Annotated in this window: 45 protein-coding genes; 15 read left to right on the top strand and 30 right to left on the bottom strand. The window is 32.9% G+C overall.

Annotated elements, in window-relative coordinates; all coding sequences use genetic code 11:
• Positions 1 to 38: 38 nt before the first annotated feature.
• Entirely contained in the window at positions 39 to 1265 is a 1227-nt protein-coding gene (glgA, locus tag ACK5ON_RS09075; protein WP_409821823.1) for a glycogen synthase, read from the bottom strand.
• Positions 1266 to 1638: 373 nt separating this feature from the next.
• Here glgA and ACK5ON_RS09070 point away from each other — a divergent pair, with 373 nt between their 5' ends.
• Positions 1639 to 1992, top strand: a complete 354-nt coding sequence (locus tag ACK5ON_RS09070) for a tRNA-binding protein (protein ID WP_409821821.1) — start codon at positions 1639 to 1641, stop codon at positions 1990 to 1992.
• Positions 1993 to 2065: 73 nt separating this feature from the next.
• Here ACK5ON_RS09070 and ACK5ON_RS09065 read toward each other — a convergent pair whose 3' ends face one another.
• The 3 genes from ACK5ON_RS09065 to ACK5ON_RS09055 all read right to left on the bottom strand — a co-directional run bounded on the left by ACK5ON_RS09065 (position 2066) and on the right by ACK5ON_RS09055 (position 4722).
• Positions 2066 to 2482, bottom strand: coding sequence for a hypothetical protein (locus ACK5ON_RS09065; protein WP_409821819.1), 417 nt, complete (start codon positions 2480 to 2482; stop codon positions 2066 to 2068).
• A 34-nt stretch (positions 2483 to 2516) separates the two neighbouring features.
• On the bottom strand, positions 2517 to 2894 hold the full coding sequence (locus ACK5ON_RS09060) for a PUR family DNA/RNA-binding protein (RefSeq protein WP_396173431.1): 378 nt from the start codon (positions 2892 to 2894) through the stop codon (positions 2517 to 2519).
• Between the two features lie 70 nt (positions 2895 to 2964).
• Positions 2965 to 4722 carry an ABC transporter ATP-binding protein gene (locus ACK5ON_RS09055; RefSeq protein ID WP_409821816.1) on the bottom strand — a complete coding sequence of 586 codons (1758 nt, stop codon included), beginning with the start codon at positions 4720 to 4722 and terminating at the stop codon, positions 2965 to 2967.
• A 193-nt stretch (positions 4723 to 4915) separates the two neighbouring features.
• Here ACK5ON_RS09055 and ACK5ON_RS09050 point away from each other — a divergent pair, with 193 nt between their 5' ends.
• The 4 genes from ACK5ON_RS09050 to yajC all read left to right on the top strand — a co-directional run bounded on the left by ACK5ON_RS09050 (position 4916) and on the right by yajC (position 7820).
• The gene (locus ACK5ON_RS09050; RefSeq protein WP_396173427.1) at positions 4916 to 6022 is read left to right on the top strand and encodes a Glu/Leu/Phe/Val dehydrogenase; all 1107 of its coding nucleotides are present in this window, start codon (positions 4916 to 4918) and stop codon (positions 6020 to 6022) included.
• 114 nt (positions 6023 to 6136) lie between these two features.
• Entirely contained in the window at positions 6137 to 7042 is a 906-nt protein-coding gene (gene nusB / locus ACK5ON_RS09045; protein ID WP_396173485.1) for a transcription antitermination factor NusB, read from the top strand.
• Between the two features lie 10 nt (positions 7043 to 7052).
• Positions 7053 to 7535 (top strand): DUF1573 domain-containing protein, encoded by a 483-nt coding sequence (locus ACK5ON_RS09040; protein WP_409821814.1) that lies wholly within the window; start codon positions 7053 to 7055, stop codon positions 7533 to 7535.
• Between the two features lie 9 nt (positions 7536 to 7544).
• Entirely contained in the window at positions 7545 to 7820 is a 276-nt protein-coding gene (yajC, locus tag ACK5ON_RS09035; protein ID WP_409821812.1) for a preprotein translocase subunit YajC, read from the top strand.
• Between the two features lie 77 nt (positions 7821 to 7897).
• Here the strand turns inward: yajC and pepT are convergent, their stop codons facing one another.
• The 9 genes from pepT to ACK5ON_RS08990 all read right to left on the bottom strand — a co-directional run bounded on the left by pepT (position 7898) and on the right by ACK5ON_RS08990 (position 22451).
• Positions 7898 to 9169 carry a peptidase T gene (gene pepT, locus ACK5ON_RS09030; protein WP_409821810.1) on the bottom strand — a complete coding sequence of 424 codons (1272 nt, stop codon included), beginning with the start codon at positions 9167 to 9169 and terminating at the stop codon, positions 7898 to 7900.
• A gap of 10 nt (positions 9170 to 9179) precedes the next feature.
• Positions 9180 to 11585: a thiamine pyrophosphate-dependent enzyme gene (locus ACK5ON_RS09025; RefSeq protein ID WP_409821808.1), complete on the bottom strand. Its 2406-nt coding sequence runs from the start codon at positions 11583 to 11585 to the stop codon at positions 9180 to 9182.
• A 184-nt stretch (positions 11586 to 11769) separates the two neighbouring features.
• Positions 11770 to 14517 carry an aminopeptidase gene (locus ACK5ON_RS09020; RefSeq protein WP_409821806.1) on the bottom strand — a complete coding sequence of 916 codons (2748 nt, stop codon included), beginning with the start codon at positions 14515 to 14517 and terminating at the stop codon, positions 11770 to 11772.
• A 97-nt stretch (positions 14518 to 14614) separates the two neighbouring features.
• The gene (locus ACK5ON_RS09015; protein ID WP_396173417.1) at positions 14615 to 15337 is read right to left on the bottom strand and encodes a TIGR00730 family Rossman fold protein; all 723 of its coding nucleotides are present in this window, start codon (positions 15335 to 15337) and stop codon (positions 14615 to 14617) included.
• A gap of 33 nt (positions 15338 to 15370) precedes the next feature.
• On the bottom strand, positions 15371 to 18202 hold the full coding sequence (gene uvrA, locus ACK5ON_RS09010) for an excinuclease ABC subunit UvrA (RefSeq protein ID WP_409821827.1): 2832 nt from the start codon (positions 18200 to 18202) through the stop codon (positions 15371 to 15373).
• Between the two features lie 117 nt (positions 18203 to 18319).
• The gene (locus ACK5ON_RS09005) at positions 18320 to 19273 is read right to left on the bottom strand and encodes a Fic family protein (RefSeq protein WP_409821825.1); all 954 of its coding nucleotides are present in this window, start codon (positions 19271 to 19273) and stop codon (positions 18320 to 18322) included.
• Positions 19274 to 19336: 63 nt separating this feature from the next.
• Complete coding sequence (locus ACK5ON_RS09000; protein ID WP_409821804.1) at positions 19337 to 21157, bottom strand: chloride channel protein; 1821 nt, start codon at positions 21155 to 21157, stop codon at positions 19337 to 19339.
• A 27-nt stretch (positions 21158 to 21184) separates the two neighbouring features.
• A complete protein-coding gene (locus ACK5ON_RS08995; RefSeq protein WP_409821802.1) occupies positions 21185 to 21856 on the bottom strand; it encodes a DNA alkylation repair protein in 672 nt (223 codons plus the stop codon).
• 4 nt (positions 21857 to 21860) lie between these two features.
• Positions 21861 to 22451 (bottom strand): ACP phosphodiesterase, encoded by a 591-nt coding sequence (locus tag ACK5ON_RS08990; protein ID WP_409821800.1) that lies wholly within the window; start codon positions 22449 to 22451, stop codon positions 21861 to 21863.
• A 163-nt stretch (positions 22452 to 22614) separates the two neighbouring features.
• On the opposite strand from ACK5ON_RS08990, the gene glmM reads away from it, so the two are divergent.
• Entirely contained in the window at positions 22615 to 24027 is a 1413-nt protein-coding gene (gene glmM / locus ACK5ON_RS08985) for a phosphoglucosamine mutase (RefSeq protein WP_409821798.1), read from the top strand.
• A gap of 25 nt (positions 24028 to 24052) precedes the next feature.
• On the opposite strand, the gene ACK5ON_RS08980 is transcribed toward glmM, so the two are convergent.
• From ACK5ON_RS08980 to ACK5ON_RS08955, 6 genes are read right to left on the bottom strand one after another with little or no spacing between them, the layout of a single operon-like run.
• Positions 24053 to 25507 (bottom strand): polysaccharide biosynthesis C-terminal domain-containing protein, encoded by a 1455-nt coding sequence (locus ACK5ON_RS08980; RefSeq protein ID WP_409821796.1) that lies wholly within the window; start codon positions 25505 to 25507, stop codon positions 24053 to 24055.
• Between the two features lie 6 nt (positions 25508 to 25513).
• On the bottom strand, positions 25514 to 26806 hold the full coding sequence (locus ACK5ON_RS08975; protein ID WP_409821794.1) for a glycosyltransferase family 4 protein: 1293 nt from the start codon (positions 26804 to 26806) through the stop codon (positions 25514 to 25516).
• Positions 26807 to 27274 carry a nucleotidyltransferase gene (locus tag ACK5ON_RS08970; protein ID WP_396173404.1) on the bottom strand — a complete coding sequence of 156 codons (468 nt, stop codon included), beginning with the start codon at positions 27272 to 27274 and terminating at the stop codon, positions 26807 to 26809.
• Between the two features lie 4 nt (positions 27275 to 27278).
• Entirely contained in the window at positions 27279 to 27446 is a 168-nt protein-coding gene (locus ACK5ON_RS08965) for a hypothetical protein (protein ID WP_409821792.1), read from the bottom strand.
• Positions 27447 to 27489: 43 nt separating this feature from the next.
• Entirely contained in the window at positions 27490 to 29919 is a 2430-nt protein-coding gene (locus ACK5ON_RS08960; protein ID WP_409821790.1) for a YfhO family protein, read from the bottom strand.
• A 55-nt stretch (positions 29920 to 29974) separates the two neighbouring features.
• Positions 29975 to 30223: a DUF4834 domain-containing protein gene (locus ACK5ON_RS08955; RefSeq protein ID WP_409821788.1), complete on the bottom strand. Its 249-nt coding sequence runs from the start codon at positions 30221 to 30223 to the stop codon at positions 29975 to 29977.
• A 121-nt stretch (positions 30224 to 30344) separates the two neighbouring features.
• On the opposite strand from ACK5ON_RS08955, the gene ACK5ON_RS08950 reads away from it, so the two are divergent.
• Entirely contained in the window at positions 30345 to 31346 is a 1002-nt protein-coding gene (locus ACK5ON_RS08950) for a transporter (protein WP_409821786.1), read from the top strand.
• Entirely contained in the window at positions 31346 to 32464 is a 1119-nt protein-coding gene (locus tag ACK5ON_RS08945; RefSeq protein ID WP_409821785.1) for a GTP cyclohydrolase, read from the top strand. The genes ACK5ON_RS08950 and ACK5ON_RS08945 overlap by 1 nt, the downstream gene beginning before the upstream one ends.
• Here the strand turns inward: ACK5ON_RS08945 and ACK5ON_RS08940 are convergent.
• On the bottom strand, positions 32459 to 33406 hold the full coding sequence (locus ACK5ON_RS08940; protein WP_409821783.1) for a TerC family protein: 948 nt from the start codon (positions 33404 to 33406) through the stop codon (positions 32459 to 32461). The genes ACK5ON_RS08945 and ACK5ON_RS08940 overlap by 6 nt on opposite strands.
• A 220-nt stretch (positions 33407 to 33626) precedes the next feature.
• Between ACK5ON_RS08940 and ACK5ON_RS08935 the strand changes: the two genes are divergently transcribed.
• The 4 genes from ACK5ON_RS08935 to ACK5ON_RS08920 all read left to right on the top strand — a co-directional run bounded on the left by ACK5ON_RS08935 (position 33627) and on the right by ACK5ON_RS08920 (position 38889).
• The gene (locus tag ACK5ON_RS08935) at positions 33627 to 35816 is read left to right on the top strand and encodes a glutamine synthetase III (RefSeq protein ID WP_409821781.1); all 2190 of its coding nucleotides are present in this window, start codon (positions 33627 to 33629) and stop codon (positions 35814 to 35816) included.
• A 102-nt stretch (positions 35817 to 35918) separates the two neighbouring features.
• Positions 35919 to 36806, top strand: a complete 888-nt coding sequence (locus ACK5ON_RS08930; protein ID WP_409821779.1) for an OmpA family protein — start codon at positions 35919 to 35921, stop codon at positions 36804 to 36806.
• Positions 36807 to 36876: 70 nt separating this feature from the next.
• Positions 36877 to 37578: an OmpA family protein gene (locus ACK5ON_RS08925; protein ID WP_409821777.1), complete on the top strand. Its 702-nt coding sequence runs from the start codon at positions 36877 to 36879 to the stop codon at positions 37576 to 37578.
• 111 nt (positions 37579 to 37689) lie between these two features.
• Entirely contained in the window at positions 37690 to 38889 is a 1200-nt protein-coding gene (locus ACK5ON_RS08920) for an AIR synthase related protein (protein WP_409821775.1), read from the top strand.
• Here the strand turns inward: ACK5ON_RS08920 and ACK5ON_RS08915 are convergent.
• Positions 38886 to 39665, bottom strand: coding sequence for a hypothetical protein (locus ACK5ON_RS08915; RefSeq protein ID WP_409821773.1), 780 nt, complete (start codon positions 39663 to 39665; stop codon positions 38886 to 38888). The two genes, ACK5ON_RS08920 and ACK5ON_RS08915, sit on opposite strands and share 4 nt — an antisense overlap.
• 110 nt (positions 39666 to 39775) lie before the next feature.
• Here ACK5ON_RS08915 and ACK5ON_RS08910 point away from each other — a divergent pair, with 110 nt between their 5' ends.
• Positions 39776 to 40204: a hypothetical protein gene (locus ACK5ON_RS08910; protein ID WP_409821771.1), complete on the top strand. Its 429-nt coding sequence runs from the start codon at positions 39776 to 39778 to the stop codon at positions 40202 to 40204.
• Positions 40205 to 40269: 65 nt separating this feature from the next.
• Here ACK5ON_RS08910 and ACK5ON_RS08905 read toward each other — a convergent pair whose 3' ends face one another.
• The 8 genes from ACK5ON_RS08905 to ACK5ON_RS08870 all read right to left on the bottom strand — a co-directional run bounded on the left by ACK5ON_RS08905 (position 40270) and on the right by ACK5ON_RS08870 (position 45427).
• Positions 40270 to 40545, bottom strand: coding sequence for an ATP-dependent Clp protease adaptor ClpS (locus ACK5ON_RS08905; RefSeq protein ID WP_409821769.1), 276 nt, complete (start codon positions 40543 to 40545; stop codon positions 40270 to 40272).
• Between the two features lie 35 nt (positions 40546 to 40580).
• Positions 40581 to 41414 (bottom strand): 50S ribosomal protein L11 methyltransferase, encoded by an 834-nt coding sequence (gene prmA / locus ACK5ON_RS08900; protein WP_409821767.1) that lies wholly within the window; start codon positions 41412 to 41414, stop codon positions 40581 to 40583.
• Positions 41415 to 41512: 98 nt separating this feature from the next.
• On the bottom strand, positions 41513 to 41980 hold the full coding sequence (locus ACK5ON_RS08895; RefSeq protein WP_396174706.1) for a hypothetical protein: 468 nt from the start codon (positions 41978 to 41980) through the stop codon (positions 41513 to 41515).
• Positions 41981 to 42121: 141 nt separating this feature from the next.
• Complete coding sequence (gene tpiA, locus ACK5ON_RS08890) at positions 42122 to 42874, bottom strand: triose-phosphate isomerase (RefSeq protein WP_409821765.1); 753 nt, start codon at positions 42872 to 42874, stop codon at positions 42122 to 42124.
• A complete protein-coding gene (locus tag ACK5ON_RS08885) occupies positions 42874 to 43377 on the bottom strand; it encodes a TlpA family protein disulfide reductase (protein ID WP_409821763.1) in 504 nt (167 codons plus the stop codon). Before ACK5ON_RS08885 ends, tpiA begins: the two co-directional genes overlap by 1 nt.
• Positions 43378 to 43404: 27 nt before the next feature.
• On the bottom strand, positions 43405 to 43710 hold the full coding sequence (locus ACK5ON_RS08880; RefSeq protein WP_409821761.1) for a hypothetical protein: 306 nt from the start codon (positions 43708 to 43710) through the stop codon (positions 43405 to 43407).
• A 36-nt stretch (positions 43711 to 43746) separates the two neighbouring features.
• Positions 43747 to 44835, bottom strand: a complete 1089-nt coding sequence (locus ACK5ON_RS08875) for a MauE/DoxX family redox-associated membrane protein (protein WP_409821760.1) — start codon at positions 44833 to 44835, stop codon at positions 43747 to 43749.
• 49 nt (positions 44836 to 44884) lie between these two features.
• A complete protein-coding gene (locus ACK5ON_RS08870) occupies positions 44885 to 45427 on the bottom strand; it encodes a DUF1599 domain-containing protein (protein ID WP_409821758.1) in 543 nt (180 codons plus the stop codon).
• A gap of 123 nt (positions 45428 to 45550) precedes the next feature.
• Between ACK5ON_RS08870 and folP the strand changes: the two genes are divergently transcribed.
• Both folP and ACK5ON_RS08860 read left to right on the top strand, forming a co-directional pair.
• Positions 45551 to 46369 carry a dihydropteroate synthase gene (gene folP, locus ACK5ON_RS08865; RefSeq protein WP_409821756.1) on the top strand — a complete coding sequence of 273 codons (819 nt, stop codon included), beginning with the start codon at positions 45551 to 45553 and terminating at the stop codon, positions 46367 to 46369.
• Positions 46366 to 46980, top strand: coding sequence for a hypothetical protein (locus ACK5ON_RS08860; RefSeq protein WP_409821754.1), 615 nt, complete (start codon positions 46366 to 46368; stop codon positions 46978 to 46980). The genes folP and ACK5ON_RS08860 overlap by 4 nt, the downstream gene beginning before the upstream one ends.
• A 41-nt stretch (positions 46981 to 47021) precedes the next feature.
• On the opposite strand, the gene ACK5ON_RS08855 is transcribed toward ACK5ON_RS08860, so the two are convergent.
• Positions 47022 to 47202: 23S rRNA (pseudouridine(1915)-N(3))-methyltransferase RlmH (locus ACK5ON_RS08855; RefSeq protein ID WP_409821752.1), on the bottom strand; the 181-nt coding region annotated here is incomplete at its 5' end.

Below are 47202 nucleotides of genomic sequence, written 5' to 3'. Positions count from 1 at the left end.
CTCGAAACCCGAAACCCGCAACTCGAAACCCGCAACTCTCAGGCTTTTTCTTTTTCAAATTTAGCAATAACTGCCGAATAATAATTGAAAGTCGTTTTAGCAATGGATTCCCAACTGAATTTATCTAAAACTCTTTCTCTTCCTGCTTTTCCCATAGTGTCAGCAAGTTCTTTATTGTCTAATAAAAGGTTTACTTTTTGTGCAAAATCTTTTTGAAACCTTTCAGGATTTTTAGGATTGAAATCGGTTCTTGAAATACTTTCAAGCGGAATTAAAAAACCCGTTTCTCCTTCAATAATGATTTCGGGAATACCACCAACAGCACTTCCAACAACTGGAGTTTCACAAGCCATGGCTTCCAAATTGATAATTCCAAATGGTTCATATAGTGATGGACAAGCAAAAACGCGAGCATGACTATACAAAACTTTGATTTTTTCTCTTGGCAACATTTCGGATATTAAAATAATTCCCTCTCTTTGGGATTTTAATTCGATTATAAGTTCTTCTGTTTCTTTGGCAATTTCTGGAGTGTCTGGCGCGCCAGCACAAAGCACCACCTGACAGTTTTTGTTGAAATATTTCGCTGCTGAAATCAGTTGTGAAATGCCTTTTTGACGAGTAATGCGACCAACGAAAAGGACAAAAGGAATTTCTGGATTGATGCCATATTCCAATAATAAATCGTTGTCAAAAGTTGGTTTGTAATATTCTGGGTCAATGCCATTATGAATTACCGTTACTCTTTCGGGAGATACTCCATACGCTTCGATTACATCTGTTTTCATTTGTTGGCTCACGGCTATAATGCCATCAGCGGAGTTATAAGCATGGTTTTCAATCCAACGTGAAAGGAAATAGCCGTTACCGAGTTGTTCCACTTTCCATGGACGATGCGTTTCTAAACTGTGGGTAGTTAAAATTAAAGGGGATTGCAACAATTCTCTCGAAAATATTCCCGCCAAATGGGTGTACCAAGTGTGACAATGAATAACATCAGCTTGTAGCGTGTGTTGTGACATCTCCACATTGCGGCTCAAATTATGAAACATTTTGATGTGTGGATTTGCTTCATCTTCCATTTGGTTTAACGAAGATTGAATTCCCAAAATAGTCATTGTTCCAATTTCTTCTTGTTGGTTTCCAAAACAACGCACTTCTACTTCCCCTAGTTTTGCCAATTCCATGCTCAAAAAATCGATATGCACACCAGCACCACCATAGATGTTGGGAGGAAATTCATTGGTAAAAAGGGCTATTTTCATACGGTTTGGTTTGGTCTTTTTAATCTTTTTTAAAAGTATAAAATATTATCGTTAGATGGTTGAATTTAACCTATATAAAAACTATACATTATTTCTGTTTTCGCTATTTTTGAAATTAGATATAATGGTATCCGATGTTGTATTTTAATAATCATGTCGCACCTACGGAGCTAAAAAAATGAATGTCAATTATTTCTACAAACATTTAGCTCCTAAAGGAGCAATTTATAGTTCCGTGGGAACCTACTGTTACTAGAAAAAATAGCAATACAAACAAAAAGCTCCATCGGAGCGATCTGTATTTAAACCAAATTAATTTAACTTTAGATTTAAGTATTCTAATTGGGCAACCATTTTAAAAACAATATAAACTATGGAAAATAATTCTAACCTCTTGCTAAAATGGCAAGATTTTGAAAAAGTTGATATGCGTATTGGAACTATTCTTGAAGTCAATGATTTTCCCGAAGCTCGAAAACCTGCTTATCAGTTAACGATTGATTTTGGAACTAAAATTGGTTTAAAAAAATCTTCGGCTCAAATCACTAAACGTTATTCCAAAGAAGATTTAAAAGCCAAACAAATCGTTGCAGTAGTCAATTTTCCTCAGAAACAAATAGGAAATTTTATGAGTGAATGTTTGGTTCTAGGTTCAGTAGCCGAAAATAATGATATTGTATTATTGACTTCGGATTTGAAAGTGGAAAATGGGTTGCGAATTGGGTAAAAAAAAGCCAAAAACTCAACAGCTTTTGGACTAATTTATCTTCAATCAAGATAACGGTAGTTGCAAACAGTTTTTAGTAAGGTTCATATACAATTTTGGTAATTCCATCAAAATATTCTTCAATTAAATTTTCATCAACTTTATACATTTTACTGATATATTCTGCACCTGTAGCTGACTTAAATTTATAATTACTATTTCCTAAATTTTGCCAAGTCAATCCCAAATCAGCATACACTTGGTTGCAAGGGTCAGGAAAGGTATTTGGTGTTACTATAAATCCAGCAACAGTTTTATTGGATTTGAATTCTTTAAAATATTCAGATGTGCAAGATAGAATTGATACAGGCTCATTGGATTCGTATATTTCAATCGTTCTCCATTTCCCAATTATTATATCATTATTTCTCTCAGAATCATCATTGTTTGTGCAAGAAGAAAAAACAATAAGTCCTATCAAAATAGTATAAAACAATCTCATTTTCTTCATTCGTAAAGTTTAATTAATTGTATACAACTACTAACTAAATATCGTCAAAATCAATATCAGTGAAACTTTTTTCAGCATTTTTAATTTCCTCAGTAGCTTCTGAACTGTATTCTTTTTTAAAATCTTTTTGGTGTCTTTCTGAAATCACTTCTTCTCCTTTATTATTCAAAACATAGGAAGTCATTTCTGCTAAAATTTCAGCAAAAGCAGTGAAATCTTCTTTGTATAAATAGATTTTGTGCTTTTTAAAGTGAAACGAACCGTCTTCTTCGGTAAATTTTTTACTTTCGGTAATGGTAATGTAGTAATCATCAGCTTTGGTAGCTCTCACATCAAAGAAATAGGTTCTTCTACCTGCTCTTAAAACTTTAGAAAAAATCTCATCTTTTTCTAACATATCATTTTCTCTCATATTCTTTTGGTCAATTAGTAGTGTTTCAAATCACTTCAAAAATGGTAATTTTTTTGTTATGAAACAACAATTAATTTAATTCTTTTTCTGAAAGTTGTTTTAAATACAATTCGGCATAATACCCTTCTTGGTTTACCAATTGATTATGAGAACCTTCTTGAATGATTTGACCTTCTTCGATAATGATAATTTTATCCGCATTTTTAGCTGAGGACACTCGGTGACTTACAATTATGGTTGTCTTATCTTTTGAAATTTCGAGTAAATTATTCAAAATTTGCTCTTCGGTATCGGTATCAACAGCCGATAAGCAATCATCAAACAATAATATTTTTGGGTTTTTGATAATTGCTCTAGCTATAGAAACTCGTTGTTTTTGCCCACCAGAAAGCGTTATGCCTCTTTCGCCTAGAATGGTTTCATATTTGTTCTTGAAATTGATAATATTATCATGAACTACTGCATTTTTTGCTGCAGTAAAGACTTCTTCATCTGTGGCGTTTTCTTTGCCAAATTTGATATTATTTTTAATCGTATCTGAGAAAAGGAAAGCGTCTTGTGGCACAATGCCTATACTGTCGCGCAAATCGTTTAAATTGACTTCGTCTATATTCTTCCCATCAATAGTAATGCTTCCTTCTTTGATGTCGTGTTGTCTAGTAATCAATGACAAAATACTCGATTTCCCCGAACCCGTTTTTCCTAAAATAGCCAGCGTTTCTCCTTTTTTTACTTTGAAAGAGATGTTGTGTAACGCAGTGATTTCGGTATCGTCATAAGTAAAACTAACATTTTTAAATTCGATTTCTCCATCAATAGTCGTGTTTTCAGTAGCTTTATTTTTGATTTCGGGTTCAATTTTCAAGAACTCGTTGATGCGTTTTTGCGAAGCTTCTGCCTCTTGAACCAAAGAGGAAACCCAACCAATAGATGCCACAGGCCAAGTCAACATATTAACATACAAAATAAACTCAGCAATGGTTCCAATACTTTTTATCGTTCCATTAATATACATCAATCCTCCGAAATAAATCACCACCAAGTTACTCACACCAATTAGCGCAATCATCAACGGACCAAAAAGCGATTGCACTCCAGCCAAACTCATGCTTTTGGTTTTGCTTTCTTTGGCTAAGTCAGCGATGTTGTTTTGAAATTGCTTTTCCAAAGCATACGCTTTTACCACTCTAATTCCCGAAAATATTTCTTGTGTAAATGTGGATATTTTTGATAAGTATTGCTGAAAAATGGTACTACGAACGTTGATTTCTTTACTCAATTTGAAAATGATAAAAGAAAGAATAGGTAATGGCAAAATTGTATATAATGTTAGTCGAGGCGACACGTTGTACATATATATAATTACAACCGTAAATCGGATGAAAGTATTGATGGTGTACATCACGGCAGGACCAACATACATGCGGACTTTGCCCACATCTTCACTAATTCTATTCATTAAATCACCGGTCCGATTTCTTTTGTAGAAATTTTGGTCTAACACTTCGTAATGTTTAAAGACTTCATTTTTTAAATCAAATTCAACATGACGCGACATTACAATTAAGGTTTGGCGCATCAAGAACGTTAAAATTCCTGCAATCAAAGTAGTGCCAACAATCCAAAAAATATTATGAAGCAACTCCGTTTTGATCATCTCACTACTCAAATCGTTTTTGTGAAAATCTTCAATCGCTTTAAAAGATTTGCTAACAAGTTTGGGAGTAAAGAGCGAAAATATTTGTGCTATAATGGTGATAAAAATTCCCAATAAAAAATGGAATTTATATTTAACGAAATATTTGTTTAAATACTGAAGTTCTTTCATGGTTTTTATCAAAATGGGGCTTAAAAACTTATTTTATGTTAAAATTATTAAAAATAATTTAATTGTTATATTCTTTAAATAAATACATTTTAGTAATAATATGCTAATTATTTTCAATATAAATGTATTTAATTGAATAAAGCTTTATTTTTGCAATGCTTTTTTAGAAAAAGCGAAATCAAAAATTTTCATTATGACTTCAGAAATTATTTCGCCAATTGAATTAAAAAAAATGGATCCAGTTTTTGGACAACTTTCTTTTGATAATCACGAACAAATTGTCTTTTGTAACGACAAAGATACAGGATTAAAAGCAATTATTGGTATTCATAATACAGTTATGGGACCAGCACTTGGCGGAACAAGAATGTGGAATTATGCTAACGAATGGGAAGCTTTGAATGATGTTTTGAGATTGTCTCGAGGCATGACTTATAAGTCAGCCATTACAGGATTAAATCTTGGTGGCGGAAAAGCTGTCATCATTGGTGATTCTAAAAAAGACAAAACACCAGAGATGATAACCAAGTTTGGTGAATATGTGAATTCTCTAAGTGGAAAATACATTACCGCAGAAGATGTAGGCACAACTACCGAAGATATGGACAGAATTCATAAAGTAACAAACTTTGTTACTGGAATTTCAGAATCTATAGGTGGTTCTGGAAATCCTTCACCAGTAACTGCTTTTGGCGTTTATATGGGAATGAAAGCAGCAGCAAAATATCAGTTTGGTTCGGAAAAATTAGAAGGTAAAAAAGTATTAGTACAAGGAACAGGTCATGTGGGCGAAACGCTAATTAGTTATTTGACAAAAGAAAATGCCATCGTTTATGTATCGGATATTCATCAAGACAAAATGGAAAATATGGTGGCTAAATATGGTGCTACAATTTTCGATGGAAATGATTTGTATGCTGCAGATGTTGATATTTATTCACCTTGCGCATTAGGTGCAACGATTAATGACGAAACAATTTATAAAATAAAAGCCAAAGTTATTGCTGGTGCAGCCAATAATCAATTGGCAGTTGAATCGATACACGGTGAAATTTTAAGAGAAAGAGGCATTGCTTATGCTCCTGATTTCTTAATTAATGCCGGAGGGATTATCAATGTGTATGGCGAAATAGCAAAATACGATAAAGCAGAAGCTATGAGAAGAACAGAGAATATTTATAATACTACCCTTGAAATTTTCAATTTTGCAGATAGTAATAATATAACTACTCAGTTTGCTGCAATGCAAATTGCTCAAAACCGAATTGACCAAAGAAAAAAAGAAAACACAAATAAATAATAGTAGATTTTAAAATAGTACTATTTTCGCAGAGCGAAAGATTTCCTTTCGCTCTGTTAATTTTTAAAAAGTTCTTACAAAGTGTTAAACAGAAGACATATTCGAGTGAAAGTGATGCAATCTATCTATGCGATGCATCAAAAAAGTTCTGATGATATTGAAAAGGAAGAAAAATTTTTACGTCAAAGTATTGATAACATCAAAGATTTGTATCTCATTATGTTGACTTCAATGACTGAAATCAGAAAAAAAGAAATTGTTTTTCTAGATGCTTCCAGCAAAAAACATTTAGCCACACCTGAAGAAAAAAATCCCAACAAGAAATTTGTGAACAACGCAGTTCTTCAACTTTTAGAAGAAAACAGTTCGTTGAATAGCGCTTTGGAGAAAAGAAAAATCAACAATTGGTCGATGAACGATGACTATATTTTGATTTTACTTAACAGTATTAAGCAAAGCAAATTATTTGAAAAATATATGAGTACAAACAAAACTTCATTTGAAGAAGACAAACAGTTTGTAATTGATATGTTTACTGAATTGATTGCCCCAAACGAAAAGCTATACGAATATTTAGAAGATGATAAACTCACCTGGATTGACGATATTCCATTAGTGAATACCCAAATTGTAAAACAGTTGCAACAGATTTCTGAAAAGTCGGATTTTAATGTACCCAAACTTTACAAAGACGAAGAAGATAAAGAGTTTGTCAGTTCATTGTTTAGAAAAACAGTTTTAAACGAGGTGGAGTTGGCTAAACAATACATAGATAAAACCCCAAATTGGGATGCTGATAGGATAGCAGAAATCGATACTATTATTTTAAAAATGGCAATTTGCGAATTTTTCAAGTTTCCCTCTATTCCAATAAAAGTTACTATTAATGAATATTTAGAGATTGCCAAAGAATATTCAACTCCAAAAAGTAGTATTTTTATCAACGGAATTTTAGATAATTTGGTCAAAGAATTTCAAACTCAAAATAAAATTGTAAAGACAGGAAGAGGTTTAATGTAAAAATAAAAATATGAACAAAAAATTGATTTTATTCGTGGTTACAACACTATTTGTGATGACAACTTCATGTAAAAAAGAGGAAGAAAAAACAAATGATATCCAATCAGATACTAATATAGTGGCTGATTCTCCATCGACACCAACTCTTCCACCAACCGAAGGAAAATATCCTGAACTTACTTTTGAAAAGCAGGAACATGATTTTGGAACGATAAAACAAGGCGATAAAGTGACTTATGAATTCAAATTTAAGAATACGGGACAAGCAGATTTACTCATTTCAGATGCCAAAGGTTCTTGTGGCTGTACCGTTCCTGAATATCCTAAAACACCCATTAAACCAGGTGAGGATGGGAAGTTAAAAGTGTCATTTGATTCTTCAGGGAAATCTGGGCTAAATACAAAATCAGTTACAATTACTTGCAATACCAAGGAAAACAATAAAATTATAAACATAAAAGCGAATATTGAAGCTTCGCCAACAACTAAATAAACAATTATTATGGGACAAATAAGTCAGTTTTTACCGTTTTTACTAATGTTTGTGGTTATCTATTTCTTTATGATTAGACCACAACAAAAGAAAATCAAACAAGAAAAAGAATTTGAAGCCGGTTTAAAAGTAGGCGATAAGATTATTACCAAAAGTGGTTTTCACGGAAAAGTTTCAGAGCTTACCGATACAACAGCGGTGATAGAAACCATGTCGGGAAAATTGAAGATTGAGCGTTCTGCAATTTCGTTAGAATTGACAGCAGCGTTGAATAAGAAAGCTTAGGGTTTTAAAATTCCAATATTAAAATTCCAAATTCCAATTAAGGTTTTTGGGATTTTTATAGTGTTTTGTTTTTGAAATTATTTCTTCTTTTTTGCTTTCTTTTTAGAAAAATCAGTCGTTGCAGTAAGTTCAGCAATTTTTACAATAACCTCAACCGCTTTTTGCATACTTTCTACAGGAACATATTCATATTTTCCGTGAAAGTTATGTCCGCCAGCAAAAATATTCGGACAAGGTAATCCCATATAGGACAAACGACAACCATCAGTGCCACCACGAATGGGTTTTATTAATGGTTTTATGCCTAATGATTTCATCGCTTTTTCGGCTAAATCAACTATGAACATAACGGGAACAACTTTTTCCTTCATATTGTAATACTGGTCTTTGATTTCTGTAATTACAATGTCTTCACCAAATTGTTTTTTGAAACGCTTGTTGAAATTCTTGGTGATATTATGCACTAATTCCTTTCGTTTGATGAATTTTTTCATATCATGGTCACGAATGATTAATTCTAGTTTGGTTTCTTCAATACTACCTGATAGAGCCGTAACATGAAAGAAACCTTCATAATCTTTGGTTTCTTGTGGGGTTTCTCCTTTTGGTAATTCGTTGATGAAATCATTCGCAATCAGCATCGAGTTAATCATTTTTCCTTTGGCATAACCTGGATGAACCGATTTTCCTTTGAACGTAATTTTTACACCAGCGGCATTGAAGTTTTCATATTCTAATTCGCCAATCTGGCTTCCGTCCATAGTGTAAGCCCAATCGGCACCAAATGTTGTAACATCAAATAAATCGGCACCACGACCAATCTCTTCATCGGGTGTGAAGCAAACTCTGATTTTTCCGTGTTTGATTTCTGGATTTTGGATTAGAAATTCCATGGCAGTCACAATCTCGGTAATTCCCGCTTTATCATCGGCACCAAGTAAAGTCAAACCATTGGTAGTAATCAAAGTTTGTCCTTTGTATTGCAATAAATCTTTGAAGTAACTTGGCGATAAAACGATGTTTTGTTCCTCGTTCAAAATGATATCGCCACCATCATAGTTAGTTATTACTTGTGGTTTTACATCTTTGCCAGTAAAATCGGGTGTAGTATCGAAGTGTGATACAAAACCGATAGTTGGTACTTGATGTACCACATTGGAAGGTAATGTTGCCATGACATAAGCATGTTTGTCAATAGTTACGTCGCTCATACCAATAGCTTTGAGTTCTTCAACAAGTTTATTGGCTAAATCAAATTGTTTTTTAGTACTTGGTGTTGTTGTTGAATTGGGATCGGATTCGGTATCGATAGTGACATAGCTAATGAAGCGGTCGATGATGTGTTGCATGATTTGTTTTTTAATATAAACTCGGATATTGCTCAGGTTTTGCTTCATGCATAATGGCGTACACTTTTTCAAAAACATCTTCTACTGATGGTTTTGAGAAATAATCACCATCTGTTCCATAAGCAGGACGATGGGCTTTGGATGCTAAGGTTTGCGGTTGGCTGTCGAGGTATTGATACCCATTTTGCTCGTCAATAATTTGTTGCAAAATATAAGCACTGGCACCACCAGGAACATCCTCGTCAATTACTAATAATCGGTTGGTTTTTATGATACTTTTTACACAATCGTGGTTTTTATCGAATGGTAATAACGATTGTGCATCAATGATTTCGCAATCGATACCAACTTCTTGTAATTCTTTTGCCGCTTGTTCCACAATACGAATTGTGGAACCATAGGAAACTAGTGTAATGTCTATTCCTTGTTTTATGGTTTCCACCACACCAATTGGCGTTTTGAATTCTCCTAAGTTGGTTGGCATTTTTTCTTTTAATCGGTATCCATTCAAACACTCAATGACTAATGCGGGTTCGTCAGTTGCTAGTAAAGTGTTATAAAAACCAGCAGCTTTGGTCATGTTTCTTGGTACCAAAACGTGAATACCACGAATGGCATTGATAATCATTCCCATGGGAGAACCGGAATGCCAAATGCCTTCCAGCCGATGACCACGTGTACGGATAATTAAAGGTGCTTTTTGACGACCTTGCGTTCTGTATTGTAATGTGGCTAAATCATCACTCATGATTTGAATGGCATAGAGCAAATAATCCAAATATTGAATTTCGGCAATAGGTCGTAAACCACGCATAGCCATTCCTATTCCTTGACCGAGAATGGTTGCTTCGCGAATTCCGGCATCGGCAACGCGCAATTCTCCATATTTTTCTTGCATACCTTCTAAACCTTGGTTGACATCACCAATATTTCCAGCATCTTCTCCAAAAATTATGGCTTCGGGATATTTAGTAAAAATAGCGTCAAAGTTATCGCGTAGCACTAATCTTGCGTCAACGTCTTCTGCGGTTTCATCATATGTTGCTGCAATTTCGTTAGAATTTAAAACATTTTTATCCGATTGAGAGAACAGGTGTGAACTGAATTGAGGTTGGATTTTGTTTGAATAATTTACAATCCAATCGGCTAATTGATTTTTACCACTTTCATCGACTAGTAATCGCAGTACTTTTCGGGCGGTGGATAAAATTTCTTTTCGAATGGGTTCTTTGATAGCAGCTAAATCATTGGCCTGTTTTTCGATGAAAACTTTATTAGCACTAGAAGTTGCAATGGAATTTAGTAACGAAACCAATTCTTGTTGCTCTTCTTTCATTGGGGAAACAAACGCAGTCCAAGCCGCTTTTTTAGCTTCTAAAACTTCTTTTTTAACATTGTTATCAATGGTATCTAATTCTTCGGCTGAAGCTAAATTGTTATCGAGTAACCAAGTACGCATTTGAACCAAACAATCAAACTCTCTTTCCCAAGCCAATCGTTCTTCATTTTTGTAGCGTTCATGCGACCCCGAAGTGGAATGTCCTTGAGGTTGGGTTAATTCCAAAACATGAATTAAAACAGGGACATGTTCTTCGCGAGCAATAGCGGATGCTTTTTCATAAGTTTCGACTAATGCTGGATAATCCCAACCTTTTACCGTAATGATTTCGTAACCATTATTTTCTTCATCTCGTTGAAACCCTTTTAGAATTTCAGAGATATTTTCTTTAGTAGTTTGGTATTTGGCATGAACCGAAATGCCATACTCGTCATCCCAAACACTAATTACCATTGGAACTTGTAAAACTCCGGCGGCATTGATGGTTTCAAAAAATAATCCTTCAGAAGTGGAAGCATTACCTATGGTTCCCCAAGCTACTTCATTTCCTTCATTGGAGAAGTTGGTTAAATGTTCTAGCCCGCGAACGTTTCTGTATATTTTTGATGCTTGAGCCAATCCTAATAATCGGGGCATTTGCCCAGCAGTAGGAGAGATGTCGGCACTTGAATTTTTTTGCTTTGTCAAGTTATTCCAATTGCCATTTTCATCTAAGGAATGGGTTGCAAAATGACCGCCCATTTGTCGTCCAGCACTCATTGGGTCATGCGCCAAATCGGTATGACCATATAAACCGGCAAAAAACTGTTGAATGGATAATTGACCAATTGCCATCATAAAGGTTTGATCGCGATAATAACCCGAACGAAAATCACCATTTTGAAATGCTTTGGCTAAAGCCAATTGGGGAACTTCTTTCCCATCGCCAAAAATTCCGAATTTTGCTTTTCCTGTCAGGACTTCTTTTCTTCCTAGAAGACTGCATTCTCTGCTGATTTTAGCAATAGTATAATCGTTTAACACTTCTGATTTGAAATCTTCAAATGTAATTTGGGTTTTAATTTGCGCTTCGGTCATAATGGAAGATATATCTTGAAGTAACAAAATTAATTAAAAAGTAGCACTTTTTACTGTTCTTTCCAAAAAATATAATTTAATTATATGTAATTTATCAGTTGTCAAAAGGATTTTTGTTGATAAATATTCAATCAATATTTAATAAAAGAGATAATTACGTAAAAATAATTAAATTAATTTGCTATTAAAACCATTTACGGGTGAAAAGACTGATGAGCGTATTAGGACTAAATGCAATGATAAACCGAATTTTTTCTGCATAATTTGGCTGGGCTATTTCCCAACCGTTTCCTGAGTAAATAGGGAAATATAACTCAAAATAATCAGTTAATAAATTCAATCGAATACCACTATCATAAACAAATTTAGGGCTAACATTTTTGTTTTTAATTAAACCAATATCACCATATGCTTCAACCCAATTCCAAATACTATAACTGGCATTAGTAGTTACCATCCATCGATTGGCAGTTCGGGTTTCTAATTTTGATTTAAAAAATCCATCAGCAATAATTGACTGTTGACTAAAAAATCCAGTGGTTTCTGATCGACCATAATAGTCACTTTCAAAAAGGTAATCTGATGGTCTGTCAAGTCCAAAATCAAAATAATCAGTATCAGTATTATTGTATAAAAAAGTACCAGCAAACAAACGCAGATTTAGTTGTTTGTTGTTGTCGAATAATTTTCGGTATTGAATTTCGGATGCTAGTTTTCCAAAATCATTGGAGTATTGAAAATCTCCTAGAATATTAAAATGATGGGTACTTTCGGTTTTTGTGTTGATATATTTAGCATTAAAAACATTGTAATTTTCGGTGTTTTCAGTTGCTGTAAATTCCGATTTTTCTTTATTTACCAAAACTTCTTTAATTATAAAAGCTTCTTTTCTATTGTTTCTAAAATCATCTGGGCGAATATTAAAAATGACAGCAGGAGTTAATTTTGTGTAATAGGCATCGGGTGCATATTGAAGATAATGACCACTTAATAGAGAGCGAATATTATACAAATTACTTTCTCTGTTGTACTGATTGTAATACACGCTTCCTTTTCCTGAAAAAGTAGCTGTTTTTGTTGATATGGTTGGGTTAACATCAAATATAAAAGGTTTGTCCAATATGGTTTTGTTGTGGAAACGAAAACCCAATAAAAACCCGTCATATAAATTGTATTCCAATGTTGGTACATATAAGATTTGGTTATAATATGGATCTTCCAAATCTTTCATAAAGTTAAATTTTATGGGGCGATTATTTAATTTAAATCCTCTGAGCGAATGCCAATTGTTTCTTAAATTTATTTCGGGAACTTCATTTTTATAGTTGATAACAATTTTTTCTGCATTGTTTCTAGCTACAATGTAGACACTATCTTTTTGAAACACATCAATCCATTGTTTGAAAACTACATTTTTGTCTTTTATACCATAAACAGATACTGGGACGTTTGTTTCTGTTTTATTTTTTAACGAAAAGCTGACACTGTCTTTGGTTCGGGTTACATTATCAAATTTGTAATCTATAGCGTCTCGTGAGTCAATGATTTTATCAAAAAACCAATTGATTTTTTTTGGAGAATTTTGGATTAATATAGTTTTAAAATCTTTGCGATTGGTTTGTTGGATTTTATTTTTTGTTATAAACTGGCGAATACTTTTTTGAACAACCTCATTTTCTAAATAATTGTCTAAGTATTTTAAGCTCAATCCGGCTCGATACTTTGAGGCAATTTTTTCATTGAATTTTATTAGCGAATTTTTTGGGTCACCAAGTGGTTGGTCTAAGTTTTTCCGTGCCATGAGCATATAAAAATAACTGTATTGTCCATTGAAATCTAGACTTACCAAATTATAGCTCTTGAGTAGTTTTAATTTTGCTACATTCCCCATCATTTTAGTATCTGGATGAAATTCCTCGATATATTTCATCATAATATATACTTGAATTCCATCATAAATCCAATTGTCTTTTCTTGGGTCAAGTTGTAAAGTGGTATGCAAGTAATTATTCAAATAGGTTTTCAAAAATTTTATTTCATATAAAAACTCATCTGGAAACGGACTAATAAAAAGGGGTAATTGGTTCAATCCATAAAAAGGATTTCGATCATAATCAGTCTGTGAAACTGTTATCTTTTCATGTGGATATTTTCCTAAATTTTCGGAAACATAACTCACAATTTTATCAATTACAAAAGCTCTTTGAATATCAGTTAATCTGTTGTCTCTGAGATTTGAAATCACTGCTATTTCACTATTTTTATATACAGAAAACTCCTTTTTGTCATCGATAAATAAGCTAAAACTCAATCGATTTTTTCCTGAAAGCGAGTAGTGATTTAAATTGTTTTTGGTAGTTTTTCCAATTTCATTCAAATCTGAGTTCAAGTCCATTGGCACTGGGATTTTTACTTCTATATCATAATCGGAAATGCTGTTGGCACAGTCATCTAAATTCAAATTATCATATTTAACAAAATCATTATTTTCATAACGTGCCGGAATTAAAAAAAAATCTTTTAAATTCATTTTGCCATCACTACCAAAGCCATATTTTGTAAATTCATCTTTTGGAATTTTTACCAAATAGGTCAAAGTAAATGTCATTTTTTGATTGGGTAATATTTTCTCCCGAAGTCGAATTTGTATGACATCAGGATAATTTTCGTCTCTTTCCCAAGTTAGGAAAGTTTTGTTTTGATCAAGAATTGTAATATTGCTTGTTCGACCGCGGTCTTTTTCTTTTGCCAAATGAAATCCTCTTTCAAACTCATCGGAAAAGCGTTTTGCTAGAGGTGTGTTTTTTGAACTATAACCATTAATCCAATCATTCAAAACAATGTTCGTTAACGTGTCATTGGTTTGATTGTAAAATGTTAGTTCTTGTAAAACAGTCAATGATTTTTTCTCATTGTCAAGTTCCACAATCATCTTTGAATGATGTTGTGAGAATTGTTTTGCAGGGTACAATAAACAAATAAACCAAAAAAGGATATAAAATGTATGTTTCAAAAATTTAAAAAAAATATTAAAAGTTCGGACTTAAATTGTATTTTTTGTAGAAATTATCCAAAGCTTCCACCACTTCATCCTCTGTATCTACAATTTTAATCAAATTCATATCTTCAGGATTAGCATTGTGTTCTTCACCAATCATTACTGTTTTTATCCAATCAATCAATCCTTTCCAATATTCTGAACCCACAAGAATAATTGGGAACTTTCCAATTTTCTTAGTTTGGATTAATGTCATAGCTTCAAATAATTCATCCAAAGTTCCAAATCCTCCAGGCATAACCACAAATCCTTGTGAATATTTGACAAACATTACTTTGCGCACAAAGAAATAATCAAAATTCAAGTTTTTATCTTTATCAATGTACGGATTGAAGTGTTGTTCAAATGGCAATTCTATATTCAGTCCCACGGAAGTTCCACCGCCATTATGAGCGCCTTTATTTCCAGCTTCCATAATACCTGGTCCACCACCAGTGATGACACCATAACCCGCTTTACTAATTTTAAAAGCAATTTTTTCGGCTAATAAATAGTATTTGTTATCCGGTTTTGTTCTGGCTGACCCAAAAATAGAGACACAAGGTCCAATTCTAGCCATGCTTTCATATCCATTTACAAACTCAGACATAATCTTGAAAATCGCCCAAGAGTCATTGGTTCGTATCTCATTCCAAGTTTTTTGTTTTAATTTTTCTTGGATTTTATCATCTTCGTTTTGAAAATCATCTTTCATCTTTTATCTTCATTTAAATTTTAAGCAAACACGCTAAAGTAATTCTTTTTTCAAAAACTGTGCAGTATAGCTTTTTTTATTTTTTATAAGTTCTTCTGGTGTTCCTGTGGCAACAACTTCACCGCCACCTTTTCCACCTTCGGGACCAATGTCTATAATATAATCCGATAGTTTGATGACATCCATATTGTGTTCGATGATTAAAACAGTATTGCCTTTGTCAACCAATTTATTTATTACATCCATTAACACGCGAATATCTTCAAAATGCAAACCAGTTGTAGGTTCATCCATGATATAGAATGTATTTCCTGTATCTTTTTTGGATAATTCGGTTGCCAATTTTATACGTTGCGCTTCTCCGCCCGAAAGCGTAGTACTTTGTTGTCCTAAAGTGATGTAACCCAAACCAACATCTTGAATCGTTTTTACTTTACGATAGATTTTCGGAATGTTTTCAAAAAACGGAACGGCTTCATCCACTGTCATATTCAACACATCCGAAATGGATTTCCCTTTGTATCTGATTTCTAAAGTTTCTCTGTTAAAACGCTTGCCTTGACAAGTTTCACATTCCACATAAACATCGGGAAGGAAACTCATTTCAATAGTTCTAACGCCTGATCCTTCACAAGTTTCGCATCTTCCGCCTGAAACATTAAAACTAAAACGGCCTGCTTTATAACCGCGAATCATGGCTTCAGGAGTCATCGTGTACAAACTTCTAATTTCTGAAAACACATCGGTATACGTTGCCGGATTACTTCTGGGCGTTCTTCCAATCGGACTTTGGTCAATATCGATTACTTTATCAATGTGCTCCAAACCTTCAATATTCTTGTAAGGTTGCGGTTTTTTAACACCATTAAAAAAATAGGCATTCAAAATAGGGTAGAGCGTTTCATTGATCAAAGTCGATTTTCCACTTCCTGAAACTCCAGTCACGCAAATCAGTTTTCCTAAGGGCAATTCGATAGAAACATTTTTTAGGTTGTTTCCAGTTGCTCCAGTTAGTTTTAAAAATTTTCCATTGCCTTCACGTCGTTTTTTGGGCACTTCAATTTTCATTTCACCATTCAAGTACATCGCTGTCATGGTATGTTCTTTGTGCAATTGGGCTGGTGTTCCTTTGCTGATGATTTCACCGCCAAATTTTCCGGCTTTAGGACCAATATCAATGACGTAATCAGCGCGTTCTATCATGTCTTTATCATGTTCAACTACCAAAATGGAATTACCAATATCCCGTAATTGTTCTAGTGAATGGATGAGTTTTTCATTGTCTCTTTGGTGTAAACCAATGCTTGGTTCATCTAAAATATACAACACGCCAACGAGTTGCGAACCAATTTGTGTTGCCAAACGAATGCGCTGTGCTTCACCGCCCGAAAGTGATTTAGAACTTCGGTTTATTGACAAATAATTCAATCCCACATTGACTAAAAAACGCAATCTATCTTTTATTTCTTTGACAACTTCGGTAGCAATGATTTTTTGTTTTTCGGAAAGGTTTTTATCTAAATTGTCAAACCAAAGAGATAAATCAGAAATATCCATACTTGATAAATCGAAAATATTTTTTTCGTGAATTCGGAAATACATCGCTTCTTTTTTCAAACGTGAACCATGACATTCTGGGCATTCTATTTCATCCATAAATTCCTTAGCCCAACGTTTGATAGAAGTGGAATTACTTTCATCAAATTGATTTTTGATAAAATGCGAAATGCCTTCAAACTCAATTTTATATTCTTTGGTAATGCCTAAAGTTTTCGATTCGACAGCAAATTTTTCTTTTCCACCGTGTAAAATTATTTGCATGGCTTCTTCGGAAATGGTCTCAATGGCATCAGTTAATTTGAAATCAAATTTTTCTCCGATGATTTCTAATTGTTTGAAAATCCAAGAACTTTTATATTCACCCAATGGTGCAAAACCACCATTTTTAATAGAAAGCTTAGGTTTTGGAATTATCTTTTTCAGATTGATTTCATTAATTGTTCCTAATCCTTTACAATGTTCGCAAGCACCCTTTGGGGAATTGAAAGAAAATAAATTAGGTTCTGGATTTTGATAGGATATTCCAGATGTTGGGCACATCAAATTTCTACTAAAATAGCGAACTTCTTGGGTGTCTTGGTCTAAAATCATTAATACATTTTCGCCGTGATACATGGCCGTTTTGATGCTTTCTACCAAACGTTTTTCATTTTCTTCAGTATTCTCAATCGCCATTCGGTCAATGACAATTTCGATATCGTGGGTTTTGTAACGGTCGAGTTTCATGCCGGGAAGCAAATCTTGCACTTCACCATTTACACGCACTTTGAGAAAACCTTGTTTTGTAATTTGTTGGAATAATTCGGCATAATGTCCTTTTCTAGCTCGAATTATGGGAGCTAAAATCGTAATGCGTTTTCCTATAAAATTCTGAATAATCAACTCTTTAATTTGCTCATCTGAATAGGAAACCATTTTTTCGCTACTCACATAACTATAAGCTTCACCAGCTCGGGCATAAAGCAAACGCAGAAAGTCATAAATTTCAGTAATGGTACCCACAGTAGAGCGCGGACTTTTGCTGGTTGTTTTTTGTTCAATGGCAATAACTGGCGACAGGCCATCAATTTTATCTACATCAGGACGTTCTAAGCCACCAAGGAATTGGCGCGCATAGGCAGAAAAGGTTTCAATATAACGACGCTGTCCTTCAGCATAGATAGTATCAAAGGCCAAAGACGATTTCCCCGAACCCGAAAGACCAGTAATAACAACTAGTTTTTCACGAGGAATGTTAATATCAATATTTTTAAGATTATGAACTCGAGCTCCGAGAACTTCTATCCTATTTTCTGTTTCAACCATAGCATTTTTTACATTCCGTCCCGAAGTTTCGGGAACGGGAGCAAAGGTAGTATATTGAAAAGAAATTTTGAATAGAGAGTTCAAAAGTTATTGGTAAACAAAAGCACTAAAATTACTTTAGCGCTTTCGTTTCCGGTTATTTATATAATCGTCAATAGCTTTCTTGGTGGTAAACCAGTTTCTACCTTCTTTGTGTGCATCAATTTTGCCTTGACGTGCCAAGAGCGATATATATTCTTGACTATATGGTGAACTTGGTTCGTTTACTATATTTGAAATTTCTTGAAAATCATAATCATTATCTGGTAAAGAACTAATATAAATATTAAGAGTTCGTTCTAATGCCTGACACATTAATAAGGTGAGTTTTTGATAATTCCCACCATTCGCTTGATTAAGCGCTTCGTAATATTTTTTTCGATCATTTTTTAAAATAATAGCAGGCGGAAAACCCTTTCGCATCAACAGTAAATTCATCGCCAGACGAACTGTTCTTCCATTTCCATCAAAAAAGGGATGTATCCAAACTAGTTTATGGTGAAAAACAGTAGCCAATTCGATGTCATTTAAATTAAGAGGATTTGAATTCACAAAATCAATCAATTCATCCAATAAATCCGAAACTTTAGTAGCATTTGGAGGAACAAAATTTGCTCCAGTAATCCTAACACCACCAGTTCTAATTCTACCCGCAAAATCATCTTCAATAGAACGTAAAACTAAACCATGTAACGAAAGTATATCAATACTTTTTAATTTATATTCAGCATTGATAATAGAGTACAAATGATTGATAGCGTTCTCGTGATTTTTTGCTTCAAAATGCTCTCGAAGGGTAATTCCTTTTATTGTAATTCCTTCTTGAAGAACCATTTGGGTTTCTCTAAGTGTTAGTGTATTTCCTTCAATACTATTGGAATTATAGGTCCATTCAATTGAAAGTGCTTCTTTTATTTTTTGCAAAGCGATGCTGGGCAATGGCCTGCTTTTTTGCAAAACAGCGAGTTTTTCATACAATCTTTCGAAAGTTGTTTTGAATTCTTGGCGATATGTTAAATCTATGTTCCACATTACAAAACAAAGATACATTATTATCGGTTAAAATAAAATTTATTTCTATCCGATATTAAAATTTTATTCAATACTCATTTCTTTAAGATGTAGGCGATAGCTTTCAAGCACATCAATTTTGGATAGAAAACCAAAGTATTTTCCTTTTTGAATAACCGGTAAAAGTTGTGTTTTTGAAGTTTCAAATTGGTTCATTATATCTTCTACTTTATCTTCAAGTAAAATAAATTCTTTGGGTTGACTTATAATTTCATTCATATTCATAAATTTCAACTTCAAAGGATTGAAAATTATGGCTTTCACTTCTTCAAAATCTACGACTCCAATCAATGTATTGTTTTCGTCAATTACAGGAATGATTTTCTGTTTGGTAGTAGAGAAAATCTCGACCACATTTTCCAAAGGGCTTTCAATAGTCAGCGATTTATAGCTTTTTTGCACCAAATTATGAATATCAATGCTTTGCAGAATGTTTTTGTCTTTATCACTAGTAAAAACATCACCTTTATCAGCCAAACCTTTTACATCCAATGAGTGTTTTTCAAATTTTTTGGAAACTGCAAAACTAACCGAAGACACAATCATTAAAGGCAACATCAAATCATAACCACCAGTAATTTCAACAATAAGGAAAATGGCAGTTAATGGCGCATGAAACAATCCGCTTAAAATTCCTGCCATGCCTACGATTGTAAAATTAGCAATAGGTAAATGATGCGTGATGTTCAAAAGATTTATAGTTTTTGCAACACAATAACCTAAGTACGAACCAACAAAAAGCGAAGGAGCAAAGTTTCCTCCATTTCCGCCACTTCCTAATGTTAGTCCAGTGGCAAACGCTTTTAACAACATCGTTAATCCAATAAAACCTAACAAAACCCATTCGTTGCTTTTAAAGTTTTCCAGCAAAGTATTTTCTAATAAAACACTTGGATTTTTGGAAGCCAAAGTTTTAATACTCTCATAACCTTCCCCAAATAATGTTGGAAAAAAGAAAATTAATATTGCTAAAATGATTGCGCCAAAAAGCGCTCTTCGATACCCTTTGTTTTTGAATGTTCCGAAGAAAATCTCTACTTTTCGAAAATTTCGAGCGTGATAAATGGAAGTTAAACCCGCTAAAATACCAAGTAAAATATAATAAGGAGTATTATGGTAATCAAATTTAAGTGTTTGCTGAAAATTAAGAATAACATCGTTACTCAAAACCATAGTAGAAATTAAAGCACCTGTAGCTGCCGATATAATAATGGGGATAAAAGCTGCAATAGAAACATCGGTAAGCACTACTTCTATGGCAAATAAAACTCCTGCAATAGGAGCATTAAACGCTGCTCCAATTCCTGCTGCAACACCACAAGCTAGAAGTAAAATTCTATCTTTTTGAGAGAGATAGTATTTTTGAGCAAAGTTAGACCCAAATGCTGCACCAGTAATTACAATTGGACTTTCCAATCCGGCAGAACCACCAAGTCCTACCGTTAATGAACTGGTTACAATTTGAGCATACATCTGTTTTTTGGGCATGATACCCCCTTTTTTGGCAACAGCGTATAACACTTTGGAACTTCCTTTTTCAAGATGATTGCCTAAGAAATTACGAACTACAAAAACGGTTAATACAATTCCAGCAATTGGCAGTAAACTGTTGATGTAGGGAAGTTTTAAAAAACCATTAATTTCATTAGCCCAAAGAAAAATATTGTGGGCAAAACTTTTTAGAATAATTACAGCAAATGCACAAGTAATGGCAACAGCAACACTAGCAAAGTAGATAAAATTTCTTTCGCTTAATTTACCTTTCAAAAGAAAAATTAAATTCTCGACTCTCCTGAAAATACTCCTGAAAATAATTTTTATAAAGGAAGCTTTAGTTGACGACATAATAAATTAATAAATACTAACTAATGACTATTTTAAGATTAATCGCAAAGCTTCTCGTTGACTTAATGGTTTTAATTGGGTTGAATTCACATAATCCAGAACTCCATTAGGATTGAATCGACTATAATCACGCAATGCCCAGCCAATAGCTTTTTGGATAAAAAACTCTTTCGAATTTTTGTGTTTTTCACATTCAGCTTTTAGCAAATCAAAATTAGTTTTTACTTTATAATCCAACTGAAAAATGATAGCACTTCTATTCAGCCACATATTTGTCGAATTCGAAAATCGTTCAATAATTGGTAACGTTTTTTCAGGAAATTGAAGTAAATAATTCCCCAATAGATATTTGGCCAAAAAATCTACAGAATCCCACCATGAGTTTTTAGTAATTAATTTTTCAATAAGTTGAATATCCTCTTTAACAAATTTTTTATTTATTTCTTTAAAAATAATTTCCATGGCACAATAGTGAAATTCCCGTTCGGTTTTATCAAAAAGGGCTAAAGTAATGTTTCTGAAATCTAACTTTATTTCATCTTTATATTTACGCCAAAGTGGTTTTAAGATGGCTTTTCTTGGTTGATTTTTAATGCCAAAAAACGAAAAATTATTTTTCATATAGTTTTCCATTGGTATGGCTAACTCTCGATCTGATTTTTCTACTAATTTTTTTTCTAAATCTTCTATAAATGTCATAAAATTAAGAATTTAACTCGTATAACTTTTCTCTGCAATGTTGTTTCAAATCCTCAAAAAACAAGCAGAATTCTTCATCAAATTGCAAATAAAATTGTTTTAACTCCACAATCGATTCGTGCATGGCAACTCTATTCTTTGTTCGGTGATCCATTTGAAATAAAATCATTTCCAATCCTTCAATGCTAGCATAGCTTACCAACCAATTTCGTTCAATCATATAAGGAAGCATTCCTTTCACTTTTTCGGTTAGTAAATCATAACTTTCTTTAAGTAAAAGATAGAAGTTATCCGCATAATCTTCTAGCTTTTCATCCGAATAGGTCTTCCAGTTTTTAGCCAAAAAATGGTCATAGAAAATATCCATAATTACACCTGAATAATGTCCGTATTTTTCATGCAATCGATGTTTACTTTGCCTATAAACAGAATGCATATCGGTAAAACTGTCAATCGAACGGTGCAAAAGAATTCCTTTTTTGATTTCGGTAGGATAGTCATTAAATTTATTTCCGTGAATACTGTCCGCCATGAAGTTCCCGATTTTTAGTAAATCGTTATCACCTGAAAGATATATGTGGGCTAGGAAGTTCATGAAAAGGGTTTAAGAGTTTACGGGTTTACTACTAGGTTCGTAAAGTTACTAAAAACTTTCTATTACTAAGATTTCATTTAAAGTACATAGTTTTAACTTTTCTATATTTGCACAGAAATTAATATAATACTTCAAAAAAGTACAAACTTATAAACTTCTTAAAATGACATTAATAAAATCAATATCAGGAATTCGTGGAACTATAGGTGGTAAAGTGGGCGATAATTTAACACCCGTTGATGCGGTGAAATTTGCAGCAGCTTATGGCACTTTTTTGAAAGCGGGAAGTGGGAAGCTGGAAGTTGGAAGAAAGTTGAAAGTAGTTATTGGTCGTGATGCCCGAATTTCGGGACCAATGATTCATAATTTGGTTGTTAATACTCTGATTGGTTTAGGGATTGATGTTATTGATTTGGGATTGTCAACTACGCCAACAGTCGAGATAGCAGTTCCACTGGAAAAAGCCGATGGAGGAATTATTTTAACCGCATCACACAATCCAAAACAATGGAATGCTCTAAAATTATTAAACGAAAAAGGAGAGTTTTTGAGTGGTGCCAATGGTGAAAAAATTCTTGAAATTGCCCAAGCAGAAGCTTTTGATTTCTCAGAAGTAGATGATTTGGGTGAAATCACGATTAATGATTCTTATATGGATATTCATATTGATGAAGTTTTGAATTTGCCTTTGGTTGATGCCGAAGCGGTTGCCAAACGAAAATTTAAAGTGGTTGTGGATGGTGTGAATTCTTCGGGAGGAATAATTATACCAAATTTATTGGAGCAAATGGGTGTTGAAGTTGTCAAATTGTATTGCGAACCCAACGGACATTTCCCACACAATCCTGAACCTTTGAAAGAACACTTGGGCGATATTTGCAAACTCGTTTTAGAGGAAAAAGCCGATTTTGGAATTGTGGTTGATCCAGATGTGGATAGATTGGCATTTATTTCTAATGATGGCGAAATGTTTGGTGAAGAATATACATTGGTGGCTTGTGCCGATTATGTATTGAGCAAAACACCAGGAAATACGGTTTCTAATATGTCGTCTTCTCGTGCTTTGCGTGATATTACTACCAAGCATAATGGAAGTTATCAAGCTAGTGCTGTGGGCGAAGTGAACGTAGTCGAATTGATGAAAAAAACCAATGCCATTATTGGAGGCGAAGGCAATGGTGGAATTATTTATCCAGAGTTGCATTATGGAAGAGATAGTTTGGTAGGTGTGGCCTTGTTCTTGACCTATTTGGCTAATCAAGATAAAACCGTTGCTGAACTGCGCGCTTCATATCCGCAATATTATATGAGCAAAAATAAGATTGAATTAACGCCACAAATTGATGTTGATGCTATTCTTGTTGCGATGACTGAGAAATATAAAAACGATAGTTCGACAAGCTCACTATCTACAATTGACGGTGTAAAAATAGATTTTGCAACAGAATGGGTGCATTTGCGAAAATCAAACACCGAACCCATTATCCGAATTTATACCGAAGCACCAACACAAGTAGCGGCTGATAAATTGGCAACTAGAATTATTGAAGAGATTAAAGCAGTGGCAGGAATTTGATTCAAATTAGGACTAGTAATCAAATTTATACTTTCAAAAATTTACTAATCACTCCATTAATATCTTCGGATAAATTGGCTTTATACGTTAAAAAAACATAAAATAGTGTAACTAAAATTGATTTAAGTACTATGTTAATGACTGGATGAAACGGAAAATCCCAATAATAGAAAGCGAAAAAGCAAAATAATCCAATAGCTAAAGAATAAATATTTTTAAAAGTAAAAGGATAAAGTTTCATTTTTAAAACTACAAAAAGCAGTTTGGCAATGCTGTACAATGTAATTGAAATTAATGTCGCAATGGCTGCACCTTTAATATAATACAATGGAATGAGAATCATATTAAGTGTAATTGCAAAAAAACCAAGCAATAATCCTAAAAACAATACGGCACGATAGTATTTGGAATTGAAAATAATAGCATTGTTGTTTCCTAAAATCAAATCGAAATATTTAGAAAGTCCAATGATAAATACCACAAAAATACCTTCACTGTAACTTTTTGGTAAAAGCAAATAAATTTGATTTATGTTAACCAAAATTCCAACATAGACTAATCCTCCAACAATTTGAAGCGTAATGGATGATTTTTTATACAAATCGTTCAATTCGTCGTATTTGTTTTCAATCATCAATTTTGCAGTAATCGGGTAGGTGATTTGATGCATCGCTCGGCTAGGAACGGCAATTACAGTAGCGATAAATCCTGCTACTATAAAGTATGCAATTTTCTCAATTTCAATATATTGGTTCAGCATCGTTTTATCGATATCCAAAAGCATATTGGCAACACTTCCTGATAAAATGATAAAACTGGAATATACTAAAATGGCTTTAGCGTTATTTGGTATTTTAAATGTAAAAGATATTGGCTGTACTTTATTAGCATAAAAAAGCATCAACAACATACTTATCAAATAGGCAAACATCGTAGCAGTGATAAATTGCTCAACAGTAATAACATGAAAATAGACACCTAAAAGGAAGATGGAAATGAGTATTCGCAAACCAATTTCTTTTATAAAATTTCCATAAACCGATTGTAGATGTACTTTTACCCAAGCATAGAAAATCTCGAAATATCCCATACACAAGGCGATGATTGGGATTTGCCAAACATAATCGTAAACGATGTCGTTTTTTCTGGAAAAGAAAGAAGCAATACTATCATAACCTAATATACTAATTACGAAAATTGGTATGATTATCAATAACGGAAGTGCAAGAACAAAACCGAGAAATTGACTTTTTTCTTTTTCGGTTTTGTATTCTGAGAAAAATTTAATCAATGTATTGTGGACTCCAAAAGCTATCAAGGGAAACAATACGTTGGCAGATGATAATAAATATCCAGTCAATCCATAGAACTTTTCTCCTAAAAAATGCGGATACATAAACAAACTATTTATCGCACCAATCCCAAAACCAATATAGGTAATGATGGTATTCTTGATGGATTGGTTAATTACGATGCCCATAAACAGTTACGAGTTGCGAGTTACGAGTTTGGAAAGTTGCTCAGTTAGGTTTTTTCTAGAATACTGTTGCAAACCAACAGCATTTACTTTCAGATTATTTTTTTGATACAATTCATAATAGTTCAAAAGTATTGCTTTCAATTCTTCTTTTTTATCATAAGTAAAGAAAACTCCCGTATTGGTCGAAGTAATAATTTCGGCAAAATCAGAACCTTCTGGACCAATGGCTATAATAGGTCTTTCGGAAATCATATATTCGAAAAGTTTTCCGGGAATAATGCTCTTTGTTTCATCTGAATTGATTTCGATTAATAATAAAACTTGCGATTTTCGTTGGTGTTCCACAGCTTCTTGATGCGAAACATATCCCAAATTTAAGACATAATTGGTAAGTTCAAATTCTGAAATGGTATCCAACACTTCCTGACTTGTAGCTCCAATCAATTTTAGCTGAAAATCATTTTTGAAAGTTTCATTTTCAGTAACCAATTCTTGTAGGGCTTGCCATAGTATTTTCGGATTTCTTTCGGATAAAAAAGAACCTATATGCGCTAAGGAGAATTTATTATCTAATGGTTGTTTTTCAACGTGTTCAATATCATAGCCATTCGTAATGACTTCAATCGGTCGAGTAGTTATTACTTGAAATTCCGTTTTAGTAGTTTTGCTTGTAACAATAATAGTATATGCCGAATTCAACACTTCTTTTTCTAAAGCTTTGTGTTTTTTTTCGGCATAAGAAGATAATTTCAGCGCTTTGTGATAACCAATGGTTGTCCATGGATCCCGGAAATCGGCCAACCATTTTATATTTAACTCTTTTTTTAATTGTAAACCAATCAAATGCAAACTGTGTGGCGGTCCAGAAGTTATAATGGTGTCAATATCGTTTTCTTGAATGTATTTTTTTAGATAGGTTACCGATGGTTTTACCCAAAGAAAACGAGCGTCAGGAATAAATAGATTGCCACGAACCCAAAGCAATGTTTTCTCTAAAAAAGATTGTTTTTTTTTATTGGGAATAATTCCGGAACTGATTTTTTTGGTTTTGTTTTTCCCGAAAAAAGATGCCAAACCATAAGGTTCAACGATTTTGTTTTTTAAAATAATAGCGTTGTCCCAAACTTCGCTTTGTAAACCGTTGTCGATAATTGGATAGGTTGGATTTTCGGGAACATAAACGATTGGTTGAACGTTGAAATCAGGTAAATATTTGACAAACTTTAACCATCGCTGAACGCCTGGTCCACCAGATGGCGGCCAATAATAAGTAATGATTAAAAGTTTTTTGGGTTTCAATTAGGGATTAGAATTTTTATTGATTTTCTCTAATTCTTCAATATCTAAAATATCTTTAGGACGATTTGCTGCTTTTTTTGTTTTAATCAGATTTTCATAATCTAGGAAATAAACAGGAATACCGCTAATTTCAGTTATGTAAGCTTTTTCTAAAAGTTCTTTAAAAGTAGTATATTCCAAACCTTTTACAGAAGTCATAATATCTAATCGCAAATTGAAATTTAATGTAATATCTGTCCAACCAGGAATAAATTGCATTGTTTTTAAACTCTCAAAATCGCCAATCCCAGCTTTTTTTAATGCAACTCTTAAATTTTCTCTGTTTTCATCTGTATCTTCAATAAAAATATCAATATCACCTGTATTTCGACCATAACCATACATGTTTACAGCAAATCCACCAATCGTTAGATATTTGACATTATTCAAAGAAAAGTATTTCCAAATTTCAACAATTTGACTATTCATTTAATTATTTTGATATTTTTTTTGCTGTTTTTAAAAGAAAGGAAATTTCAATAATAGCCATCAGTTTATCAAAACGTTGTTGTGGAGACATCTTTCTAATCTCATCAATATAACGTGATTCCATTTTCGATGGATTAGCATGGTTTAATTTTGTAGTCACTTTTGCCTTCATATTATTGAAATTAACAATCAAATTTACAAAATTATCATTTATGTTACTCTTTCTTCTTTTTTCTCTCAAAATAAACGCCACCAATAATCAATAAAAACATTCCAATAGAACTAAACAAAGCAATTGTACTTCCTGTTTTGACTACTTGTGGTTCAAACTTGAATTCGATAGTGTGTTTTCCTTTAGGGATTTCTAACCCACGAAGTGTATAATTCACTCGGTAAATTGGGGTTTCTTTCCCGTCAATAGTGGCTTTCCAGCCGTTTTTATAATAGATTTCAGAGAAGACTGCAAAGCCATAATTGCTATTATTGGAAGTATATTTTAAATGATTGGGTTTGTAAAAATCGAGTTTGATTGTGGCTAAACTGTCCTTCCTAAATGGTAAAGAAAGTTCAAAAGATTTTTCATTTTTATCTTTTAATCTAGACGCAACTTCTTTAGTATCCAATTTATCCATTGCTTTCATTTCTTCATCCGCAGAATTAACATACAGAATTTTTGAAACAAACCAAGCATTTCCATTCGCATCAGGATTTATAGTTGCAAATTCTTGTCCTTTTTCGTCGGTTTGAATAATGTATTTGATGTTCAACATATCCAAAACGTTTTTATTGTTTTTGGCAATTTGATAATCAAACAGTTGTTGCATTCTTTTTGGTTTTGCGGCATGATAACCACCAAGCGATTTATGGAAATAAGAAGCTCTAGCGCTACTCATGTTTCCTGCAACTTCAAAAACGCGGTAATGTGTCGTGTCTTGAAGAATTTGCAAATCGGTTTCGGTAGCTTGAAAGGGTTCGTTCATTTCCCGAGCACTAACAAAATCTTTGGCATTTACATAATTTTTGGCTACAAAAAATAAATCAGCCACCATAAATAAACCAATCAAAATAATGGTATTTCCTTGTGCTAATTTTCCTTTGATGTAAAACCAAAGCAATCCAAAAGCAACCAACATAAAGAAACCAGAACGCAATAAATCAGCTTTGTATAAACTTTCGCGGTCGAGTTTTAAAGCGTCCACAAAAGCAGTTCCCATTTCACGTCCATAAGCTTCGATATAATAGTTGTCATTAGCCGTCGTAAAATTGAACATTCCTTTGAATAAGAACAATATAACGATTATTCCAATAGAAGTTCCAGCCGTGTAAAGCAATGATTTTTTACGATTTTCTTCATTTTTGATAAACGATTGTAATCCCATAATGGCTAAAACCGGAACGCATAATTCTAAAATTACTTGTATGGAAGAAACCGCTCTAAATTTGTCATACATTGGAACATAATCAATGAAAAAGTTAGTCAAAGCTGGGAAATTTTTACCCCAAGAAAGAAGTAAAGAGAAAATCGCTCCAGCAACGAAAGCATATTTTATTTTTCGCTTGTCATTATATAAAGCTAAAATCACTAAGAAAAAAACAATTGAACCAATATATGCTGGCGCGGCAACTATCGGTTGATTTCCCCAATAAGTTGGAACGCTTTCGGCAAATTCTGCAGCTTCACTAGGCGATGCACCTTGATTGGAAATAAATTCATATAAATGACTGTCTGTTCCCACGTTTTCGGCATTGGAACCACCAAATAATCGTGGAGCAATCAGGTTGAAACTTTCTGCAATTCCGTAGCTATATTCCGTTATGTATTCTCGTGAAAGTGCATTATCGGTCGTGACTTTTGAACCATCTGGATTGAAAGTTAGCTCGTTTTTACTTCTCGTACTAAAATCCGCATATTCTTTGGTTGCCAGTAAGTTAGTGGCATTAGCACCAACAGCCAAAACTACTGCAACGGCAAATGTTCCAATGATTTTTGGTAATGCTTTTAATTCTTTTTCTTTAACTAATTTGTATAAGAAATAAACCGAAAACACCAGTAAAAACAACAACAGATAATAGGTCATCTGAAAGTGATTGGCATTGATTTCTAGCGCTACGGCAAGCATCGTTAAAATTCCACCATAAATAAAATGTTTTCTAAAAACCAATATAAATCCAGCAACTACTAATGGCATATAGGCAATAGCATGCGCTTTGGCATTATGTCCTACGCCTAGAATTATTATCAAATAGGTTGAAAATCCAAAAGCTAATGCACCAAAAAAGGCTTTCAATGGATCAGTACGGAAGACTAAGAGTAACGCATAAAATCCTAAAAAATAAAGGAATAAATAGTCAGCTGGACGAGGAAGAAAACGCAAAGCATCATCAAGCATTCCGACAAAATCATTTGGATAATAAGCACCTAATTGATAAGTTGGCATTCCGCCAAAAGCTGAGTTTGTCCAGTAAGGTTCGGCATTGTATTCGGCTCTAAAATCGTTTTGCTCTTTGGCCATTCCGGTATATTGAACAATATCCGATTGATAGATTTTTTTTCCTTGTAGAACCGGATAAAAATAGATTAATGCAATTAGTACAAAGCCAAATATGGCTGCTAAATGTGGATATAACTTTTGAAGTTGCTTCATTATAATGGGTGGGTGGCTTTTGGTTTATGGTTTATAGTTCAAACAGAACACTAAATTATTCTATTTCTTCAAAGTCTACATATTCACCAACTATTTTTTTTTCTTTTGGTTTTTCTGAAGTTGACGAGTGTGTATTGGTTTGGTTTTGATTTTGTTGCTGTTGTCGGAATTGCTCTGATGCTTTTTCGACAACTTTTTTAGCTATAACGGGTAAAAACAAACGAGCTAAGAACTTAAAAATATAGTAAAAAGCTAAGATGTATAGTATTGCTTTTAATAATCCGTTGAAAGATGCGGTTTCCATTGAATAAATAAATTTTTGTCAAAAATACTAAATTCTGTAATGTAAAAATCGCTTTGACTTCTTAAATAAATGATAAATTATAGTACTTTTGATAAACAATTCTGAAATAAAAAATTAAATTATGTTCCAAATAAAATCTCTTTTAATTGTTGGGTTTTTGATGACTTCAACTTTGCAATATGGGCAATATACTGATATCATTAATTCTAATAGACCAGGCAAATCGATGTCGGCATTTTCTGTAGGTAAAACAGTTATTCAAGCTGAAGGTGGTTTATATGGTATTAGCGAAGAACATGATTTACAACGTTATGAAGCCAACGGTTTTGGAACAGAATTGAGTGTGAGGTATGGTGCTTTTTTTGATCAATTTGAGTTTAACTTAGAAACACAATACCAGTATGATTGGTATGAAGCGCCGTTAATTAGTGATACTCGTGGTGGTTTTAAACAGTTTACTTTGGGAGCAAAATATTTGGTTTATGACCCTTTCCTAAAACTAAAAGACGATAAACCAAATTTATTAAGTTGGAAAGCCAATCACAAGTTCAGTTGGAAACAATTTATTCCTGCAGTGGCGGTTTATGGCGGATTTAATCTGAATTTAGGAACTAATCCCTACACTTTTGAAACCGATCCTGCTATTAGTCCGAAACTGATGATAATTACCCAAAATCATTTTGGTTCCAAATGGGTTTTTATTACCAATATTATTGCGGATAAATACATGACAGATTATCCAACCCTAGGATTAATTACCACTTTAACGAGAGGTTTTAATATGCGTTGGTCTGGTTTTGTGGAAATGCAGGCATACAAAAGCGATTTTTATGCCGATAATATTTTCCGTTTTGGTGCTGCTTATTTAGTTCGTGAAAACATCCAACTGGATGCTTCCATTTCCAAAAACATTAAAGATACTCCAGCATTACTATTTGGAGGTTTTGGTCTTTCTTGGCGTTTTGACAGTAATTATGAAACGAATTACAAACGAATTAAAAACGATAAAAAAGAGGATAAAAAGAACGATAAAAAGAAAGATAAAAAGAAAGATAAAAAATCTAAAGCGGACAAAGGAAAAAAACGCAAAGACGAAGTAGAATTAGAAAATCCAAAACCATAATGATTACCATAGTTGAAGCCAATACCAAAAAGTTACTCAAAGAATTTGTAAAATTTCCGTTTGCTTTATATAAGAATCATCCTTATTGGGTACCGCCTCTGATTAATGATGAGTTACAAACTTTTAATAAAGAAATAAATCCCGTTTTTAAATCGGCTGAGGCCTATTTTTATTTAGCATATCAAGACAATCAAATTGTTGGGAGAATAGCAGCAATTGTCAATTGGAATGAAGTCAATGACCAACAGAAAAGGAAAGTACGTTTTGGTTGGTGGGATATTATTGATGATATTGAAGTAACAAAAGCATTGCTAGAAAAAGTATATGAATTAGGCAGAAACAATAATTTAGAGCATGTAGAAGGACCGATGGGTTTTTCAAATCTAGATAAAGTAGGAGTAATGGTGGAAGGATTTGATGAAATTGGGTCTATGATAACTTGGTATAATTATCCATATTACGCTTCTCATTTAGAAAAGTTAGGTTATGTAAAGGAGAAAGAATTTCATGAAAATAAATTTCCTTTCTCCAATGTAAAAACAGAGTTTTTTTTAAAAGCAAATGAGTTAATCAAAAAAAGATATGAACTAAAGCCAATAAACTTCTCAAATACTAAAGACATAATGCCTTATGTAGATAAGATGTTTGATTTGTTTAATTCCAGTTATGCTTCGCTTGCCTCTTTTGTTGCAATCACTGATGTTCAAAAAGAATTTTTCAAGAAAAAATATATCCATTTTATCAATCCTGAATATATAAAGTTTGTGGAAGATAAAAACCAGAATATTGTTGCCTTCAGTATTGTCATGCCAAGTTTTTCTGAAGCATTACAAAAAGCTAATGGTAGCTTGTTTCCATTTGGTTTTTATCATTTGCTAAAAGCGAAAAAAGAAAGTAAGGATATGTTGTTCTATTTAATTGGTATTGATCCAATGTATCAGAGTAGAGGAGTTACTGCAATTGTTTTTAATGAGTATTATGAAACTTTTAAAGATAAAGGAATCAAAAATTGTTATAACACTCCTTATCTTGAAGATAATCATGCTATTATTAATATTTGGAAACACTTTGAACCAGTCGTTTTTAGAAAACGCAGAACGTATATAAAAAATTTATAACGATTTATCTTTATTTTTATTAATCGAAATAACGATACCAATAATTAACGATATCGCTATAAAGCCAAGAGAAACCCACTCAGGAAATTTATAGTAATGAACCAATAACATCTTAACACCAACAAAAGTTAGAATTGCAATCAAACTATATTCTAAATAACTAAATTTCTCTAGCATATTTGCCAAAAAGAAATACATAGATCGCAAACCCAGAATAGCAAAAATATTAGAACTAAAGACTAAAAATGGGTCAGAAGTAATAGCTAATATTGCTGGCACACTATCCAAAGCAAATAACATATCCATAACTTCAATAACTATTAACGCTACAAAAAGAGGAGTGGCAGCTGTGATGTGTTTTCTTTTTACAAAAAAATGTTCTCCTTCTATATGTGTTGTAATGGGTAATATTTTACGTAAATTTCTATACACAAATGATTTCTTAGGATTGAATTCTTCCTCTTCACCTTTTAACAACATTTTGACAGCGGTAAATAGTAAAAATGCACCAAATATATAAGTCATCCAACTAAACTTATTTATTAAAATCACGCCAAAGAAAATCATCAAACCTCGAAATGCAATGGCTCCAATAATTCCCCAAAACAAAACCCGATGCTGATATTTTTGTGGAATTTTGAAAGACGCAAATATCACAGCTATTATAAATATGTTGTCTATACTTAATGATAATTCAATTAAATAACCAGTAATAAATTTTAAAGTTGCCACCGAAGGAGAGACTCCTGTGGGATTGGATACATATCCATTACTATAAATCCAATTGATAACAAGAGAAAAAACAAAAGAAAGCGTTACCCAAATTCCCGTCCATATTCCGGCTTCTTTTGGTTTTATAATATGGGGGTTTTTATTGAATACGCCCAAATCTAATGCAAGAAAAAGGAAAATTGTAGCTAGAAAAATTATCCAAACAATCATGTTTTTAATTTTAAGGTACAAATATAGTGGATTAGATTTTCAAAGTATCATTTGAAATGATTTTACTGAATAAAAAACTATTCCATAAAAGTTGTTAACAAAAATTATTCATAATTTTTAAAAATACCCCTAAAAAAATAGGGTATGTCTTTTTTTAATTTATAAATAACTCTATATTTGCATCAAATTATTAGGGTATAACTATAAAAAATTAAATTTTATGTCAACTTTACGTTTCCAAGCATTAAAAGATGCTTCAGGTAGAAAACCTGTTAAATTTGAAGAAGCCGGAAAAAAATCAGCAATTTTTGGTTCCAATGTGTTTAACGACAAAGCGATGAAGCAGTTTCTAACTTCGGATGCTTATAAAGGTGTAAAAGATGCGGTGCAGCATGGAACTAAAATAGATAGAAAACTTGCCGATTATATCGCCATGGGAATGAAAGAATGGGCTGTTGCCAAAGGGGTAACACATTATACGCATTGGTTTCAACCGTTAACAGGAGCAACCGCTGAAAAACACGACGCTTTTTTTGAAACGTCTTACGATGGTTCTGATCCTGTTGAAAAATTTGGAGGTGGTCAATTAGTACAACAAGAACCAGATGCTTCTTCATTTCCAAATGGAGGAATCAGAAATACATTTGAAGCTCGTGGTTACACTGCTTGGGATCCAACCTCACCAGCGTTTATTTTTGGAACTACTTTATGTATTCCAACCGTTTTTATCTCTTATACTGGTGAAGCGTTAGATTATAAAACACCATTGTTGAGAGCTTTAAATGCCGTGGATGAAGCGGCAACCGATGTATGCAAATATTTTGATAAGAACGTTAAAAAAGTTACAGCAACGTTAGGTTGGGAACAAGAATACTTTTTGGTTGATTCTGCTTTGGCAAATTCTCGCCCAGATTTAATAATGACAGGGAGAACATTACTAGGACATACTTCTGCAAAAGGACAACAATTAGACGATCATTACTTTGGTTCCATTCCATCTCGTGCTTTAAGTTATATGAGAGAATTAGAAGAAGAATGTATGTTACTTGGAATTCCAGTAAAAACGCGTCATAACGAAGTAGCACCAAACCAATTTGAATTGGCTCCCATATTTGAAGAAACCAATCTGGCCGTTGACCATAATTCATTGTTGATGGATGTAATGTCAAAAGTGGGAGAGCGTCATGATTTCAAAGTATTGTTTCATGAAAAACCTTTTAAAGGCGTAAATGGTTCTGGAAAACACAATAACTGGTCGATGGCTACCGATACGGGTGTGAATTTACTTTCGCCAGGAAAAACGCCTATGAGTAACCTACAATTCTTATCGTTCTTTATCAATACCATCAAAGCAGTTCAAGAATATGAAGAATTGCTTCGTGCTGCCATTGCAACAGCAAGTAACGATCACAGGTTAGGAGCCAACGAAGCACCACCAGCCATAATTTCAGTATTTATTGGTGCACAATTAACCAAAGTTTTGGCAGAATTGGAAGGTGTAACTAAAGGAAAATTATCTCCAGAAGAAAAAACAGATTTAAAATTAAACGTCGTAGGTAAAATTCCAGACGTCATGTTGGACAATACGGATAGGAACAGAACGTCACCATTTGCCTTTACTGGAAACAAATTTGAGTTTAGGGCTGTAGGTTCTTCTGCAAACTGTGCCAATGCCATGACAACGTTGAATTCTATAGTTGCAAAACAATTAAAAGAGTTCAAAAAAGAAGTAGATGCTTTAATCGAAAAGAATGATTTAAAGAAAGATGAAGCTATTTTCAATGTGCTTAGAGAATACATCAAAGAAACTAAAAACATTCTTTTTGAAGGAGATGGTTATAGTGATGCGTGGGAAAAAGAAGCTAAAAAACGTGGATTGAGTAATCACAAAACTACTCCAGCCGCTTTGAAAGCTAAAATATCTAAAAAAGCATTGGAATTATTCAAAGATTTGAATGTTATGAACCATGTGGAAGTGGAAGCGCGTTATGAAATTGAATTAGAAGAATACACTAAGAAAATCCAAATTGAAGGAAGAGTTTTGGGTGATATCGCTCGCAATCATGTAATTCCAACCGCTATTCGTTACCAAAATACCTTGATTGAAAACGTTCGTGGATTAAAAGAAATTTTTGGTAAGGATTTTGAAAAAATTGCCAAAGAACAAATTTCTTTAATCAAAGAAATATCAAATCATATAGAAGGTATCAATACCAAAGTGGAAGAAATGACAGAAGCGCGTAAAAAAGCCAATGCATTAACCGATGCTCAAAAAATGGCCGAAATGTATTGCGATAAAGTAAAACCCTATTTTGAAGTGATTAGAGAACACTGCGATAAATTGGAATTACTAGTAGATGATGAAATTTGGACATTAACGAAGTATAGAGAGTTGTTGTTTACGAGATAGTTTTACAATAAAATTTAGAATTGCACCCGACACTTTTTGAAGTTGTCGGGTGTTTTTATAATAAAAAAGCCCTAATTTCGTTATCATTAAAATATTATATTGATGCTACCTAAAAGTGTTCTCTTCTTTTTTCTGTTAATTGTTAGCTCTATTTCAGCCCAAGAGCAATTTTCAGTTTATTTTGATAGCAATAAATTTGATTTGACTACAAAAGAAAAACAGAGTTTAAATAATTGGGTTTCTGCTAATAAGAATAACAAAATAGTTGCCATTCACGGTTTTACCGATGAAGTTGGGACAACGGGATTTAATGATACTTTAGCCCAAAAAAGAGTAGATTTTATTTTTCAAAATGTAAAAAATCAAATCAAAATTAGGGAAGATTTTAAAACAAGAAGTTTTGGCGAAAGTTTTAATCAGTCAGTCAATAAAGCCGAAAACAGGAAAGTTACCATCTTTTATATCCTTGAAAAAGATTTACCTCGAGAAGATGAAATTTTAGGAATTAAAAAGGTGGTAAAGGAGGAACAACCAAAACCCGAGATAGTTTACCCCGAAAAATTAGTATTTGAAAATCCCAATGGAACTAAATCAGAGTTCAAATTGGATCGAGTTTTTATGAAGACAATGGGTGAAGCAAAACCTGGTGAAAAACTAAAAATCGAAAACCTTAATTTTATCATCAATACCTTTGCTGTGGTGAATGAGTCTCGTGGAAAAATGTATGAACTTTTATTGGTTCTTCAAAGAAATCCTCAAATGAAAATCGAAATTCACGGACATTTATGTTGTATGCCAGTAGATAGAACTGATTTGTCAACCCAACGTGCCAAAGCTATTTATAATTTTTTGATACAAAATGAAATCGACAAAAGCCGATTGTCCTACAAAGGTTTTGGAAGCACACAACCCATTTATCCGTTGCCTGAAAAAAGCGAGGAAGAACGAGCTGCTAATCGCAGAGTTGAAATTTTAATTGTAGAGAATTAGGATGAACAGATGCATTTGTTTTTTACTGCTTTTACTGCCGGTATTTTGTTTTTCCCAAAAACAATTTGAAGTGTTCTTTGATTTCAACAAAGACTTTCCAAACCAAAGTTCTATTCTTAGCATTAACGAATGGATGGCTTCACATAAAAATATAGAAATCACTAAATTATTAGGATACTGCGATAGTATCGATACAAAGAATTACAACAAAAAATTAGCCGAAAGACGCATAGAAAGTGTTCGTAATTTATTAGAAAAAAGTGGATTGAAGTTTAATAAAAATCTTGAAAAAATAGCTTTTGGAAAAGATTTCAAACAATCAAAAATTCAAGCTGAGAATAGGAAAGTAACTATTTTTTATAATGAACAGCAAATAAAACCGATTGAAAGTGAACTTACTAAGCAAATCAGAAATTCTAAAGTAGGCGAAACTATAAAACTTCCTAACATTTATTTCTTTAACAATTCAGACCAAATTGTTGCCAAATCACAACCTACTTTATTCGACTTACTTACCGCAATGGAAGAGAATCCTGAATTGAAAATCGAAATACAAGGACATATTTGTTGTCAATTGGTTAGTGATATAAACGATGTTTCCACAGCAAGAGCCAAAACTATTTATTCTTACCTCATTAGAAATAAAATTGATAGTAAAAGAATGACTTTCAAAGGATATGGAACATCAAGACCCATCCATAAAATCCCGGAAAAAAACGAAACCGAAGCCGATGAAAACCGAAGAGTGGAAATTCTAATTGTAGAAAACTAACTATAAAAAATTCCAAATTCCAAATTCCAAATTCCAAATCAAATGGTATCTTTGTCAATCATTAACCCTGTCCCGAAATTTCGGGAGTCGAAGGGCAACTAACTACAAAAAATGAATTCTGATAACAGTCAACGGTATAATCTTCGAGGCGTTTCGGCATCTAAAGAAGAGGTACACAACGCCATCAAAAACATTGATAAAGGATTATTCCCAAAAGCTTTCTGCAAAATTGTTCCCGATTATTTGACCAACGATGACAGCTATTGCCTCATTATGCATGCTGATGGTGCAGGGACAAAATCGTCTTTGGCCTATATGTATTGGAAAGAAACCGGCGATATTTCAGTGTGGAAAGGCATTGCGCAAGATGCGTTGATTATGAATATTGACGATTTATTATGCGTTGGTGCCACCGATAATATTCTACTTTCTTCAACTATTGGAAGAAATAAAAATCTCATTCCAGCAGAAGTTATTTCAGCCATTATTAATGGAACTGAAGAGTTGATAGCCGAGTTGAAAACTTTTGGCGTAACCATTCATTCTACAGGTGGTGAAACTGCAGATGTAGGCGATTTGGTACGAACGATTATTGTAGATTCAACAGTCACTGCTCGAATGAAACGTAGCGATGTAATTGATAACGCCAATATTAGAGCTGGCGATGTGATTGTTGGTTTAGCTTCTTTCGGTCAAGCCAACTATGAAAAAGAGTATAATGGCGGTATGGGAAGCAACGGACTCACTTCGGCTCGACATGATGTTTTTGCCAACTATTTAGCTACTCAATATCCTGAAAGTTTTGATGCTTCTGTCCCTAATGATTTGGTCTATTCGGGAAGTCTAAAACTAACTGATAGGGTAGAAAATGCTCCAATTGACGCTGGGAAATTAGTGTTGTCTCCAACAAGAACCTATGCTCCAATTATAAAAAAAATATTAGAAAAATATACTCCAAGCGAAATTCATGGCATGGTACATTGCTCTGGCGGTGCACAAACCAAAGTGTTGCATTTCGTTGATAATGTGCATGTGATTAAAGATAACTTATTTCCAATTCCCCCGTTATTCAAATTAATACAAGAACAATCCGCAACTGATTGGAAAGAAATGTACCAAGTGTTTAATTGCGGTCACCGCATGGAATTGTATGTGTCAAATGAAATCGCTCAGGACATCATCGAAATCTCAAAATCTTTTGGAGTTGACGCTCAAATTGTGGGTAGAGTAGAAACTATAGATTCTGATATGCATCAGAATAAAACAAAAAAACTCACTATTGAAAGTGAGTTTGGGAAGTTTGAATATTAATTAAAATTTTTTCTCAATTCTATTATCGTTTGATTAGGTCCATCTAAATTGACAAAACCTCTTCGTGGACGGTCTAAATCATAGGTAAATAATATTACTAACGAAACTAACAAACAGAACCCTGTTTGGACTAACCAATCAATTTTACCTTTTCTCCCTTCGGAATAGCCACTATAAAAAGCGGTAATTAGCGCCAGTAGAAACAGCATTATCAAAATACTTTCGGGAACTTTTGCTCTTTCTCCAGCAAGACGTGATGTGGTTACATCTATCATCGTATTTAAGGCAGGAATCATTTGTTGCGTGGCAGCAAGATTGGCTGGGTTTTTGGATAAGTCAATTGCTCGTTTCCATAGTCTTGCCGATATTGCTTGAGATAAACTATCGGCTTTTAGAATTCCTTTTACATCTGGTCCAACTTCATAATATTGAATTCTAGCTTCTACATACTCTTTGAAATCTTTTCGAAATAATGTTCTTTCAGTATCGGGATATAAATCACTACGTAATATGGCTGTGCCAATGTCATTTGCCTCTTCCACTATAATTGTTCTACGGGAATCATAACGACTGCCACTCATGCCAAATGTAAATGCCAAAAGGAAAAATAGCAAACCAATAAGTCCAGAAGTTTCAGTTAAATTCTTTTCTGATTTGTTGTTCAACCGAATTTTATTTCCAATTTTTTTACCAATCAAAGTTGCAATAATCATCAATATAAATAGAACTAAGGCGATTACCCATGCTTCTATTTGGAACAATAAATCTGTTTTCATATGTTGTAATGTATTTATAAAAGTAAATATAATGAAAACTTATTTATCAATGACGTAACTTTACCAACTTGGTGTAATAAACTAGAATCTTCAAATTTAACAGTGAAAAAATGAAAATAAATCCTAAAAATGGAGTTGATAAATTGCTTTTTGGCATGAAACAAAACCATGTTGAAGCTATTTATGGTAAACCAACTAAACAGTTTGTAGACGATGATGGAAATAGTATTTATTTGTACTATAATGAAAAGTTACGACTAACGTTTTACGAAGATGAAGCGTTTCGGTTGGGATATATTATTACTTCTAATACCGAAGCAACGCTTTTGGACAAAAAAGTTATTGGAAAAAATGTAGCCGATTTAAAAAGCGAATTGCCTTTTACATCTTGGGAACAAGAAGATTTTGACAGCACCGAAAATCACTTCAACGAAAGCAATTGGTTAATTCTTCAATCGGAATTTGGTATAATCATTAGAGTAGAAATTGGTGCTATTATTAAAGACAATGATGAGTTTGATTGGAAGTTTAAGGGTTAGTGTTCAGTATTCAGAGATTAGTGTTCAGTCAAACAAAATTAAACTTCATAAATACGATAGACTTTTTAAACTATTTCCGCGCTTAAACCAGCTTCTAATAACTGTGTACATTGCGGTTTCAATTCATCAAAACTTCCTGTTTTTACCGTACATTTTCCTTTATAGTGAACTAAAATCGCGCATTGTTCCGCTTGTTCCGACGTATGATTACAAACCCGAATTAACGTATCAATAACATGATCAAACGTATTGACATCATCATTATACAGTACAATTTCGTTATTGATTCCTACTTGTTCTTCAACTAAAATGTCTTCCTGTACTTTTTCTATAGTGCTCATTTTCATTCCTTTTACTTATTGTAAAATTTCAGTTGCTAATTTACATATTTCAAAGAAACCCAATTGTTTCTTTCGAATTTTTTAACAAAAGTCAATCCTTTTTCTGTACAAGAGGCATCAATAAAAGGAATGTCTTCAGTATAAAATCCACTTAATAATAGAATACCATCTTTTTTCAAACTATCTACGTATTGTTGCATATCGTTCAACAAAATATTGCGATTAATGTTGGCAATGATTACATCGTAATTTTTGTCTTTTAACAAATTTGCATCACCTTCATATACTGTTATTTCGTGACAATTATTGCGTTGGGCATTTTCGATGGAATTTAAATAACACCAGTTGTCAATATCAATGGCATCGATGGGTTTGGCTCCTTTCATTTCAGCAAGGATGGCAAGAATTGCAGTACCACAACCCATATCGAGTGTCTTTAAATTGGTTACATCAGTTTCTAAAAGATGTTGAATCATCATGTGAGTCGTTTCATGATGACCCGTTCCAAAACTCATTTTGGGTTCGATCACGATATCAAATTCAGCATTTGTTTTAGGATGAAATGGTGCACGAACATGGCATTTTCCATCCACATCTATAGGTTCAAAGTTTTTTTCCCATTCTTCATTCCAATTGACTTGTTCTATTTCTTCAACAATGAAAGAAATAGTAAATTCAGGTGAGGATAAAAGATAAATATCGTTTAGAATATCTTCAGTCCTAAGCTCTTTTTGAATATAAGCACTAAACCCATTATCAGTTTCAATAAAACTTTCAAACGGTTTTTCACCCAGCTCAGCAATAAGAATTTCTGAACCAAGTTCTTTGGGTTCTACTGAAAAATGATAAGCTAAATAAATAGTTGACATCGATTATTTTTTTTTTTACTTCGTACTGTTCAACCTAAAGGTCTTGGGTGCAAAGGTAACAATCGAAAGACTTAGTATAAAGTATTTTCCAAAAGAAATTAATCTTTAATTTCTTGGGATTTCAAACTTGCATTTGGAAGTTCATCTGGTGCAACATTGAAAATCATTAATTTTTGATATCGTTTATTGTTTGCATCATAAAGATAGGTAATGGTGTTTTCTTTAGGATTATAGGTAAGTTTAGCTCTCATGAATTTAGATTTTATTGACCATGAACCTTCATCATCACTGTCTTTCGAATAATTATATATTGAGCCATGGTGTAATCTGCTTTGCCCATTGTCAATCATTGATATTACGATATAACCATTAGTTTTTGAGCCAATTTCTCGAATGTCAATAACTGAATTTTCATATTCAGTTTCCAGTAATTCATATTTATCATGATCGGCATTCCATACATAGTATTTTCTGGAGTCCGATTGGAAACGTTTTTGGATATCAATTTGGGCTTCTATATTCCAATTCAATATAAATAATATGATTAATGTAAATTTTGTTTTCATTTGATTTTTTCGACATTTATTATTGGTAAAAATAAAAATAAAAATCGTTTAAAAGCAAATAAAATCGATAAAATTCATAAAATTTAATATTTATACAAAAAAACTTTCAAATTAATAAAAGTTTTTTACATTGAATTTTTCTTAAATTGATTTTACGATAGCAGCAAAATCATCAGCTTTGAGAGCAGCACCGCCAATCAAACCTCCATCAACATCAGGTTTTGAGAAGATTTCTTTGGCATTATCAGGTTTAACACTACCTCCATATAAAATGGAAACTTCTTCAGCAATAGCACTTCCAAACCTTTTTCTAATAGTTTCTCTAATAAATTCATGCATTTCTTGTGCTTGTTCCGGCGAAGCAGTTTCCCCTGTTCCAATAGCCCAAACAGGTTCATAAGCCAAAACTATTTGTTCCCAATCTTTGTTTTCAAGATGAAATAAACCATCTCGCAATTGATTCTCTACTACGTTAAAATGTTGTTTGTTCTGTCTGTCTTTTAATTCTTCACCAAAGCAAAAGATAACAGTCATATCATGTTGTAAAGCTGTAGTAACCTTTTGGGCTAAAATGGTATCTGTTTCATGAAAATAAGCACGACGTTCCGAATGTCCAAGGATTACAATATTTATACCTATGCTTTTTAACATATCTGCCGAAATTTCTCCAGTAAAAGCACCGCTTTCATTTTGATGCATATTTTGAGCTGCAACTCCAATGTTAGTAAATTCTAAATGATCAACCGCAGAAGCTAGGTTTACAAAAGTTGGTGCAACAATAATTTGTGCTTCTATATCATTGGGTAATTGATCAATCAATTCATTTAACAAATCTTCCGTTTCTTCTGCATTTTTATGCATTTTCCAATTTCCAGCAACAATCTTTTGTCTCATTATTGTAAGTTTTTTAATTGCTCATTAATTTGTTCGAAATCTGTTTCAATAGCACGATAAGTTACAATTTTCCCATCTTTATCTAAAATAATATATCTGGGTATCCAATCTAAATCTATTGATTTTCCAAATTCTCCTTTCATCATTTTTTCATCATTTACCCAATAATGGTCTCCATTTAATTCGTGTTTTTCTATTCCAGCTAGCCATTTGTCAAAGGACTTATCCATAGAAATAAAAACATAGTCAACCTTTGGATTATTGGCTTGCATTTCTTTCACTTTTGGCATTGCCTTTACACAATCACTACACCATGAAGCCCAAATTTCAATTACGGTTACTTTTCCCTGGTGTTTTTTTACTACTTCTTTAAATGTGATTTCAGTATTTTCTGCAGTAGTCATTTTTTTGGAAAAGCTATCTTTTGAAAACTCTTTTTTTTGTGCATTAGTACATCCAAAGCTAGTAATAACAACTATTATAAGCAGGTATATTTTATTCATTTTTATTGGAATTTAAATATTTAAAAATTATGAATTTTTATTTTTGGTTGAGTCTTTTAAGTAAGATAATCTATGATTTTTTCTTCTTCGTTGGCGTCTTTCTTTTTTCTTTTTACTATCATAAATGTATTTTAAAATCAAAAAAACACCTAAAACCGATAAAAATACTAATAAACTCCCAATCAAAATGTAAATTGTATTGCCAAGTGGTGGATCTTCCATTGTAGATATATAATTCAGAATGTAATAGCCAATAAAAAAAACTATACCACACAATCCTATTCCTATAAGCCCTCTTTGATTTAAACTTTTCGACATTACATATTTAATCATAATAAACAGTTTTTTTAATAAATGTAGTTAATAAAATTATTTTTTTAGTTCAGAATATGGTTTGTTAATTAATTTTTGAAAATCTTTGACATCAAATTTATTCGAATTAATACCATCATAATATTTAAGTTCATTGCCATTCCAAAGATATTTTACACCAGGTGTATCTCTTTTTGAGCCAAGAACATTCCAAAAAGGGATGACTTCAATTATTTTGTAAGGATATTCAGCTCCGGCTTCTTTAAAAAAGTCTGGAATTAAATCGGCTTCTTCATTCATGAAAATAATGGAAATCTCAGGAAAGTCATTGGTAGTTTTTCTTAATTCGGTTAATTCTTTTGCAGCAACACGACAGTGGTCACATCCAGGAACAAAGAAACACAGTGTCTTTCTACCTTTATCAATAGATGAAAAATATTGAGCATAACCCGATTTCTTTTTTACGGGTTCGTTAGTCTCCACTTTAACAACCTCTTTGATAGCGTCAACTTTTACAACGGTTTCTTTTGATATAACTGCAGTAGTTGTATCAATGGTGGCTTCTTGAATGGTTTCTGAAATAGTTTCTTCAGGTGATGAAACGGTAAAGTTGCTTTCAATGGGTTGTATTGGAGCAATCATAAACAACAATAAAATAGAGGCAAAAGTGACTGTTGTTAATACCCAAAAGTTATCTTTTCTTTCGGAAGTTTTTGGTATAATTATAAATAACCAACCCAATAAAATCATGGCTATTACATTTTTGATGATTGCTTCAATGGGAGTCATAGGTAGCAAACTTCCAAAACAACCACAGTTTCCTGAGTTACCACCATTTTGAATGGTTTCAATCGTTAAATGAGTTGTGAAAACTACTAATATTATTATTGTGGAAGGAATAACAATGCTTCGTAAAAAGTTTTTTTGCAATATCAATATTCCTAAAGCCAATTCAATTCCGATAAGAATTCTCGAAAAATAAGGAGCAAAACTTTCACTGAACCCCATTGGATACAACTGTTTTACCTCAAATGTTGATATTGCAAAATAGGGTGAAGGATACAATTTGGCGACAGCCGAAAGCAAAAAAAGAAACGAAATTACGATTCTAATTCCCCAAGCGATGTTGTTTTTTGATGTTCTCATAGTTTGTTTTTGTCTCAACCTCTGCGATCCCGGAGTTTCAGGAGAAGGGTTACTGTCCAAATTTCATTAAAATTAAAGCAAAAACGGCATAATTTATCATGTCTTGATAATTGGCTTCAATGCCTTCTGAAACCAAAGTTTTTCCTTTGTTATCTTCAATTTGCTTTACACGAAGTAACTTTTGTAATATTAAATCAGTCAAAGAACTGACACGCATATCGCGCCAAGCTTCGCCATAATCATGATTTTTATCTTCCATTAATGACTTGGTTATTTTAACTTTAGCATCATAAAGTTCAGTGGCTTTGGCAACATCTAAATCGGGTTGTTCAACAACACCCAAATCCAATTGGATTAAAGCCATGATGGAATAATTGATTATCCCTATAAATTCGCCAGTTTCATCTTCATCTACTTTGCGAGTTTCGTTTTGTTGTAAACTTCGAATGCGTTGGGCTTTGATGAAAATTTGGTCGGTTAATGAAGGTAATCTCAAGATTCTCCAAGCACTTCCATAATCTTTCATTTTATTGGTGTAAAGTTCTCGGCAAATTGCGATTACCTTATCATATTCTTGAGAAGTTTTACTCATTTCAGTTTATCTTTGTATCAAATTTTTTACTGTATACATTTCAACCCACAGGTGTCGCGTCAAAAGTAAAGAATAAAGATTGAAGTACAAAGTACAAAATCTTATAACTATCTTAAAATAATAATGACTATAAACTGTCTCGGAAAACTAATTGATTTATCTGTTCCTAAAGTCATGGGGATATTAAACGTTACTCCCAATTCTTTTTATGATGGAGGCAAATATTCTGATGAAAAAAGTATGCTTTTCCAAGTGGAAAAAATGCTTTCTGAAGGTGCTACTTTTATTGATATTGGCGCGTATTCAAGCAAACCAAGTGCAGAATTTGTTTCAGAAGAAGAAGAAATCACTCGTTTACTTCCAATAATTGATTTAGTTTTAAAAAATTACCCCGATACATTAATCTCTGTCGATACTTTTCGTGCCAATGTGGCGAAGGTAGCAATTGAAAATGGCGCTTGTATCATTAATGATATTGCAGCAGGTAGTTTGGACAAAAAAATGATGCAAACAGTTGCTAAACTTCAAGTGCCTTATATTATGATGCACATGAAAGGCAACCCTCAAACGATGCAAAGTTTGGCACAGTATGAAAATGTAGTCAAAGAAATGTTGTTTTATTTTTCCGAAAAAGTTTCACAAGCACGAAGTTTTGGGATAAATGATCTAATTATTGATCCAGGATTTGGATTTGCAAAAACAGTGGAGCAAAATTTTGAGGTTATGAATAATTTAGAATTATTTCAAATGTTAGAATTACCGCTATTGGTTGGCGTTTCCAGAAAATCAATGATTTATAAAACTCTTGGAACTTCTGCTGAACAAGCATTAAATGGCACTTCGGTTTTAAATACCATTGCGCTACAAAAAGGAGCTAATATCCTGAGAGTGCATGATGTAAAAGAAGCTATGGAATGTATAAAATTAGTATCCCAATTATGAAAAAAATAATAGTTGCTTTATTTCTGATTTCATTATTTTCTTGTGGTAAAAAAGAAATTCAATTGCCACAATTGAACGAAACAATAGTGGTAGATGTCAAAGATCATTCGCCGATTTATATGTTTTTTGAAACTAATGGAAAAGACACTTTGATTGATGTGAACCGAAGCAATTCGATTAGTTCAACCAATTGGTTGTTTAATATCGACAAGCGATTGCCATTGAAATTAGTAATTCCTGAAATTCAGAAACTACAGGTCAAAAAAGAGAAAAGTTCACATAAAAAAGAAGGTTCTGAAAACTATTTTACTTATATGGATAGCAAAAAGAAGACGTTGGCTTTTCTATCGTTTACAAATGTGACTTATACCTTAAAGAATTATAATAATGGTATTTCAGTTTTCTTTACAAAAAGAAATAAAATATTTGTAAATAACATTCTTGTTGATAAAAAAGATTTAGAAAGCTATTTAAATAACTTGAATAACACATATCAAGAAATAGCTTTTGGTTTTGATAAAAACTTATCTTTTCAAGATTATATTATTGCAAAAAATGTCGCTAATGATTTAGAAATAAAATTTATTACTTTTAAAGAGTATATTTATTAGTTTCAACTGCCAACTAAAAACTGTTTACTGAACACTTCGAATCACTGATGATGGTAGGGTTCATTTCTCAAAATAGTAAATCCACGATACAACTGCTCAATAAAAAATAAACGTACCATTTGGTGTGAAAAAGTCATTTCGGAGAGTGAAACTTTTCCTTGTGATTTTTTATAAACTTCTTCGCTAAATCCGTATGGACCACCAATTACAAAAACTAAGGTC

Origin of the sequence: Flavobacterium sp., from assembly GCF_046317795.1 — a bacterium.
Taxonomy (GTDB): Bacteria; Bacteroidota; Bacteroidia; order Flavobacteriales; family Flavobacteriaceae; genus Flavobacterium.
The sequence above is the reverse complement of the archived record's forward strand: the minus strand, read 5'-3'. Positions and strand labels throughout refer to the sequence as shown.

What these genes read in the sequence shown, in the direction of transcription:
- glgA (WP_409821823.1), bottom strand. Translation starts at nt 1,265, where the DNA reads ATGAAAATAGCCCTTTTTACCAATGAATTTCCTCCCAACATCTATGGT.
- ACK5ON_RS09070 (WP_409821821.1), top strand. Translation starts at nt 1,639, where the DNA reads ATGGAAAATAATTCTAACCTCTTGCTAAAATGGCAAGATTTTGAAAAA.
- ACK5ON_RS09065 (WP_409821819.1), bottom strand. Translation starts at nt 2,482, where the DNA reads ATGAAGAAAATGAGATTGTTTTATACTATTTTGATAGGACTTATTGTT.
- ACK5ON_RS09060 (WP_396173431.1), bottom strand. Translation starts at nt 2,894, where the DNA reads ATGAGAGAAAATGATATGTTAGAAAAAGATGAGATTTTTTCTAAAGTT.
- ACK5ON_RS09055 (WP_409821816.1), bottom strand. Translation starts at nt 4,722, where the DNA reads ATGAAAGAACTTCAGTATTTAAACAAATATTTCGTTAAATATAAATTC.
- ACK5ON_RS09050 (WP_396173427.1), top strand. Translation starts at nt 4,916, where the DNA reads ATGACTTCAGAAATTATTTCGCCAATTGAATTAAAAAAAATGGATCCA.
- nusB (WP_396173485.1), top strand. Translation starts at nt 6,137, where the DNA reads ATGCAATCTATCTATGCGATGCATCAAAAAAGTTCTGATGATATTGAA.
- ACK5ON_RS09040 (WP_409821814.1), top strand. Translation starts at nt 7,053, where the DNA reads ATGAACAAAAAATTGATTTTATTCGTGGTTACAACACTATTTGTGATG.
- yajC (WP_409821812.1), top strand. Translation starts at nt 7,545, where the DNA reads ATGGGACAAATAAGTCAGTTTTTACCGTTTTTACTAATGTTTGTGGTT.
- pepT (WP_409821810.1), bottom strand. Translation starts at nt 9,169, where the DNA reads ATGCAACACATCATCGACCGCTTCATTAGCTATGTCACTATCGATACC.
- ACK5ON_RS09025 (WP_409821808.1), bottom strand. Translation starts at nt 11,585, where the DNA reads ATGACCGAAGCGCAAATTAAAACCCAAATTACATTTGAAGATTTCAAA.
- ACK5ON_RS09020 (WP_409821806.1), bottom strand. Translation starts at nt 14,517, where the DNA reads ATGATTGTGGAACTTGACAATGAGAAAAAATCATTGACTGTTTTACAA.
- ACK5ON_RS09015 (WP_396173417.1), bottom strand. Translation starts at nt 15,337, where the DNA reads ATGAAAGATGATTTTCAAAACGAAGATGATAAAATCCAAGAAAAATTA.
- uvrA (WP_409821827.1), bottom strand. Translation starts at nt 18,202, where the DNA reads ATGGTTGAAACAGAAAATAGGATAGAAGTTCTCGGAGCTCGAGTTCAT.
- ACK5ON_RS09005 (WP_409821825.1), bottom strand. Translation starts at nt 19,273, where the DNA reads ATGTGGAACATAGATTTAACATATCGCCAAGAATTCAAAACAACTTTC.
- ACK5ON_RS09000 (WP_409821804.1), bottom strand. Translation starts at nt 21,157, where the DNA reads ATGTCGTCAACTAAAGCTTCCTTTATAAAAATTATTTTCAGGAGTATT.
- ACK5ON_RS08995 (WP_409821802.1), bottom strand. Translation starts at nt 21,856, where the DNA reads ATGACATTTATAGAAGATTTAGAAAAAAAATTAGTAGAAAAATCAGAT.
- ACK5ON_RS08990 (WP_409821800.1), bottom strand. Translation starts at nt 22,451, where the DNA reads ATGAACTTCCTAGCCCACATATATCTTTCAGGTGATAACGATTTACTA.
- glmM (WP_409821798.1), top strand. Translation starts at nt 22,615, where the DNA reads ATGACATTAATAAAATCAATATCAGGAATTCGTGGAACTATAGGTGGT.
- ACK5ON_RS08980 (WP_409821796.1), bottom strand. Translation starts at nt 25,507, where the DNA reads ATGGGCATCGTAATTAACCAATCCATCAAGAATACCATCATTACCTAT.
- ACK5ON_RS08970 (WP_396173404.1), bottom strand. Translation starts at nt 27,274, where the DNA reads ATGAATAGTCAAATTGTTGAAATTTGGAAATACTTTTCTTTGAATAAT.
- ACK5ON_RS08965 (WP_409821792.1), bottom strand. Translation starts at nt 27,446, where the DNA reads ATGAAGGCAAAAGTGACTACAAAATTAAACCATGCTAATCCATCGAAA.
- ACK5ON_RS08960 (WP_409821790.1), bottom strand. Translation starts at nt 29,919, where the DNA reads ATGAAGCAACTTCAAAAGTTATATCCACATTTAGCAGCCATATTTGGC.
- ACK5ON_RS08955 (WP_409821788.1), bottom strand. Translation starts at nt 30,223, where the DNA reads ATGGAAACCGCATCTTTCAACGGATTATTAAAAGCAATACTATACATC.
- ACK5ON_RS08950 (WP_409821786.1), top strand. Translation starts at nt 30,345, where the DNA reads ATGTTCCAAATAAAATCTCTTTTAATTGTTGGGTTTTTGATGACTTCA.
- ACK5ON_RS08945 (WP_409821785.1), top strand. Translation starts at nt 31,346, where the DNA reads ATGATTACCATAGTTGAAGCCAATACCAAAAAGTTACTCAAAGAATTT.
- ACK5ON_RS08940 (WP_409821783.1), bottom strand. Translation starts at nt 33,406, where the DNA reads ATGATTGTTTGGATAATTTTTCTAGCTACAATTTTCCTTTTTCTTGCA.
- ACK5ON_RS08935 (WP_409821781.1), top strand. Translation starts at nt 33,627, where the DNA reads ATGTCAACTTTACGTTTCCAAGCATTAAAAGATGCTTCAGGTAGAAAA.
- ACK5ON_RS08930 (WP_409821779.1), top strand. Translation starts at nt 35,919, where the DNA reads ATGCTACCTAAAAGTGTTCTCTTCTTTTTTCTGTTAATTGTTAGCTCT.
- ACK5ON_RS08920 (WP_409821775.1), top strand. Translation starts at nt 37,690, where the DNA reads ATGAATTCTGATAACAGTCAACGGTATAATCTTCGAGGCGTTTCGGCA.
- ACK5ON_RS08915 (WP_409821773.1), bottom strand. Translation starts at nt 39,665, where the DNA reads ATGAAAACAGATTTATTGTTCCAAATAGAAGCATGGGTAATCGCCTTA.
- ACK5ON_RS08910 (WP_409821771.1), top strand. Translation starts at nt 39,776, where the DNA reads ATGAAAATAAATCCTAAAAATGGAGTTGATAAATTGCTTTTTGGCATG.
- ACK5ON_RS08905 (WP_409821769.1), bottom strand. Translation starts at nt 40,545, where the DNA reads ATGAGCACTATAGAAAAAGTACAGGAAGACATTTTAGTTGAAGAACAA.
- prmA (WP_409821767.1), bottom strand. Translation starts at nt 41,414, where the DNA reads ATGTCAACTATTTATTTAGCTTATCATTTTTCAGTAGAACCCAAAGAA.
- ACK5ON_RS08895 (WP_396174706.1), bottom strand. Translation starts at nt 41,980, where the DNA reads ATGAAAACAAAATTTACATTAATCATATTATTTATATTGAATTGGAAT.
- tpiA (WP_409821765.1), bottom strand. Translation starts at nt 42,874, where the DNA reads ATGAGACAAAAGATTGTTGCTGGAAATTGGAAAATGCATAAAAATGCA.
- ACK5ON_RS08885 (WP_409821763.1), bottom strand. Translation starts at nt 43,377, where the DNA reads ATGAATAAAATATACCTGCTTATAATAGTTGTTATTACTAGCTTTGGA.
- ACK5ON_RS08880 (WP_409821761.1), bottom strand. Translation starts at nt 43,710, where the DNA reads ATGATTAAATATGTAATGTCGAAAAGTTTAAATCAAAGAGGGCTTATA.
- ACK5ON_RS08875 (WP_409821760.1), bottom strand. Translation starts at nt 44,835, where the DNA reads ATGAGAACATCAAAAAACAACATCGCTTGGGGAATTAGAATCGTAATT.
- ACK5ON_RS08870 (WP_409821758.1), bottom strand. Translation starts at nt 45,427, where the DNA reads ATGAGTAAAACTTCTCAAGAATATGATAAGGTAATCGCAATTTGCCGA.
- folP (WP_409821756.1), top strand. Translation starts at nt 45,551, where the DNA reads ATGACTATAAACTGTCTCGGAAAACTAATTGATTTATCTGTTCCTAAA.
- ACK5ON_RS08860 (WP_409821754.1), top strand. Translation starts at nt 46,366, where the DNA reads ATGAAAAAAATAATAGTTGCTTTATTTCTGATTTCATTATTTTCTTGT.